We start from the raw sequence: 56031 nt of genomic DNA, 5'->3' as shown, positions 1-56031 counted from the left end.
CCTCCGGGGCGGAAAGGCATTGGGGTATTAGGCGTCTTCGCACGTGGTTCACAGGGCTCCCGCCCTGTGCTACGAACGCCGGCCCCTCCGGGGCGGAAACGCATTGAGGTATTGGTCCACAGGGCTCCCGCCCTGTGCTACGAACGCCGGCCCCTCCGGGGCCAAGACAGAGAACCATCTGCTGCCCGGTCGCTTTCATCTCGTTCTCGACGCGGCAGTGCAAGCCAATGCGTTTCCGCCCCGGAGGGGCCGGCGTTCGTAGCACAGGGCGGAAGCCCTGTGGACCGGGGACGGTGGTTCCTAACTGACCAGTTTGGCAGTTCGGCGAACGCGCGTACACGAACAGACCACCGGACCAGAGATCGTTGCGCAGTTGGGTGCGCAGCTGGGTGCGCTCGTCTGCGGGGTCGGTACCGGGGAACGATCACGGGTGTCGGGCGGTATCTCAAAACTCACGCCTCGGGCGCAAAGTCATCTTAGCCGACCCTATCGGTTCCCGTTTGGCGCACCTCGTCGATCCCAATCAGCCGGACCATGACGCGAATTACAAAGTTGAAGGGATCGGCGGCAGTGAGCCGCCCGCGGTGCTCGATCTTCGCGTTATAGACGGGGCCGAACGGGTGAGCGACGAGGAGTCGTTCGCGATGGCGAAACGCTTGATTTGCGAGGAAGGGCTGCTCGTGGGCGGGTCGTCGGGGACGGCCGTTGTCGCGGCCCTTCGGGTCGCGGCGCGGGCGGACGTGCGGGGGCCGGTGGTAGCGATTTTGGCGGATTCGTGGGACCGGTACTTATCCACACCTTGGCTTCGTTCGAGAGACTAATGTAGCATAATCCGACAGTTGAGAAGTGCTCTTCCTAGTGTGGGAACCGAACTGCGCAATTCAGAAATATCGAAGGGGTGTTAGACGAGCCTAACCGAGTAAAAAGAGACGCAAGAGACGTGGAATTGACCAAGAAATGGACACGACGGTCAAGAAGTGAGCAAACCAGGCTGGAAAAGAAAACGGGCGGGATGAACCGCCGTGGATCGTCGCCCATTCAATCCACGTTAGTCATCCCGCCCACCAATGATTATGCAGTCGCCGTGCCAATCGCGAAATTCTTTATGCCGCGACCGCATTCCGCCACACAGTTAGTTTCGCTTCGAGATCAGTAGCGACCGAACGAGCCGCCGTTCGGACGAGCCGCGACTGCAAGGGGCGGAGGCTTCCCGTGTTAAATCGCGACCACGAGGCACTTGTTGCGCTTCCCGCCCCTTGCCAGTAGTTTCAAGGCGTTGCGTTGGTTGTAAGTGTATTGTGTGGCAGGGTAATACATCGTGTGCGTGGGTATCGTGAGCGGATCCGTTGCGTGAGCCAGTCGAGCATCTCGGCCAACGGGAACTGGGCGACCCAGGCGGTCGGCGCGAGCCCGCGTGCCCGAGCGATCCGGAGCGTCAGGTACACCCACACCTGGCGCGCAACAGCAGGGCCACGCCCTCGAGCAGCAACCGGTACTCGGGGTTGGTGCTGGTGGTCCACCCGCGGGCCTGGTTCTTCTGCCGATAGCTGGTCTCGATCCCGAACCGCTCTCGGTACCGCCGGCGCCCCAACCGAGCCCGGTTCGCCTCCGACACGGCGGTCCATCGCCCCACCCGCGGAACGCGTACACCCGGGCGTGCGATTCGCCCTTCCGTTGCCACACGAGCACCCGAGTCGATACCGCCTTGCGGCTCTTCTCGGTGACCCACCCATGGTGGTGATGGTGCCGTGGGGTTGGGTGTAGCTGGCGTTGCGGCGGTTGGTACCGGTGCCCTTCTTGCGCATCGGGACCGTGTAGCTCAGGTTCCGTTCCTGCAACAGCAACAGGGTCTCCCCGCTGTCGAACCCGGCGTCCAGAACCACCCCGCGGACCGTGAGCCCGCGGGCCGCCACCTGGTCCAGAAGGGTCTGCACCTGCTGGTGCGGCTTGGTTCCTTTCGTCACGCTCATCAGCCCCACGGTGTACCGCCGGTGCTTGTGAATCAGTACCCCGGTGGCGTGCGCGTGAAAGAACGAGGTCCCGGCCTTCTTGGGTCCGCCGATGATCCCCGGGTGCTGCGATCCCCATAAAGGGGACGTAATGCACATCGATGGCACACGTCCACCGGCGCCTCCGGTCCCGGCGTGAACCCCGCCACCTGGTGAAGGGCATCCACCAACCGGGCCGTGAGTTGGTCCTGGAACCCCGGTTGGCGTGCATCGCCTGTCGCGCGGTCTCGTGGGAGAACCCGAAGTACCGGGTCACTACCGCGAACAACGTGCGGGTGGTGCCCGCGATCAACAGCACCAGGTCGAGCAACTGGGTGCGTGCGTGACCGACCGCTTGTAGTCGGTCCAACCCAGGGCCCGTTCCAACGTTCGGCGCGTCAGTGCGTGGACCACCGCCGGGGTGATCGTAGAGTAACCACGTCGCATGGGAGGCTCCCGTTCAAGTGCCTGAGAACCTTGAACTTAGGAACTCCCATGCGGCACTGCCAAATCACTTGAAACTACTGGCAAGGGGCGGGAGGCACTTCCCGGGTACGTTGGCTTCTCGAATTCACCCTGGCGAAACGAGCCGCGACCGCAAGGGAGCGGGAAGCGCAACAAGTGCCTCGTGGTCGCGATTTAGCACAGGAAGCCTCCCGCTCCCTTGCGGTCGCGGCTCGTTTCGCACGCGACCACGATCACAAAGCACGTCGGTTTATCGCTCCACTTGCTCGTTAACACCGCAGTTCGCCCGGGTCTCTTGGCGAACCGCGCGTGTCAGCGAGCGGGTGGAGTTCCGCAATTGCGAGAACTAAACGGCCCTGAACCCGCACCTACTGACCTCGATTTTTCGGCCGTTCCTGCTTAGCCTTCCTCATCAAAAAACGATTGCTGCAACATACGGGGCGAGCGGCGTCGTTTCCGAGAGTAAGGCCGGGAAGGGGTGACACATGGAGCGGGTACTGGGTATCGGCGGCGTGTTCATCAAAGCGCGCGATCCGAAGGCGCTGGCGGAGTGGTACCGCGAACACCTCGGCGTGTCCGTCGAGACCGGACAGACGCACGGCGTGATGACCTCGAGCCGCCCCGGTGAGATGACCGTCTGGTCCGTGTTCCCCGCGGACACCGCGTACTTCGGTCCCGGGCCGGCCACGTTCATGGTCAACTACCGGGTGAAGAACCTCGATGCCACGCTGGGGCAACTCCGGACCGCCGGGGCGAACGTCGAGGAACGGGTCGAGGACTACGACTACGGCCGGTTCGGTTGGGCGACCGACCCCGAGGGCAACCGGTTCGAGCTTTGGGAACCCCGGTCGTAAATGAGCTCCCGTTTCACAGGCAAATCCATATTGCTTAGCACGCGCGGTTCGCCAAAAGACTCGGGCGAACCGCGCGTGTTAACGAGCGGGTGGGGCGCACTGTTCCCTGACCACATCACACATTAAACGACCCCGGAAGCGCCTCCCGCTCCCTTGCGGTCGCGGCTCGTTCCGCTCGCAACCACAATCACGAATTCGTCGGCTCGGCGCTCCATGCGAGCCTCACTTCGCGGGGCGCTCCAGGCGCTTGATGGCTTCGGCCGCGGCGCGCTTCACTTCGTTGTCCGGGTTGTCCAGCGCGGCCTTGAGTGCCGGCAGCGCGGTGCGGTCGCCGAGCAACCCGAGGGCCGTGGCCGCTTCGCGCTGCACCCCACCCCCGGTGTCCTTCTCCAGCGCCCGAATGAGGTCCGGGATGGCGGCCCGTGCCATTGGGCCGATCTTGCCCAGCGCGGCCGCGGCGTCGTACCGGACAGAATTGATTGGGTCGCGCTTCAGCACCTCGATCAGCGCGGGCACCGCAGCGGAGGCGTCCTCGCCGAGTTCCCCGAACTGGCGCGCGGCCTCTTCGCGCTTGTACCGGTCGTCACTCTGCAACTTCTCGAGGAGCCCCGGAACGGCCTTCTTGCCCCACCAGTCCAGTCGAATCTCCCCGATCTCGTGGACCGCACCCGGCTTCAGCGCGAAGATCTTGAGGTGCATACCGCGTTGATACCCGGGTGCCCGAACTTCCAGGGAATATGTCAGCCCGGGAACCAGGCCCGCGATCGTGTACTTTCCCGCCCCCGTGTGTTTGACGGGACCGTACTGGTCGGAAGGCTGTGATACAAAGTAGAAGGCAAGGGGCTGATCGGCGCCCTGCACCAAGTGGTGTGAGAGCACCAGTGTGGCGTCGGTAACCGGCTCGCCGTCCGGGTTCACGACGCGCACCCGCGCGCTCGCGGATTCGGCGAGCACGATTTTCAGCGGGTCCACCCGGTACTCCTTCTGGGGGCTGGTCTTCACACGCGCGACCCCCGCGAGCGTGCGATCCGGCCGGCGCGCGATCGCCATCAAATCCACGTCCTCGACTTTGCTGTCGGGGCGCGCCCCCACCATGTACCCCGCGAAGTTCCCCTCGGCATCACTCGTAAGAGAGATGTACTTGTCGAAATGGTCGGGGGCCTCGCCGGAGATTTGGACACCCGGTGGGACGATTGGTGTGCAGTGAATCTCAACGAGCACCTCTACCCCCTTGGCCGGCTTGCCGTCCGGCAGCAGAACCTGCCCCGTAAACTTCGGCGCGCTCGCGATCTCGAAGTCGATTCCCGTGACGTGTTTGCCGGCACTCGCATCGACCTTTTGGAGCCCTTCGCTCTTGTTGTACCTGACGGCCGTGCCGTTACAGTAGAGGTCCATCTTGCGCGGCGCCACGAACAGGCGGTACCGCCCGTTGTCGTCCACATTGAGGCTGTCGCGGTTCCCGTCGGCGGTGGGGAAGTTGATGCTCGCACCGGGTACGGGCTTCCCGGTGGCCGCGTCGGTGACCGTCCCGGAGACACTTTGCGGCAACTCGAGAAAGAGGTCCTCGGCGCGCCCCGGGCCGTCCTTGAAGCGGACCAGCCCCCACTCGCTCCAGGCGCCCTCTTCTTTTTTGGGGCGGGTCTCGATCCATACGCGGTAGTGCTCCCCGGGCCGGACGTTGGCAAAAGAGTACGCGCCCGCGTCGTCCGTTCGCGCGGTCCAGCGCGAGGGCTCGAGCCCCCACCCCTCACCGCTCCAGAGTGTTACCGTCACGCCCGCAACGCCCTTCCCGCCCGGCACGGCCAACACGCGCCCGGCCACCGTGGTTCGCGCGGGTTGTTCTTTGGGTTCTTCGCCGGTGCGGGGTGCCGTCGCCATTTTCTCCTCGGGAACAGGAGGATTCACCGTGCGCGGACCGGCGAGCACGGGAACCGCGAGCGCGACGGCGATCAACACGACCGCGGCGCGCTTGAACTTGGTCGCGAGCGCGGCGCGCAGCACCCCTTCGGCGATGTGGCGCGGCGCGTCCGGCACGGGACCGTTACGAGACGCGAAGTTGAGTGCGGCCCGCGCAGTGATCGCGCGCAGCCCCGGTGTCACGGTCGAGGCCATCGTGATCCGGGACACGCCCGCCAGTGCCAGCGCTGCGGCCGGCGCGAGTCCGCGTGCCGAGAGCCGGGTGCGCAAGCGCTCGCGCCCGCGCTCCAGGCGCCCGCGCAGCGCGCCGGTGGCGCACCCCAACCGCGCGGCCGCTTCTTCCAGCGTCAGCCCCTCCAGGCAACACAACACGACGGGCAAGCGGTAATCGGAAGGTAAGCGCCGAATCTCTTCGTCCAGAATCGCCAGCACTTCGCGCCCGGACAGTTCGGCCAGCGGGTCGCGTGCGTGGGCTTCGGCTTCGCGAGCCGGGAGCGGTTCGGGCGGCGCCGAGCGCGTCTTGAGGGCCACGCGCCGAGCGACGCCGTACAGCCACCCCGCGAGCGCCTCGGTTCGCGGGAGCGACGCGGCCCTTCGCGCGAGAACCAGGAACGCGGCCTGGAACGCATCTTCGGCCGCGTGGGGGTCGTAGAGGATACGCCGACAGGCGCCCATCACCATCGGCCCGTGGCGCTCCACCAGCGCCGCGAACGCGGCCTCGTCCCGGTGCCGGACGAAGCTCGTAAGGAGTTCGGTATCGGTTTCCGCGGGCACAGACGCGCGGGTCAGCGCGGACGCATAGCGTGCAAGCATGAGAAGCACTCCGGGCGGGACCACTATTCAGTAGTATCTGCCCGGATCGGGGCCAACGTGCGCGCGAGTTTCAAGAAGTGGCCGATTTCTTGGGTCGGGACGGATCGGGAACGTCGAGCATCACCCGCTCGGTTCGCCCGGTCTCCCGGAACCGAGAAGCCGCGAGCGCGTGGCTACTCGTCGCCGATCAGCAACCGCCGCGCGACGTCGCCGTTCACCGGGTACACGCGCTCGGGCGGGAGGTGGCGCTTGGCGCGGTCCGCGTGGCCCGATTGGAGGAAGTCGTAAATCTTGCGGACGCGCGGCGTGTAGTCCTCAATGCCCACGATCCACTCGTCGGTGAACGCGCGGATCAAGTGCCGACTCACGCCGATCTGAATACTGGAGTGCGGCAGACCGGCCCCGCGCAGCGAGCGCTCGGGGTCCCACTGCACGTGAACGTGGGCCTCCGCGAACCGTTCGGACCACTCGGCGGGCGACGCGAACACGCCCGGCGCGAAGGACGTGTGTACCGCCAGCGACAGCGCCTGCTCCCAGCCGGCGCGCGTGACGCGCACCGCGAGGACGCGCTCCTGTCCGCTCTTCTGGCCCCAGTTGCTGCGGTGCATGAGCCACAGGAACGAGGGCTTGATCCAGGTCATGCGGTGGAACGAGAACGGAGACACGAAGCGCTGCGCGTCCAGCGCGGGTTCGGCGATTTGTGGGGAATAGGCCTGATAGACGACGATCGTGTCGCGGTCGAAGTCCGCGCGGATCTCGCGTTGCGGGGGCACGAGTACACTCCGAGCAGCGGCGCGGGCGCGCGTTGAGATGCGCACTCATCCTGACAACGCGCTCGGAGGGAAGGTTCGGGGTTCCGGGGGTGCGGGGTATTGCGACCCGGGGAATGTTTCCCAGGGTGTGCCCGCGTTGCGGTCGACCCTGGGCTGAGATGTACAACCCCTTCGGGGTAGAAACCCAAACCACCGGGACGCGCGCCCGGTGAACCCCGCCCGCAAGGGCGGTGGGTGCGCCCACAAGCGACGTGCGCCCGCGCAACCGATGCCGGTACCCCGAAGGGGTTACACATTCCAGCCCAGGGTCGACCGCAACGCGGGCGCACCCTGGGAGCCAATCGCGCACCCCGGGGTCGCAACATCCCCAGGCACCCACGTCACCCGGCGACGACAGCTATCACTTCGATCTCGATCAGCCAGTCCGGGACCGCCAGCGCCGCGACGCCGACCAGCGAGCTCGCCGGCGGCGGCTCCTGGTTCAGGTACTTCTTCCGCACCTCGCGGATGTGCCCCAGGTGTTCGGGCTTCAGATCGACGACGAAGTACGTGACCTTCACCACGTCGTTGATCGTCGCGCCCGCGGCCGCGAGCGCGGACTTGAGGTTCTCGAACACGTGCTCCGTCTGGGCGCGCAGGTCGCCCTTGCCGACCACCTCGGCGCGCTCGTTCAGGCTCACCTGACCCGAAACGTAGATCGTCTTCCCGGCGGTCGCCGTGACGACGTGGGAGTAGCCGTTCGCGGGGTTCAGCGCGGGCGGGTTGATAAACTGCTTCTGCACGTTCGCGGTCCTTTCGGTTACGGGAGAGTTCCCGAAGCGATTGTACGGAACGTGCCCCGCCACTGTGAGTGCCCGAAGTTGCGCGCACCACCCCCACGCCGGCTCTCATTTTCTCATGAATTTGTACGGCCGTTCTTCGTCTCGCACATACATTTTCGCCCCACGCGAAATATTGCAATTCGCTGGTTTTTCCGGGCGATTACGCGGCAGCACTCGCGTTTAAGAGGAGGGACTCGCACCCAAGCGTCATGCACCTGTATCAAGGAACTCGCTCATGATTAGTTCGGTCGGTTTCAGCACGGCAACGCTTTCGGTCTCGTCCGTTCAACAGAAGACGAGCACCTCGTCCACCAGCGCCACGAGCAGTGTCGCCCCGAGCGGCGACTCGGCCGAGATCTCCGGGCCGGGCAAGCTGTTCGCGGAACTCAAGGAACTCGCGTCCTCGGACCCCGAGAAGTTTAAGACCGTGGCCGCGGACATCGCGGCGAAGATCCGCGCCGCGATCGGCGACACCACCTCGGCCGACAGCGCGGACAGCACCGACTCGGCCAGCAGCACGTCGGGCGCCGGCGGCGCGGCTTCGCGCCTGGCGGACCTGGCCGCGAAGTTTGAAGAGGCCGCCCAAACGGGCGACGTGTCCGTGCTCGCGCCGCCATCCGGTGGCGGCGGGCGCCCGCGCGGGGTGGGCGCGTACAACCAGCTCGGTCAACCGCAAGGCCCTCCCCCTCCCCCGCCCACGGACTCGGCCAACGGCGTGGACCTGAAGTCACTGTTCGAGTCGATCAACCAGGAAGTAACCGAAGCCCTCAGCGCGTAAGCGCCCGACCGCCGACCACGAACGAGCGGGCCGCCCCCCGGCCCGGTTCGCCCCGTGGACCCACGTCGCCCAACCTGCGCCAGCACCGGGAGCCGCGCGGACCGAATTCCCCTTGTCGCGCCGCGCTCCTGGCGGCATACGGTCCCCATTCCGGTTTGATCCATAAATACTCGGCCGCGGCCGGGAGCACGAGCGATGGTCCATCGCAGTTGGCGCGCGATCGCGCTCCTGGCCCTGGTTGCCGCCTGTGGGCCGGGCTGCCTCCACACCAATTTCGCGCGCTTCCTGAAGTCCGCCCCGCACCCGGGGCCGCTGACCATTGCCATCGACGACACCACGCTCCACCCGTGCCTCGGGCTCACCCTCGCGCTCGTACTGGACGTGCCGGCCGACCAGCGCCCGAGCGAAGCGGACGTCACGTTCGCGCTCGTCGATCCCGAGACGGGAACCGCAGCGCGAACGGTGCGCAAGACGGTCGCGTTCGGGCCGGCGGGCCGCTCGGAAGACGTCAAGGACGTGTTCGGCTCGCGCTGCGCGCTCGACCCCACCGGCGAACCGCTGCCGAAGGGGGAGTTCGTGCTCGTCGCGACGCTCCGCCTCGGCGCCACAGACCTCGAAGCGCGCCAGCGCGTCGAGGTGCGGGAGTTCGAGCGCGTCTACAAATCGGGAGTCGTGCCGCGCGGCTTCATCCCCCCGAAGTGAGCATGTCGGTACTTCGCCTCCATTCGCGCGCGATGCACAGGATTTGGTGTTTTGTAGTTTTGTAGGGTGGGTCCAGGCTTTGCGCAGGCCCACCAGCCTGTCTTTGACATGCCGGATGATCCGAGGTTTGGGAGCGCGTCGATTCCGTTCGCGCTCGCAGGGGAGATGGTGTTTTGTAGGGTGGGTCCAGGCCCTGCGCAGGCCCACCAGCCTGTCTTTGACATGCCGGATGATCCGAGGCGCGGCTCCCGTTCGTGCTCGCGGGCGAGATGGTGGGCCTGCGCAAAGCCTGGACCCACCCTACAAAACAAACCCGCCTTTGACATGCCGGGCGGTCCGGGCCGCGTCGCCCCTATTCGTGCTCGCGGGCGAGATGGTGGGCCTGCGCAAAGCTTGGACCCACCCTACAAAACAAACCCGAACCACCGGACCGTACACGTCACTCGGAACATCGCCCGAGCGCGATATAATACTGTTCGTGGCCGCGCGCCCCGGCGCCGACCGCGCAATTCTTCGTTACCGGTCGCCCGATTCTCCGGAGGCGCGCCATGAACTGGGTCCGTGAACTCCTGTGGTTCGCCGGCGTCGGCCTCGCGGTGGTCATTGCCCTCTATTTGGTCCCGGGCGGCGCGAACCGGAACCGGGTCGATTTGAACAGACCGATCGAAGACGTGCGGGCCGAGTTCGAGGAGAAGCGCGCACAGCGGTCCGAGAAGCTCGACAAGATCCAGAGCGACGGAACACTGGAAACACTGCGATCGATCGGCCGGGCGTACCGGCGCCACATCGCGCAGGTAAAAGCCCCGCCAACGGAAGCCGACTTCCGCGAGCTGACCGCGGTGTGGCACGGGCGCCGCGACGACAAGCCGTTCGTGATCCTGTGGGGCGTCGACCTCGGGGCCGTGGCGCACCCGACGGGCACCCTGTTGGCCTGGGAGAGCACCCCGGACGCGAAGGGCCAGCGCTGCGTGCTGATGGCCGACGCCGAAACCGCGAAGCTCGTCCCCGAGGCCGAGTTCGAGGCACTCCCCCGCGCGAAGTGAGCCTTTCACCTGGGGCCGCGGGCATCTTGCCCGCTCTTCCGTCTTTCACAGCGAATGCGGGCAAGGTGCCCGCGGTCCCAGGGGCAGATCAGAACTTGATGCGGAACGGAATTGCTGCTAACGATCGAGCGCCCGCGATGGTAATTCCGCCGGGGCTCCGTTCCGTTCGTGAGGCGCCATGTCCGCAATTCTCGTTTGTATGTTAGTGGCCGTAGCGCACGTCACGCACGCGGCCCCGGCGGGCGAGTGTACCCGCGTCGTACTTGTGGCCGCGACGTGGGAAGAGGCCGAAGCACTTCTCGGGATGAAGTCGAAGTCTCACGCCCTCATCATGATCGGCTCTCTCAAGGGGGGTGGCCTCACCAGATTCTACATGAGCGCCGGCGTGACGATGTGGCGCGATCCGGCATCGGACCTCATCATCGGCATTTCGACGCCAAAGCCGACACCCGCCGAGTCGGAACAGAACGAACGCGCCGCGGCCCGATTCAGAGAGGTGTTCGGGATGCCAGAGGGCGCGCACACCGCCCCGATGCCGCGCGAAGTGAACCGGTAGGCGCCAAAACCGAGTTCGAGAAGCTCCCCGCGTGAAGTGAGGAAGGAACGGATTTCACACGGGCACACAGAGCGGTGAACATCGCGGCTGAGTAGCGAGCACTTGAACAGCATTTTGATGCTGCGTCAGCCGGCGAATCGTGAAGCCGGTGGGTGTGATGTCGGCGACGACCGTGCCCGCGCACCCAACATCTTTACTGTTCCCCGCCGTGGTCCGAGATTTCACGACGGCCGAGCGCCCGGGCAGAATTAAAGGAATGAGTGCGGGCCTGCGTTTTTCTGTCGACTTGCAGCACTGCTTGGTAATTTGGGTGCAAATGACTATGGCCCCCGATCCTCGCAACTCTTCAATCACTTCCTTGCGCGGGTGCCCCTCGTCGTTACTCGTCCCGACCGAAACGATCGCGTGTTTGGGGCACACGGCATGAGTGTAGAGCCACTGCAGTTCGCCCCGGATCGTGGCATCGTCCCAGTGACTCGGCCACATCGTACCCGCGTGGTGAGGAACGGCGATGGCGTCGCACGGAAGCGCGGACCCGCGGAGGTCACGAATCGCGTGCCACTGGTCGAGGCTCGAATCACCGGGAAACACGACCCGGTGGTTCCCGACCTTGAGTACCAGCACGCCGCTCGCCACGTTCGAGTCTCTTGCGCGTATGGCGAGTTGATTCTGGCCGAACGTGGGGGAGAACAGCTTCAGTTCCGCGCTCACGCGCCCCCTGGAACTCCAGACCGTTTTGGGCGCCCCCTCGCATTCCAGCCGAACGAGTTGTTGTTCGGTGAGGTAGCCGCCTCTGATCTCGGAGTGGATCGCGTGCCACACCGGTGTCGTAACGGTCCGGTGGTCGTTGGGATAGCAAATTGTTTCGATGCGGTTCCGGAAGGCCGTCAAGATCGCGGGAGCGCCGCCCACGTGATCGGCATCCAAGTGCGAGAGGACCAAACAAGCCAGGGTATCAACAGACAAGTGATGGAGCAGTCGCTGCAACTCGGCGGCCCGGCGCCCGGTGTCGATAACGATGGCTCTCCGGTTCCCCAACAGAATGACGTTGCAAGTGCCTTGGCCGACGTCGAGGAAGTAAACTTCCATCCGGGCGCACTCGTGGGTGGGCGATCGAATCAGTCCCAGTCGGTATCGGGAAAATCACTCGACGTCCGGGTCGAGTTCCACAGTTTCTCGGTTTCTTCTCGTGTCACAGCCCCCTTCAGCACCCTCTTGACGTACTCGACGCGGACGATCTTGTACGTGATCGGGTTCCGGTGGACCAGCGCCTCAAAAGACTGACCCGCTTTGTACGCCGCGAACTCTCCGGGCATTCGCTCCGGGGAAACGCGCTCTTTCGTGCCGTCTTCCCACTCCACGATCTGGGGGTACGGCCGCGCGCGATGAACGACGCCGATCTGCAACAGAATCAGCGGTTGCTCGGCCCGGTACTTCTCAACGTCCACCAGATTCTCGATCGCGGCCCACGCTCGGCGCTCCGCGTCCGCCATCTCGAAAGGGCGCATGACGTACAACTGTTGAAAGGTGGCGTGGAACCGCCGGACCCAATCACGGTGGGCCTCATCGGGGCTATTTCCGGTTCCGACAATGGTGCGCGGGAATCCCTCTACGAGAAACTCTCCGCCCGCCCCGTTGGACCGTGCGGGCGCGAAAAAGCCCTGCGCGGGATGTCGCAAGCGGTACGTGGTTTGGCCACAGCGGATAGTGCTCATCTTGCGCCGGGTGACATCGAACGCAAGTGAAAGTCCACTTCCGTATTTCACCCCTTGGTAGCTGCTGAAAGCAACGACCTCGGAGCGGCTCAACTGGTAATCCGGCGGCAGAACTGCGAAGGCCATGATCGCTCTTAGTCTTCTGGATCAAATAATTTCCAAGTCGTCTCTGTGAATGCGGAACGAAAGCACCTTATTATCGATTCGTGTGCTCGTTTGAGGTCGGCAAGAATTCTGTCGGGGTCGATCTCGCCATCGTAGGGGCAGGACTTGTGCCAGTCCATCCGAAAGCGAAGCCTCTTACCGTCAGGGGCCAGGGACTCACTCTGTAACTGAATCTCCAGTGCCCCCGTGCCGTCCGCAGGGCGAACCGCCGTTCTCAAGAGGTAAGACAACTGGTCCCCGAACGGGTCCACCGGCAGATCGAGCCCGAGGGTGAAATAATCGGCGAGCTGGATCGCACGGTTCTCGGGCAACGGGATCTCGATCACATCGACATAGTGGATCGCCGCCTGCCGAATCTTGAGTGGTTGGCAGCGCTCGACGTAGCTCTTGAGTTTCGCGATCGCGTCCTCGCTCAGCGCACGGAACCCCGGGTAGCCCTCCCCCAACCTGAGAAAGTTACACACGAGGCGGTTGTGGGTAACGTGAATCCAGCGGGTGGCTTTCTCGTCACTCGCGCGCAGGTGCCGGATCTCGACTTTCCGCCCCACGACTTTCGGAAGCTGCTTCGGGGAGAACTGCTGAAACTCCAGCGTGTCTTCGTGGAGTATTTCCAACTTCGGGTACTGGTTTGTGAATTGCCCGAGGAACTCGAATTTGGGCTCAACACTTTCACTCGGATTCGGATCAAAAAGGAACTCCACCCACATTTCAACGATTGGCGGCTTATTTAGTTTCACGCTCGCCTCCGTTTTTTGAGTGGGTTAAAAATTGTAACTCCATTTTGAGGTAAAGAGTAGCTCCGCAGCCGCGCTCTTGCCAGGCCAACTCAGGAATCTCCCGACCGATGGCTGTGACGAGAAAGCGGCCGTCAGCAAACGCCTGATGTGGCACTGCCAATTAGCGTGCCCTCCGCCCACATCGCGCCCACTTCTGCCATCGGGTAGTATCGCTCGACCGCGCGACGCGCGGCCCCATCGGGCGGGGAGTCGGTGCGTTGCGTATTGAGGGGGCCGATTCATCAAAATTTCCGGGAGTTTCGCGCGGCGGGGGCCGAGCCCGTAGTATGCTTTATTCGCCCACTCTCCCCACTATTTTCGGCCGTCCGAGACCGCACATGCCCACCATCCCCCACGCGCTCTACGAGTTGGCACCCGTTACCCTCGCGAGTAACCGGTCCGAGCGGTTCGACGGGGCCGGGTACGAGGTGCCTACCGCGCGCTTCGCGCCCGCCGATCGCGAGCTGCTCGCGCGCGTGTACCGGGACGTCAACGGGCTCCCGCTTCTGTGGAACACGATGCGGCACGCGCCCGATTTCGCCGCCCTGGAAGCGTACATCCAGCGCGTCGGGGACGAGGGGCTGATGGGCGCCGCGCGCCAGCTCGGGGCCGCGACGCAGGCCGCCGGCGCGTGCGACCCGGCCGTGCGGAAGGCGATCCACGACATCCGCGGAGGCGGGCTCACCGTGTTCCTCGGCACGGCCGAAATGCTCGGGATGATGCCCGGCGACCACGCCCTCGTGCGCCGGTGCGTGGACGCGGCCCGGGACCACGCCAAGATCATGCGCAACCTGCTCCCGGACATCGACCCGGCGGTGCGCGCCGCGGACGAGGCGACCAAGGCCCACGGCATCGATCACTTCACCGACAAGTGGGACGGGATGGCCACCCAGGGGCCGGCCGGCCCGGTCTCGGTCGGCGTCCGGTGCGCGTTCACCGGGGCGATCTCGGCCCGGTGCCTGGAGACGTCGAGCATCGACCGCGTCGTGTACAACTACGTGAACAACGCGGTCCGGTTCGCGGCGGGCGGGGCGGTCACGCTGTGGGTGTTCCCGGTCGCGGCGGGGCTCACCCGGTGGGTGGTGCAGAACGCCATCGCGCCCGACCAGGCGGAGTTCCTGGCCGCGCGCGCCGGGGCGGATTTCGCGAACCTGTTCGCCGGGGGCGTGACCCGCGGGGGCACCGGCGTGGGGCTGGCCAACTGCGCCGAGATCGTGGCCGACTGCTTCGGGCTGCCCTCCCCGGCCGAGGCGGTGCGCCGGGGCTACCTGGGCGCGCGGACGAGCGGGGCCGAATACTACTCGTGGTTCCACTGGCCCGCGTACATGCCCGCGCCCGCACGGGACGGCCCGCGCGCGGTCGGCGGCCCATAAGGGACCGGCACGACCCGAAAATGTGAGCCGATGTGAGCCGATGTTAGCCGCGTACCCGCGAAATCACCGGCGTTTCGCGGTTCCCATTGGGGCGGCCCGAAACGTTAGCGAATGTTAGCCGCGCACGGGATGATGATGGGCGCGGTGGTCGCGGCCGCGCTCGGCTTCGCGCTGTTTTTGCGCCCCGCGCGGTGACGCACGCTTGCGCATCCACTTACCCGGTCCGGGTTCGCTCCTGCCGGGTACGAGCGCCGGGTGCGCGAAGATTTTGGCCGGTTCGCGCCGATTTCTGGATTCACGCTGTGTGCCCCGATTCCGCACTCGTGGAGAGTCCAATGTCGCGCACCGTTCGCATGTGGGCCACCGGCGCTGCTGTGGCCGCCCTTCTTGCCGTGGCGTCGCCGGCACGCGCCGGGTTCATCACGTACAGCTTCAAGACGGATTCGTCGGATAGCGGCGGGTCACTGACCGGCAGTTTCCAGGTCGATCAGGCGGACCTGCTCGACGGTGCGCTCTCGACGTCCGAGGTTCAGAACTACTCCTTCACCTTCAAGGATCAGGCCGGAGGAACGACGGTCTATGCGCTGAACGGGGTGTTCCCCGACCTCGCCGTGGACCCGCTGACCGGGATACCGACCGGGCTCGGCAGCTCGGTCCTCGGGGACCAAATCGGCGAGTCGGGGCTCGTTCAAACGTTCCTGGATTCCCAGGCACTGTCGCCGGGTGCCTCGCAGTGGTTCGCGATCACCCGCCCGACGGATGCAATCGGCAGCGGAACGGGACACTGGGAAATCGGGCCGTCCACCGTGACTCCGACGCCGGCGCCTCCGGGCATGGTGCTCGCGCTGAGTGGAATGGGGTGCCTCGCGGTCGCGCGCCGGTTCCGCTCGCGGCTCGCGGTGTAGACCGCGGAGCGCGGTTCCCAAGCGCGAACTTTTTTGGAATCGGGCATGTTGTGCGGCCCGCCGGCGGGGAGTTCTCGGGTAGAACACCCTCGGAGGCACTTGCATGACCGGTTCTGCGCGCTTGATTCAACTCGCACGGGACATCACTCCGCGCACCGAAGTCGCCCCGGCCGATACCGTGTTGCTCCAGCGCTACGCGGTGGAGCGCGACGAGGCCGCGTTCGCCGAACTGGTCCGGCGCAACGGACCGCTCGTCCTTCGCACGTGTCGGCACGTCCTCGGAGAGTCCGCCGCGGACGATGCGTTCCAGGCCGTGTTCCTGCTCCTGGTGCGCTCCGCCGGCCGATTGACGCGCCCTGGCGCGCTGGCCGGGTGGTTACACGCCGCGGCCGTCCGGATCGCCCACCGGGCGCGCCGCGGCGAGGACCGGCGCCGCAAGCGCGAATCCGCGCGCCGGGTCCCGGCCCCCACCTCGGACGACCTCACGTGGAAGGAAGTCCGTGAAGTGCTCGACGCCGAGATCGCAGCCCTCTCGGAGAATTACCGGCTCCCCCTCGTGTTGTGCTACCTCCAGGAATTGACGCACGAAGAAGCCGCGCGGCGAATCGGGTGCGAACCCGGGGTGCTGCGCGGGCGCCTCGATCGAGGGCGCGATCGGCTCCGCCTGCGCCTCGCGCGCTACGGCCTCCCGCTGGCCGCGCCCGCGCTCGTCTTCGGCGCCCCGCCGCCGGTATCGGCCGCACTCGTGGAGCGCACGGTCGCGGTCGTAATGGCAAGTGCCGGCTCGGGTGTTCCGCCCGCGCTCGCGGCACTTCTGGGGGGGAGCCCCCGGTGGCGCGCGGTGCTGCTCGCGCCGGCCGTTACGGTTCTGGCGTTCGTTCTGGCGGCGGCCGGCCAACCGGTCGAAGCCCCGCCCGCTCCCGCGCCGGCCGCGCACGCGACGCAACCCGTTGCGAAAGCCGCCCCCACACCAACAACGGACGTGTTCGGCGACCCGCTCCCGCCCGGCGCGGTCGCGCGCCTCGGGTCGATCCGGTTCCACCACGGCGAAACGATCGAGAGCATGATCGTCGGCGCGGACGGGAAGCTGGTCGCGTCCCGGGGGCGTGATGGGTACAAACTTTGGGACGGCGAGTCGGGGCGCCCGATCGCGCTCTGGGACGGGTTGACGAAACCGGGACCGCAACATATTCGGTTCACCCTCAGCTCTGCCGGCGCGAAGTTGGTTGCCATCGTGCGGGACCAGAACGAGAGTCGCCTGATCGATCCGGTGTCGGGGGAGACGATTCGGAAGCTGCCCCCAATCAGTGAGTTGTCCGTTGCCGGGCTCGCGCCGGACGGGAAGACCGTGGCGGTTCTTCAGCGGGACATTGGTGCTCAAGGGCTCGCGGCCTTCCGCATCTGGAACGCCGACAAAGAACGCTGGACCGATCTCGGCCCCTGCTCCGGGCAAGCGGTCTTTCACAACCCCATTCAATTCTCAACGGACTCGAAGCGCGTCGCGTACTGGTTGACCGACGGCTCGGTGTCGGTGTGGGATGCGGGTACCGCGAAGTCGCTGCTCCAACTTCCACCGACCGGGCAGCAATTCACAGAGGCGGTCTGCTTCTCTCCGGACGGCAAACTCCTGGCCCGCGAGGACCAGAAGACAACGAAGGTCCGAATGTGGGACGTAGACACGGGAAAGGAACTGCCCGAACTGGCCGATCAGCCCGAGCGCCTCGGTCAATTCCTGGCGTTCTCCCCGGACGGGAAGACCCTTGCGGGGGGCGCCAAGGCGACCACGATCCGGATCTGGGACTTGGGCACGCGGAAGAAACTCCGGGACATTCAGGTTCACGATTTCCAGGTGTTCCACGCCGCGTTCACGGGAGACGGTAAGCGGCTGTTCGCGGCGGACGGGCGCCGGGTGAGCGTCTGGGATGCCGCGACGGGGAAGCCGGTTGATGATACCGGCGGGCACCGGTACACGATCAGCGACGCGACGTGGTCGCGGGACGGAACGCGCGTGGTGTCCGGCGCTTCGTACACGGACAACGTCGCCCGGGTGTGGGACGCAACGACGGGCCGAAAGGTGCTCGAGTTCGTCGGGCACAAGTCCGGGATCGAGAGGATCGCGTACAGCCCGGACGGATCTCTGCTGGCGACCGGGAGCCAAGACGGAACGGTCCGGCTCTGGGAGCCGGTAACGGGCAAGGAGTTGCACTCGTTCGTGGCCAAAGACGGAATGGTGCGTGCCCTGACCTTCACCCCGGACGGGAAGTTCCTGGTGAGCGGGGGACAGAAGGCGCTACACGTGTGGGACGTGATCGGGCGAAAAGAAGTGCGAACGATTCCGCACACTGGTGGTGTCGTGAGTCGGCTCGTGTTCTTCCGAGACGGAAAACGGGTGCTGGTGCGTGACGGCGCGCCCGGTGCTCGCGTGATCGATTTTGCGACCGGCAAAGAGGAGTTCCGGCTGGCCGAGAAGTGGTCGGGCGCGGTGGCGGTCTCTCCCGATGAGCGCTATTTGGCGTTGGCCGATAAAGACGGAGCCGTGGGGCTCGCCGATGCGGGCACCGGGCGCGAGCTGCGCGTTTTGGTGGAACCGGTCGCGAAGGAGCCCGGTGATCGGGGCTCGCCGGCGCTGGAATTTTCCCCGGACGGGCGAACGCTCGCCGCCACTCACGGCGCGGACGTGCGCGTGTACGAGGTGGCGACCGGGTCGGAGCGGCTCCGTTTCACGGGACACGTTGGCAAGCCGTGGGGGGTGCGGTTCTCCCCGGACGGGACGCGCCTGTGTACGTTCGCAACCGACCGCACGCTCCTGATCTGGGACGCGACCGGGGGGCGACTGTCCCCGGCCCCCACGCCCCAAAACGCGGACGCGGCGTGGGCGGACCTGGCGGACCCGAGCGCCCGGAAGGGGTTCGCGGCGATCCGGTACCTGTCCACGGACCCGACCGCGGCGCTCAAGTTCATCACGGACCGGGTCGAACCACTGGCGCCCGCGGACCCCAAAATCGTCGCCGCGTTGATCGGGAAGCTGGGCAGTTCCGACTTCGCGGAACGAGAGGGCGCGTCGAAAGAACTGACCGCGCTCGCCCCGACCGCAGCCACCCAACTCCGCGCGGCGGCCGGGAAATCGGACGTGCCCGAAGTGCGCACGCGCCTCAACGCGATTCTCACGAACGTCAAGGAAACCAAGCTATCGGGAGAGCACTTGCGCGCGGTTCGGGCCGTGGAAGTGTTGGAGCGGATCGGCACCCCCGAGGCGCAGACGTTACTGGCGCGTCTGGCCACGGGTGGACCCGATCTCACGCTCACGCGCGATGCCGCGGGCGCGCTCGGGCGCCTGAAGGGGAAGAAGTAGCGTGCGGCGTTCTTGTAGGGTGGGTCAAGGCTCTGCGCAGGCCCACCATTTCCCCCGGCGAGCGCGAACGCAACCGACGCGCTCCCAAACCTCGGATCATCCGGCATGTCAAAGACGGGCTACAAGAACGCCACCATCGGCTCTTTGGCCCGCCGGGTCATCCGGGGCGAGCGGGTTCCGTTCGTACCCGGGGGGGGGTAATGGTGGGCCTGCGCAAAGCCTTGACCCGCCCTACAAGAAAGACCCACACAACAAGAAAGCACTGCGACCGCCTCACTGCTTCTTCGCCAGTTCCTCCAGCATCGTCACCACGGCGTCGACCATGCGCTCGCCGGTGTCGCGTTCGGCGAAACTGTGGAGCCCGGTCCACGTTTGGTAGCCGCCCAACTCGAACGCCTTCTTGTCCGGCAGGTAGCCGACGTAGTCGTTCGCCAGTTCCGCGACATACGTGTACCGGAACGGGGACCGGCGCTTGATGTCCTGGCCCAGCACCGTGAAGAACTCGGCCGGCACGCCCACAACGGCCACGTCGCCGATCAGCACTGCTTGAATCACCGTCGTCCGCTCCTCGCCCTGTTTCGGGGCCAGCACCTTGCGCTGCGCGCGGAACACGTCGGTGTAGGCCTCCGCTTGCTTCCCCGCGCGCGCCTTGCAGTACGCCGAGACTGCGGCCTCTTCCTTCGCCTCGTCGAACGCGCGCACCTTGAACGCGAACGGCTTCTTCACCGCGGTCACGCGTGCCACCGGGCGCGGGGCGGTCTTCTCCAGTGCGTCCTTCACGGCCTGCTTGATGCGAAGGGTGTTTTCCGTGGCCGTGGACCCGAGGTTGTGCGTGGAGCCGGACGCGCCCTCCAGGAACAGGAACGTGCCGCCGAGTTCGGCTTCGAGTTCCTGAGCCGCGAGGCCGTAGAACGACGGCGAGCGCCCGGACGTGCGCACCCCGATCGTGTGCGTGGAGTGGTTGAACAGCACCGCGAGCGGCTTGTCGTTCGCGCCGCGGAACGCGAGCACCGGGAGCTCCGGGTCGAACGGCCCGGTCGGGCGCACCGTGTCGTCGCGCGGGCCGATCCAGAAGATACTGTTGTCCTTCAGGAGCAGCCGGCTGTTCTGCCCGACGGACGATTCCTCGCCGAGCCGGAAGTGGAACGTCGCGTCGCCCGCGCTGAGCTTCGCGTCGGCGTCTTTGGCCCCCTTCACGATCGCCTTCTGCACCCGGCGGCAGAAGAGTTCGTCGCGCTCGTACCCGTGAATGGTGACGGTGGTCGGGGCGTGGTGCGTGTGCGTGCAGTTGATGAGGACGTGCGCTTCGGGGATCTTGAGCGCCTTCGCGACCTCCTCGGTCACCGGGTCGAGCAGGTCGCGGTTGAGCATGAGCACGTCGCACGCGACGACGCACACCTTGCCCGCGCCGGGCTTCTCGATCACGGTCGCGACCGCGCGGAGCTTCCCCTCCTGCCCCTTCACCTTGTAGGGGAGAATCCCCCCGCCAATGACCATGCCGTCATCGGCTTCGAGTTCGACGGTCGCGGACCCGACCCGCACCGCCGTGGGCTTGGGCGGTTGATCGGCCGCAGCACTGAGCGCGGAGACGACGAGCGCGATGGCGACAGCGAGGCAGGAGCGGGCGCGCATGTGGGGGTACCCGTGGTGAGGAGCGAGTGCGGCGATTCTAACCGACGCAACGGGTGGTGCGAGCCCCTTTTTAGGTGGCGCGGGTTTCCGCTCCGGGCGCGCAACTCGCCTGGGCGTAAGGCGCGGAATCGGTCATGCTGGAAGCATTCCCGTGAGGGCAAGCAATGACCGAAGCGGAATGGTTGGCGTGTACTCACCCGCGAGTGATGCTGAGGTGGCTCGGCGACCGAAGCCCGGAGCGGAAGCGTCGACTCTTCGCGTGCGCGTGCTGCTACAGAGTCCGTCGCCTGATGAGCGACGATGGAAGCTGGAACGCGGTACTCGCTGCCGAGCGCTATGCCGACGGGGCGGCGACCGCCGAGGAACTTACTGAAGCTGCCGATATAGCCAATGGTAACATGCTGGGCGCGGATAACCGAATCCAAAGCCGGGCCGACGAAGCCGCGTATCAGAGCGCTGCGATTCTGGCGGATGAGCTATTCCTACTCAATCTGACCTGGGCAAGCGCAGCGCTCGCACTCGAAGGCCACGCTCTCGAAACGTCGTCTGGGCTGAGTGCAGAAGATACCGAGGAAATGTTGAGCAGTTGGGCGGAGGCATGGGGTGGTTCCGGCGAACCAATGGGTTGGACAGATCCCGATCCTGCCGCAGAGATGGTCAACTTACTCCGCGATATCTTCGGGAACCCGTTCCGCCCCGTGCCCTTCTCCCCCTCGTGGCGCACGTCCACGGCAGTTGCACTCGCCGCACAGATGTACGAATCACGTGACTTCAGCGTGATGCCGATTCTCGCCGACGCGATCCAGGACGCGGGCTGTGACAACGCCGATGTCCTCGATCACTGCCGCAACGACGGGCCGCACGTCCGCGGGTGCTGGGTCGTAGACTTGGCGCTCGGCAAGGAGTAGCAAGGGTACGATGATGGTGGTTCGACAAGGCGGTATTCGTTGTGGACTTTTACAGAAACCAGCGGTTCGCAGTTGAGAGTGGCGCGAAATGGCAGGAATAGACTTGGACGCGGATTTGTACCCAGGGCTCTTTGCGGCCGGGTGGCGAATCGGGACGCCGCTTGCGGAGTGCGGCGAGTTACTCCGTGGCGCCACCCAAATTGAGTACCAGTCGGATTTTCCTTTGAGGGATGCGATCGATCAAAACACCGGAGTATTGGTCGTTCGGAACACCCTCCCGTTGGGGTCGGGGAACACGGTCATATTCTTCGGGGCGGACGTAGTTCGCTTCGACTTCAACGCGGCTGGCGACTTGTTCTGTATCTGGGCGTTTGAGGGATACCGCGGGCGGGCGTTAGGGCGGATCGGGATCGGTAGCCCTCTTCAAGAGGCTCTGTCGGAGTTCCCGCTCTTTTATGACAGCGGCGATGAGATGTACTATCCGAATCGGGAGCTGGCTCCCCACGCCCCAACGGGCATCGCGTTCGTCGCGCACGAAGACGAGCAACCGGGCCGTATGCCGGTGCTCGGCATCAGTATCCACAATTGGGACATCATGCGCCGCACGCGCTCGTAAGAGGAAAACACAGTCCGACAGAACCACTGCCCATCCTTGGCCGGCCCGCCCGACGACCGGGCGCAAAGGGCGTTCCAGTCGATTACTTCCGATGCAAAACACTGCGGGCCGGGGGACAATCCCCGGCCCGCGTGCGTTCCCGTGAAGTCTACTTCTGAACCTGGGACGCGGAACGCTCACGGCACCGCCGCGGCCGCGAACAACTTCGCGACGGCGGAACCGCGACCGGCGAGGTTGATCCAGTCCGCCGTCGCGAAGTTGTTCGCGGCCGCGAAAGCGGTGCTGGAACAGCGTTCCCCGAGACGCATGGCGTGGCAATCGCTCGGACGACGCAACATCGTCCTGGTGCAAAGCACCGAGCTAAACCGACCACGAGAACTTTGACCGGCCCGCCCAGCGGAGCGCATGCACCGCCAGGGCCGGTCGGGAAAGTGACAGCCTACACGAACCCACCACCAACGCAAGCACCCAGACTTGCGACCGGCGCCGAATCGGTCATGCTGAGAGCCGTTCCCAAGAGAGCAACCAATGACCGAAGCGGAATGGCTCGCGTGCGACGACCCGACGCCGCTAACGAAGTTTCTCGAAATCAAGACGACGATCCGAAAGAAGAGGCTATTCGGTTTCGCTTGTTGTTTGCGCGTATACCACTTGCTTGAATCAGATAGTTACGAACACATGCTGGCGTTACTGGAACGGCGCGCCGACGGCCGAACCAGCGGGAAAGAAGAGGACGACCTCATGCGGATGGCAGGGCGCCTCCTGAACCACCGTTGGGAAACGCCGCCGGGAAAATATTACGCGCGCGGGGCCGTATCCGCGTTCAATACGGGCAACATAACGATCACCACGGAATTTGCTGCGCGGGCACTCAATACGGACGACGAACCGGTTGACGAGGAATGGGCTGAGTGTGCATTCTCGCGGGCGAGTGCGGAAGTCGCGTTTCAGGCTCACGTTCTGCGCGACGTCTTCGGGAATCCCTTTCGCTCCGTGACGTTCTCCCCTTCGTGGCGCATTTCCACGGCGGTCGCGTTGGCCGCGCAAATGTACGAATCACGGGATTTCAGCGCGATGCCGATCCTCGCCGACGCGCTCCAGGACGCAGGGTGTGATAGCGCCGATGTCCTCGATCACTGCCGCAACGACGGGCCGCACGTGCGCGGGTGCTGGGTCATCGACCTCGTGCTCGGCAAGGAGTAGCGGAAGCGGAGCGCCGGCGGTAGGCTGTGTCGGGTTCGGTCGTGTGAGCTGATTCGGGAGGTGATCCGATGATTCCGGAGATGTGTTTTGCGGCCGTCGTTCTCGCCACTGTGGTTGGCGCCATCGTCGCAGCGAAACGAAGCAGCGACGCATTCAAGGAGCGCTTCCCCCCAATCTCAGACGCGGAGTTTCTGGCACGCTGCTCGCCCGGAACCAACCCGGAGGTGGCGCTGAAGGTGCGGCGGATCGTCGCCGACTACTTTGCCGTTGAGTACGAGCGCATCTACCCCTCGACCCGATTCATCAAGGATTTGGGCGTGGATTGATCGGCACCTCGCAGCTTCTTCCGATGCAAAACGCCACGGGCCGGGGATTGCTCCTCGGCCCGTGGTGCGTTCTCATGGCGTCTACTATTCGACCTGGGGCGCGGAGCGCTCGCGGCACCGCCGGAACTGTTCCTGAACGTTCAGGAGCGGAACCACGATCAGCGGGGATGATCCAGCCCGCTCCTGAACGTTCAGGAACAGTTCCGAAAGCGGTGCTGGAACAGCGGTCCCCGCGCAGGGTGTGGTGGAATGTGCTCGGACGACGCAACATCGTCCTGGTGTAGGGCACCGAGCTAAACCGACCACGAGAACGAAACACAGCGTACACGAACCCACCACCAACGCAAGCACCGAGACTTGCGACCGGCACGGGCGAGGCACAACTTCGTTGCGTGGAGGGGCCGCGAACCGTAAGAAAACTCCGATTGTTCGCGCCCCGATCCCCCGGAACGAATTATGTCGTTGTTGCTGTCCGCGCAAGAGCTGAGTAAGAGCTACGGCCCGCGCCCGCTGTTCGAGGGGCTCTCGGTCGAGCTCCGGGCGGGCGAGCGCGTCGGGCTGATCGGTCCCAACGGTGCCGGGAAGTCGACGCTCCTCAAAATCCTCGCCGGGATCGAAGCGGCCGATAGCGGGACGCGGACCGCGCGCCGGGGCGTGCGCGTCGGGTACCTCACGCAGGACGACATCTTCGAGCCGGGGCAGACCGCGCACGGCGTTCTGATGGCGGCCCTCGCGGGCGAGAACCTCGAGGACCACGAGCGCGAGACGCGCACCGCGATCACGCTCACGCAGGTCGGGTTCGAGGACTTCGACGTGCGCGCCGAGACGCTCTCCGGCGGCTGGCGCAAGCGCCTCGCTCTCGCGCGCGAGCTGGTGCGCGAGCCCGACCTGCTCCTCATGGACGAACCGACGAACCACCTCGACCTGCCCGGCGTGGTGTGGCTCGAGCGCCTGCTGCGGGCCGCGCCGTTCGCGTACCTCGTCGCCACCCACGACCGCGCGTTCCTCCGGGCCGTGTCCGACGAGATCCTGGAAGTGAGCCGCGTGTACCCGGGCGGGGCGTTCCGCGTGGCCGGCGCGTTCGACGACTTCGCCGAAAAGCGCGACGCCTTCCTCGAGGCCCAGGCGCGCCAGCGCGACGCGGTCGCCAACCAGGTGCGGCGCGAGACCGAGTGGCTCGGGCGCAAGGAGTCCGCCCAGCGGAAGAAGTCGCGCTCGCGCATCGGCGAGGCCGCGGCGCGCCGGGACGAACTGGCCGAACTGAACTACCGCACCGCGGCGGCGGGAACGGCCGCGATCGACTTCGCCGGAACCGGGCGCCAGACGAAGAAGCTCCTCACGGCCACCGGCATCGGCAAAGCGCTCGGCGGGCGCCCGCTCTTCCGCGGACTGGACCTGATCGTCAGCCCGGGCACGCGGCTCGGCCTCCTGGGGCCGAACGGGAGCGGCAAAAGTACGCTGCTGAAGGCACTCGCGGGGGACATCGAACCGGACCAGGGGGTCGTCACGCGCGCGGACGGGTTGCGCATCGTGACGTTCGAGCAGGGCCGGTCCACGCTCGACCTGACGGTGCCCCTTCGCACGGCCCTCAGCCCGAACAGCGACACGGTCACCTTCAACGGGCGGCAACTGCACGTCGGCGGGTGGGCGCAGCGGTTCCTGTTCCGCCCGGACCAGCTCGACGTGGAAATGAGCGCGCTCTCCGGGGGCGAGCGGGCGCGCGTGCGGATCGCGCAACTCATGCTCAAACCCGCGGACCTGCTCCTGCTCGACGAACCGACGAACGACCTCGACATCCCGTCGCTCGAAGCGCTGGAAGACAGCCTCGAAGAGTTCCCGGGCGCGGTGATCCTCGTGACCCACGACCGCGACCTGATGGACCGGCTGTGTACCGAGGTGATCGGCCTCGACGGGCTCGGCGACTCGGCGAAGTACGGGAGCGTCGGCCAGTGGCTCACGGCCTACGAGCGCGCCACCGAAGCGGCGAAGCCCGCGCCCGTCGCGCCCGCGAAGAAGTCTTCCGCGCCGGCCGCGAAGCCGAAGAAGCTGAGCTACAAGGAGCAGCAGGAGTGGGACGGGATCGAGGCCGCGATTCTCGCCGCCGAGGGCACGGTCGCGGCGCGCGAACAAGAGGTCGCGAACGCGGGCAGCAGCCACGTCGCGCTCACCGCGGCGTGCAAGGCGCTCGAAGAGGCGCAAGCGGTGGTCGAGAAGCTGTACACGCGGTGGCAGGAACTCGAAGCGAAGCGCGGGAGCGGGAGCTAGGCGGTCCGTTACAGCGAGCCGCAACCGCAAGGGAGTAAATTCGGACGAGCCGCTCCCTTGCCAGTAGTTTCAAGTGATTTGGCAGTGCCGCATGGGAGTTCCTAAGTTCAAGGTTCTCAGGCACTTGAACGGGAGCCTCCCATGCGACGTGGTTACTCTACGATCACCCCGGCGGTGGTCCACGCACTGACGCGCCGAACGTTGAACGGGCCCTGGGTTGGACCGACTACAAGCGGTCGGTCACGCGCACCCAGTTGCTCGACCTGGTGCTGTTGATCGCGGGCACCACCCGCACGTTGTTCGCGGTAGTGACCCGGTACTTCGGGTTCTCCCACGAGACCGCGCGACAGGCGATGCACGCCAACCGGGGTTCCCAGGACCAACTCACGGCCCGGTTGGTGGATGCCCTTCACCAGGTGGCGGGGTTCACGCGCCGGGACCGGAGGCGCCGGTGGACGTGTGCCATCGATGTGCATTACGTCCCCTTTATGGGGATCGCAGCACCCCGGGATCATCGGCGGACCCAAGAAGGCCGGGACCTCGTTCTTTCACGCGCACGCCACCGGGGTACTGATTCACAAGCACCGGCGGTACACCGTGGGGCTGATGAGCGTGACGAAAGGAACCAAGCCGCACCAGCAGGTGCAGACCCTTCTGGACCAGGTGGCGGCCCGCGGCTCACGGTCCGCGGGGTGGTTCTGGACGCCGGGTTCGACAGCGGGGAGACCCTGTTGTGCTGTTGCAGGAACGGAACCTGAGCTACACGGTCCCGATGCGCAAGAAGGGCACCGGTACCAACCGCCGCAACGCCAGCTACACCCAACCCCACGGCACCATCACCACCATGGGTGGGTCACCGAGAAGAGCCGCAAGGCGGTATCGACTCGGGTGCTCGTGTGGCAACGGAAGGCGAATCGCACGCCCGGGTGTACGCGTTCCGCGGGTGGGGCGATGCGACCGCCGTGTCGGAGGCGAACCGGGCTCGGTTGGGGCGCCGGCGGTACCGAGCGGTTCGGGATCGAGACCAGCTATCGGCAGAAGAACCAGGCCCGCGGGTGGACCACCAGCACCAACCCCGAGTACCGGTTGCTGCTCGAGGGCGTGGCCCTGCTGTTGCGCCAGGTGTGGGTGTACCTGACGCTCCGGATCGCTCGGGCACGCGGGCTCGCGCCGACCGCCTGGGTCGCCCAGTTCCCGTTGGCCGAGATGCTCGACTGGCTCACGCAACGGATCCGCTCACGATACCCACGCACACGATGTATTACCCTGCCACACAATACACTTACAACCAACGCAACGCCTTGAAACTACTGTTGCGGTCGCGGCTCGTTATCAATCGCCCCGCTACCCTACTTCTTTCGCTTGAAGAGGAATCGCGCGGCCCCGGTGCCGCCCTCGAAATGCGTCGGGCGCACGTCCTTGTCCGATTGGGCGTAAGCCACGCGGAGCGTGTCGCCCTTCACCTCATAGATACCCTTGAGGACCGCACCGCCGAACACGAGGTCGATCTGTTTCGGCTCCCGGGACACGTCGAGGGTGTACCGCACCGCCCGGTAGAACACGCCTTCATCCTTGTGCAGCCGGACCATGTTCGCCTCGAATTCCCAGTGCCCGCTGTTCGGGCGCGGTGTACGTTCCGTCCCCGAAGTTTGAAGCACCCAACTCCCCACAGCTCCGCGGCCCAGCTCCCGATCTTCACCTTGTCCGGGGTTACCGCCCAGACGTCGGGGTGGGTGTGGCCAGCGCGCTCGCCGTTCGGGGTGTACAGGTACTCGCCGCGCCACGGGTCGAGTAGGGTCGTACCGGGCGCACGAACCGTCGTCCCTCAGCGGCCAACGTCTTCGGGTACGTACCCGTCTTAGTGACTGTCCCATAAGGGCAGTTGGGGTGGGTAAAATGGTTCATGAGAACCCAATCCTACCCGAGCGATGTAAGCGACGAGCAGTGGAGGTTAATCGAGCCTCACATCCCGGTCTATCCGGGCGGTCGGCCCCGCACGACCGACCTGCGGGATGTCGTCGATGCCGTGTTCTACATCTTGCGCACCGGGTGCCAGTGGCGCTACTTGCCCAAGGACTTCCCGCCCAAGTCCACGGTCTGGCGGTACTTCGACGAGTGGCGTCACAACGGTACCCTCGACACCATACACGACCTGCTCCGCAAGAAGGTCCGCACCCAGGAGAAGCCGTATGCGCGCGCACCACGGCGAGCGTCGATAGCCAGTCGGTGGACACGACCTCCGGCGGCGAGCAGCGGGGCCGGGACAACGCCAAGAACGTCGACGGGCGGAGCGCCACATCGTCGTGGATTCCTTGGGGTTGCTGCTGGCCGTGCTGGTGACCGCCGCGAGCGTGGACGATGCCCAAGCCGCGCAGGAACTGTTCCCCCGCTTGGAGGGACAGCCGGTCGGCAAGGTGGTGCGGATGTACGCGGACAGCAAGTACCACAACTTCGCCCTCTACGCGTGGGTCGAGGACAACGCCCGGTGGGATCTGGTCATCGTGCGCGCCCGGAGGGGTCGAAGGGGTGGGTGAAGCTGCCGATCCGGTGGACCGTGGAGCGCACGTTCGCGTGGCTGGGCACGTGCCGGCGGCTCACCAAGGACCGGGAGGAAAGCGTGATGTCAGCGGAGGCGTTCATCAAACTGGCCATGATCCACCTCATGCTCAACCGACTCGAACCCAAATATGCCGACCCCGAATCCAATATCACAAAGCCGCGTGACAACCCCTTATGGGACAGTCACTTGGCCCGGTACGCTTCCACCGCGTTCGCGAGGTTCAGGACGTCCGCGCGGGCGCGCGCGAGTTTCGGGTCTTCGGGCGGCGGGGGCGTGGCAATCAGTTTCAGTAGCTCCTCGTGGTACTGCGTGCGGACGGCCTTCTCCTTCGCGGCGACCGCGCCCGCCATCACTGCCACCGTGATTCTCCCGTCGAGCGGTTGGGGCACGTCCTTCCAGTTCTCGATGTACGCCCGAATCAGGTGCTCGTAACCCATGTCGCTGGGGTCGCCGCCGTTCTGGATCACGTCCACGATCGTCGGGACCGCGATCGGGCCGAGCTTGATGAGTTCCCAGGGCGCTTCGGACGTGCTCCGGAGCATCTTGCGCAGCACCGGGACGGCCTTCTCCCCGCCCAGGCGCCCCACCGCCAGCGCGACCGCCGCGCGCACGCTCGAATCCCGGTCCGTAGCCAGGTCGTTCACGTGCTCGCGCTCCGCTTCCAGCTTCAGCAACCCGATCAGCCGCACCGCGACGCGCACCTCGTCGACCTGCTTGTTGAACGAGTTGCGCACGGTCCGCGTGGCCCACGGGACGAAGCGGGTTAAATCGATCGCGTACAGCGACTTGCCGATCGACTCGCCCAACTCTCCGCCGATGATATTGTCCAGGTCGCGGCGCGCTTCCACCATCGTGTTGAGAAGCCATTCCAGGCGGTAGAGCAGGAACTCCTGGTGTGCGATCGATTGGAAGAAGTGGAATACATTCCGATACCCCTCGGACACACCCGTTATTTTTAGAGTTCTCTTGATCGGAACGCGCCCGGTGTTGCGCTCGAGTGTGATCGTGTACTCGGCCGCGTGCAGGCGCGGTACCTCCTTCGCGTCCGCCTTGAGCCACTCCGTGTCCTTCAGTACCTGGTTCAGCGCGCGGAGCCGGTCGCGCGGAAGTTTGTGAACGAGCCGCGCGCCGGGCAAGGGGTTACCGCCCCCGGGGGGCACGCGCCCGGGAACCTCGTACAAGCACGATCCGTCCGACGAGATGCGGATCGTTCCGCCCGGCTCGTTGCTCAGCCCGGGCGGTTTGATGATGACGACGGTGATGCTCTCGAACTCGACGCGCGGCGCGGGGACCGGTGGCGGGGCCACGGGCAGGTCCGCGCGCACCACTTCGCGCGCCGCGGCTTCGGGCTCGTCGATCACCGGCGCGGCTTCTGCCACGGGCGGCTCCACGGCCGGCGCTTCGACGTCCCGGATGCCCGCGACCACGAGCCCGACGGCCCCGAAGGTGACGGCGAACAGCAGCCCGAACTTCAATCGCGTGGGTGTCATAGCGGCGACCGCTCCGTTGGCGAGTTCGACGGCGCGCGAGGGTTCCGCGAACCCGGCGGCGAACCGAACCGCGGACCTGGCTGTTACAAGAACCATTAATGGCGGTGTGGCGTTGGAACTGGACGCCGAAAAAGCAATCGCGGCGGCCGCCAGTCCGCGCCGCGCGAGGCGCTGACGGAGCCTTTCGCGCCCCCGGTCCAGCCGGTCGCGCAGCGTACCGCGGGGGAGTTCGAGGCGCGTGGCGGCCTCGTCGAGCGTGAGCCCTTCGAGGTGGCACAGGAGTATTGGTGCGCGGAGTGCTTCGGGGAGCCCCGCGAGTTCCGCGTGGATGAGCGCGCGGACTTCGGCCCATGTGAGTTCGTCGTCGGGCACGGGCGTGTCACGCGGAACCGCCTCGTGGCGCGCCCGCCTCGTGCGCGAGCGCAGCGCCCGCAGTGCGATTCGCCGCGCGACGCCGTGCAACCAGCACCCGATCGAGGCGCGCGTGCGGATCGTGTTGGCGTTTCGCGCGAGCACCAGGAACGATGCCTGGAACACGTCTTCGGCGTCCTGGGTGTGGCGCAACACGCTGCGCGCGACATCGAGTACGACCGGTCCGTGTCGTTCCACGAGTGCCGCGAACGCGAACTCGTCGCGCTCGGTGGCGAAGCGCGCGAGCAGCGCGTGGTCCGCGAGTTCGCTGTGGGCGAGTGCGGCGAGCCGGGCGATTGCGTGCATGTCCGCCATGATGGTTCCCGAGCGCCCCTTTCACCCCATAGTCCCCGGTCGGGTTCTGGGGTGCTGGACAATTCTCGGAATTCTGGCGCGTGGGTTCCCAGGGTGCGCGGTGCGACCCTGGGCTGAGATGTGCAACCCCTTCGGGGTAAAGAACCGAACCGCCCGCGCCCGGTGAACCCCGCCCGTCAGGGCGGTGGGTGCGCCCACACGCGCCGCGCGCCCGCACCACCAATTCCGATACCCCGAAGGGGTTACACATCCCAGCCCAGGGTCGCACCGCGCACCCTGGGGAACCCATCCGATGTACAACCCCTTCGGGGTACCAAATCAAAACGGGCCGCGCCGCGCCTACTTTCGGTCGGCGTGCCAGCGCGCCCAGTTCTTGCGGACGTCCTCCAGGCGCCCGAGTTCCTTCAGCTTCTCGCCGCCTTTGTACTGATCGTCGTGGAAAGTGTAATCCCGACGGCCCGCCCGGTCGGTACCGTCCACCGCGCGGGCCAGTTCGACCATGACCGTGGCCGCCTGGTGCCCGACGAACCCCCACCCCGTGTCCCCCTCACGCGGGAGCGCAGTCGGGTCGGCGACTGCCTCGATCACGTCCGGGATCAGCCTGATGGCTTGCAGGTCGCGGATCGTGGTCAGCGCCTGCCGTTTCTCCTCGGGCGTGCCGCTCCGGAGCTTCTTCCGCAACCCGTCGAGGTCGCCTGCAGCGGGCGCGGGTGCCGGTGCCGGTCCGGTGCCCTTGCGCTTGAGCACCCACAAGGTGTCGTCCGGCCCCCGGAGAGCGTTGAAGTCAGCCGGCCGGTTCTGACCTCCTCCTAAACAGATCATCAATGTGTCGTCTTTGACCGCGTAAATGCCCCGAGCGGTTTTTGCCCCCGTGGGGCGGGGCGAGAAGACGAAATCGATCTCTTTCGGGGACTTACTCGGGTCGATCGTGTAATTGACCTTCCACTCGGACTCCGTCAAAAATTTCCCGTTGGTCTCGAATCGGAGCGTGGAACCGGTCGCAACGAGGTCGAAGGGTGGAGGCTCCTGCTTTTTGCCGCCCTGCTCGGCTTTCACGAACTCCCACTCGCCCGCGATGGTCCCCCGATCGATGAGGACCGGCTGCTCGAACAGTTCGCCGGTGAGCTTCATGAGACTGGCCTTCACCGGCCAATCTCCTTTGCCTTGATTCCACTCCGTCCAGTTGCTGTACACCTTGATTAATTCGCCCTTTCTGTTCGTGAACTGGAAGGTGACTGCGGCCTTCCACGCCCCGGCCGTCGACGATGTCTTCCCGCTCCCCAGCTCCGGGAAGCAGGCCGCGAGCTTGGCGAGTGTCTCCTCGTCCGTGATCGCCTTCTTCATCACCTCGCCCGGTTTGCCCCCCAAGCCGTCGCGACCCAGGTAGAGTGTCGCTTCCGCGGAGACGTACTCCGCCGGCGCCTTTTCGGACTTCGCGGGCGGCCTGCGCCTGTAGGTACAAACGGTAGCCTTCGAGTCGGCGGTTACCTTGAATCCCGTCGGACGCACATCATTGCCCGAAAACGCGAGCGTTAGTGTGTCGCCGGTGAGGTCGTAGATACCCAACGTGATCGGCTTGAGATTCTTTTTCTCCGTCTCAACGTCGGGTGAATTGTCCGGGGGGGCGAACAGATCGAAAGATTTGGGGCTCGTATTGCTATAGACTCTGATATTCATCAATCGCACGCCAGATACCATGTCTTGACGGAACGTGTCGTTTGCGATTACCAACTCGCGCAAAAAGAGGCTTAAATTCGGTCCTGTTATCCGCGACCCCGGGGCTTCAAGGGCGATCGGGTCCCAGGTACCTTGAAGCTCCTCGAGCGGCGTTTTGGGCGCGGGGGCCTTTGCACCGGGCTTCTTGATCGGCAGGAGCCACTTCCGAATCGGTTCGGCGCGCACGAACTCGACGCGCTCCTTCGGGTAATCGGTACGCGACTTGGCCGTTCGCGCGTCCCAGTCGAGGTTGGTCGCGGGCGTGCCCGCGGGGACGCGGACGTTTACGTCGCTCTTTGTTCGGTAAGGTAGCCACTCATCGAGGGCCGTGCGCCCGTTGACGCGGAGTGCGGACACTTCCCAGACTTCGATCTGATCCACATCTTTCCAGCACTCGATCGGGTACCGGTCGAAGCGAACGGTCGCTTCGGGAGCGAGATAGAAGGCGTGGAACCCCCCGATGAAACTCACGCGAACGGCCTCGCCCATCCCGCCATCTTTGGTGCTCCTATAGCTGTCCCCGACGAACGCCTGCGGGGTGTCCTCGGTCGCGAGGAACTTCCCTGACTCCGCGAGCGGTTTGTCCCCCGAATACCGGGTGAGCAGCCAGACCGGTTCGTTCCGGGGGTTGGTCAGCTCCAGGGACACGAACACGGTGCGCATCGGCGGCTTGCCCTCGCGCTGGTCCAGGAAGATCGCTTTAGCGGGCGGCTCGCGTGTGAGGGTTAGTAGCGACGTGCGCCCCAGATCCTTCGAGAACAATTTCGGCCGCTCCGCGCCACCGGCCGCCATACAGAGCCTCAGTTCATTCCCCTCGAGCGAGTAAATACCTTTCTCGACGAACACGAGCGGACCATCGGTCCCCACCTGACACGTGAGGTCAATTGTTTTGGGATTCTGCTTGGGATCGAGCTTGTACCACGTGTTGACTTGATCCTCTGGCTTGGGCGCTTTCTTCTCCCCGGGCCTCTCGAGCCGGCCACTTATGAATGTCCACTTCTCACCCGCTTGTAGGAAGACGTCGTTGGTGATCGCCCATGCGCCCTGCAGTTTCTCTTCGTCGGTCATGGACTTGGCGGGTGGTTTCTCCTCGGGCTTAGCTGTGGGCGCTGGCGCGGATGGGAGTTCCGCTTTCTGTGGGCCGGTTCCCATCTGAGTACCCGCGACGACGAGCCCAACAGTGCTCAGCGTGGCCACGAGCAGCAGACCGAGTTTCATTCGCACAGCGGTCATGGCAGACATTGCTCCGTTAGCGAGTTCGACGGCGCGCGTGGGGTCCGCGAACCCGGCGGCGAACCGAACCGCGGACCGGGCCGTTCCGAGAACGACCTCCGGCGGAACCGCGTTGGAAATCGATGTCGGGAAGGCGATCGCGGCCACGGCCAGTCCGCGCCGCGCGAGGCGCACGCGCAGAACTTCGCGCGCCCGGTCCAGGTGCCTTCGCAGTGTGCTCCGCGAGAGTTCGAGGCGCGCGGCGGCCTCGTCGAGCGTGAGTCCTTCGAGGTGGCACAGAAGTATTGGGGCGCGGAGTGCTTCGGGTAGCCGCGCGAGTTCCGCGTGGATGAGCGCGCGGACTTCGGCCCACGTGAGTTCGTCGTCGGGGATCGGTGCGTCACGGGGGACCGCCTCGTAACGTGCCCGCCTCGTGCGTGCGCGCCGCGCCCGGAGCGCGAGCCGGCGCGCGACGCCGTGGAGCCAGCACCCGACCGAGGCGCGCGTGCGGATCGTGTTGGCGTTGCGCGCGAGCACCAGGAACGACGCCTGGAACACGTCTTCGGCGTCCTGGGTGTGGCGCAACACGGAGCGCGCGACATCGAGCACGACCGGTCCGTGTCGTTCCACGAGTGCGGCGAACGCGAACTCGTCGCGCTCGGAGGCGAAGCGCGCGAGCAGCGCGTGGTCCGCGAGCCCGGTGTGGGCCAGGGTCGCGAGTCGAGCGATCGAGTGCGCATCGGCCATGTGTGCTTCCGCCTCCTTCACCCCATAGTTCCCGGTCGCGTTCGGGCGTGCTCAGTTATTTTCGGGATTCTAGAACGGCACTACGAGCCGCGACCGCAAGGGAGCGGGAAGCGATGTGCCTTCCCAGCGAGTTGCACTCGGTTGAGAAGGGTTATGCCTCCCGCCCCTTGCCAGTAGTTTCAAGGCGTTGCGTTGGTTGTAAGTGTATTGTGTGGCAGGGTAATACATCGTGTGCGTGGGTATCGTGAGCGGATCCGTTGCGTGAGCCAGTCGAGCATCTCGGCCAACGGGAACTGGGCGACCCAGGCGGTCGGCGCGAGCCCGCGTGCCCGAGCGATCCGGAGCGTCAGGTACACCCACACCTGGCGCAACAGCAGGGCCACGCCCTCGAGCAGCAACCGGTACTCGGGGTTGGTGCTGGTGGTCCACCCGCGGGCCTGGTTCTTCTGCCGATAGCTGGTCTCGATCCCGAACCGCTCTCGGTACCGCCGGCGCCCCAACCGAGCCCGGTTCGCCTCCGACACGGCGGTCGCATCGCCCCACCCGCGGAACGCGTACACCCGGGCGTGCGATTCGCCCTTCCGTTGCCACACGAGCACCCGAGTCGATACCGCCTTGCGGCTCTTCTCGGTGACCCACCCATGGTGGTGATGGTGCCGTGGGGTTGGGTGTAGCTGGCGTTGCGGCGGTTGGTACCGGTGCCCTTCTTGCGCATCGGGACCGTGTAGCTCAGGTTCCGTTCCTGCAACAGCAACAGGGTCTCCCCGCTGTCGAACCCGGCGTCCAGAACCACCCCGCGGACCGTGAGCCCGCGGGCCGCCACCTGGTCCAGAAGGGTCTGCACCTGCTGGTGCGGCTTGGTTCCTTTCGTCACGCTCATCAGCCCCACGGTGTACCGCCGGTGCTTGTGAATCAGTACCCCGGTGGCGTGCGCGTGAAGAACGAGGTCCCGGCCTTCTTGGGTCCGCCGATGATCCCCGGGTGCTGCGATCCCCATAAAGGGGACGTAATGCACATCGATGGCACACGTCCACCGGCCTCCGGTCCCGGCGTGAACCCCGCCACCTGGTGAAGGGCATCCACCAACCGGGCCGTGAGTTGGTCCTGGAACCCCGGTTGGCGTGCATCGCCTGTCGCGCGGTCTCGTGGGAGAACCCGAAGTACCGGGTCACTACCGCGAACAACGTGCGGGTGGTGCCCGCGATCAACAGCACCAGGTCGAGCAACTGGGTGCGTGACCGACCGCTTGTAGTCGGTCCAACCCAGGGCCCGTTCCAACGTTCGGCGCGTCAGTGCGTGGACCACCGCCGGGGTGATCGTAGAGTAACCACGTCGCATGGGAGGCTCCCGTTCAAGTGCCTGAGAACCTTGAACTTAGGAACTCCCATGCGGCACTCCAAATCACTTGAAACTACTGTTGCGGTCGCGGCTCGTTTTTCTGTGCGGATTCGGTCCACAAAAGGGAAGCCGGCGACCGAAGTCGCCGGCTTTCGTGGATAGGTTGGGTGAAGTGCGATCAGGTGTGGGTTGGGCCGGGGAACTCGGCCCGACTGTGTTCGTCGACAAAGAGAAATGCACGCGGTGTGCCAAAGCCCGCATTTGATGCCAGGTAAGCGCGAATGGCTAGGATTCCTAGCGTTTTCGCACTTTGAAGATTCGGGACACGGGGCGCAGGAGTTGTAACCTTTACCTCGCAAATCCTGGTACGCTGCCGACCACGCTGGTTGGCACGCGGTTTCCTTTACCACTCTCGGCCCATTCGGATCGGCGGAGGAGAGCAATGCCAGACATCGTTGCGTTAGTTCGTGGTCACGGGTATTGGATACTCGGCCTCGTTGTACTCCTGGAGAACGCCGGGGTACCGGTGCCGGGCGAAACCGCGCTCCTGGCGGCCGGATACCTGACCAGCCCGGACGGGGCCAGCACCTCCACATTTGGGCGGTGGTGGCGGTCGCGTTCTGCGCGGCGATCGCGGGCGACAATTTGGGCTTCTGGCTGGGGCGCCGGGTCGCGCGCGCGCAGCGCCTCGACGCCGGGCGCCGGTTCCTGTTCCTCACGCCCGAGCATGAAGATCGCGGAGCGGTACTTCGCGAAGTACGCGCGCTCACGGTGTTCATCGCGCGGTTCATTACGGGCCTGCGCGTGATCGCGGGGCCGGCCGCGGGCGCGTCCGGGATGCGCTGGGGCGGTTCCTCCCGGCGAACGCGGCCGCGCGCGGTGTGGGCGGTGGCGATGGCGTTCATCGGTCACTTCGCGGGGCACGCCTGGGAAGCGATGCAGCACCGGCTCGGGCAGGCGGCGTGGATCGTGCTGGCGGTGGTCGCGGTCGGGTTCGTGACGTGGCGCGTGAGTACCTACCTCCGAAAAGGGAGCGTCCCCGAACCGCCGCCCGCGTGACGCCGAGTGCCGTAGCGGACCGGCCCCCGCGATATATTCTGGAGGCATGGATGAACACCAATGGCTGACCGGGACCGACCCGCAGGAGATGTTGAATTTCCTTTTCGGAAAGGCGAGCAAGCGGAAACAGCCTGTTCGCGTGCGCGTGCTGCCGGCGCGTGTGGAACGCCTTCGTACCACCGATCACGATCCGAATCGTAACGGCCGCGGAAGCGTTCGCGGACGGCGAACTGAGCGACGCGGACCTGGCCCGCGTCCACTCCACGGCACGCGCGGTCTGTCAAGAAGCACGGACCGAATCTACTGACACGTCGGGCTACCTCACCCACATCGAACTGGCCGCCGCCAACGTCACTTCAAAGTTCGTCACGGTCGCCGGCTACGCCCGACAAGCCGCCGTCAATGCCGCGGCCGATCTGCCGGCTTCAGGGCCGGAACCCGGCGACGAACAGCTTCCAGAGTACGTGGACGAACTCGCGGCGCAAGCGGACCTCGTGCGCGACGTATTCGGCAACCCGTTTCGCTCGCTCGAAATTCAGCTCGAGTGGCTCACGGAAACGGTACTCTCCCTGGCACGCGGCATCTACACGGACCGGGCCTTCGACCGAATGCCGATCCTGGCGGACGCGCCCAGGACGCCGGGTGCGACGACGAAGACATTCTGAGCCACTGCCGCTCACCGCGTGAGCACGCGCGCGGGTGCTGGGTCGTTGACCTGCTGTTGGGCAAGAGTTGAGTGCGTATACATGGGACGATATGCGATTCGAGTGCCCGATGACCGAAGCGGAATGGCTCACGTGCAGCGAACCCAAACCGCTACTTGAGTTCCTAACGGGGCGAGCAAGCGATCGGAAATTACGGCTGTTCGCGGTTGATTGTTGCCGCCGCGTGAAGCACCTGCTCCGCGACGGTTACCTCAAAACAGCCGCAAGGCAATTGGCGTGGTGGAGCGACACATTGAGGGGCAGCCACTTTCGAGCAGGTTCGGGCGGTACTTGCTGAGGTCGTTGGGGACGTGTACGAATCAGCGGCCATGATTCTTCACGCAGGAGAAGCGGAATCCTACGCTGCGGAATCTGCCGTAAGAGCGATCGACTGTTTGCGCGATTTTCGTGTTGTCGGGACCGCTTACTATTCCGCCTACGCAATTGCCTACGACGCACTCGCAACTCACGGCGATCCTGTCTTGGAGAGGATCGCAAGCGAGCACGCTGTGAGGGGCTGGAGAGGAGAGGCACAAGCGCGAGCCGATGAAGCCGAGGTGATTCGCTTGCCCGGTTACGTGCGGGCACTTGCCGGCGAGCGAGTAGGCCAGACCGCCCGGTTGCACGACATCTTCGGCAATCCGTTTCGCCCGATCATCTTCTCCCCATCCTGGCGCACGAGCACCGCGATTGCGATTGCGCGCAGATGTATGAGTCTCGCAACTTTGGTGCGATGCCGATTCTGGCGGACGCGCCCAGGACGCGGGGTGCGACGACGAAGACGTCCTGAGCCACTGCCGCGAACCGCGCGAGCACGTGCGCGGGTGCTGGGTCGTTGACCTACTATTGGGCAAGAGCTGAGCCGCACGCTCATCCCATCTGGTAACGAGCCGCGACCGCAAGGGAGCGGGAGACACTTCCGTTTTGCTTAATGCGTGAAGTGCTTTCGGAGCGGGGAAGTGCCTCCGCCCCTTGCCAGTAGTTTCAAGGCGTTGCGTTGGTTGTAAGTGTATTGTGTGGCAGGGTAATACATCGTGTGCGTGGGTATCGTGAGCGGATCCGTTGCGTGAGCCAGTCGAGCATCTCGGCCAACGGGAACTGGGCGACCCAGGCGGTCGGCGCGAGCCCGCGTGCCCGAGCGATCCGGAGCGTCAGGTACACCCACACCTGGGCGCAACAGCAGGGCCACGCCCTCGAGCAGCAACCGGTACTCGGGGTTGGTGCTGGTGGTCCACCCGCGGGCCTGGTTCTTCTGCCGATAGCTGGTCTCGATCCCGAACCGCTCTCGGTACCGCCGGCGCCCCAACTGCTCTTTGCGCAACTTCATCACCATTAAGCGGCCAAGTCGAGTAGTCGTTCGGCGGCGACTTGTAATTCGGCCTCGTTGATCCCGGGCCGCAGAACCGCCTGAATTTCGTTCCGCAGTAGCTCACGGCGCCAGGCGCGCGCTTATCCGCGTGACTCGGTCGCCGTTCCCCGTCGTCCCATGGACTTGCGGCCCGGTGCCCGGCCAACGCCTTGGCATCCCGATTCCAGGCCCAAGCTTCGGTCATCGTGAGCGCCCACAGGCACACGTGGAACGCCCCGACGTTGGCCCGCACGAGGCGCACCTGCTGCTGACCCGCCCCGACAACTTTTTCAGATCGCGGAACGCGATCTCCAGGCTGAAGCGACTCGCGACACTTCCGAGGATGTCGCCCACCGGCGCGGGCGGTGTCGGTGCAGAAGAACGCCACCCACCCGGTGGGCTCGTCCACCAGAACGACGCGAATCGCCCCACCGGCCGGGCGCCAGGTGGCCACGAACGTCTTGTACTTCTTCTCCGTCGGTTTCCCGTACAAGTCGAACGTCCCGGTGGCCCACCCGCGGGTCTGTCCGGCTCGCTTGGCCAACTCGATTCGCTGGTCCCCATAGGTCCGGTTCGGTCCGCGCTGGTGGGGCGCCCGCGGGCCGGGCACGGACCACAGGGCCGAGTCCTTCCTCAGTCGGCTCACCACCGTCACCCCGAGCTCCCGCAGGGGCTTGAGTACCGGGGCCTTGGCGTACGCCCCGTCGGCCACCACCCAGAGGGGCTTGCCCAGGTGCCCGAGCCACGAGGCGGCCCACCGCACCAACTCGACGGCCAGTTCCAGCTTGGTCCGGAACCCGGGCCGGGTCCTCGCCGGGATCCCCGGAAGGTCCTTGCGGCGCACGTACAACCGGGCCAGCAGCGGGAGCGCAACGATGCCCCAAGAGGGGTGCCGGGCCAGGAGCCCGAGGACCACCCACACGTGCCCGTACACGAACGGTCCGCCGGCCGGCCCGGGCGTCGGGTTGTGGTGCACCCCGGCCCCTTGTACCGTTGCCCCGTATCGTTCCGTTGGGGTGTCATCCAGGGCCAACGTGAGCCGTCTGGCCTCCGCCGCCAGGGGCCTCACGACTCCCGCAGCAGGTGTGACGCCGCGCGTCGGTCCGGCCCCAAGCGCGGCCACCGTGGTGTAGCACGGGCGATACTCATCGCTCAGCCCGGCGGACCGAATCCAGGTCGTAACGGTGCGCGGCCCCGAGCCAGAACGGCTCCGACCAGCAACCATGCCAGCCGCGGAGCCGATCGTGGGTCTAACGCCGCCGCGAGAACCGAAAACCAGTGGCACGACGAGGGTAGCGGATGCGATGATGGCATGGCCGCGTCCGTCCGGGGCGAGGGTGGTGTGGTAACCCCATCGTCTCGGACGGGCCGGCGCCTGTCTACACGCTAAGCCTCAGCCGCTCGAATACAGGAAGTCGCGCAAAGTACAGGCCCCAACCGAGCCCGGTTCGCCTCCGACACGGCGGTCGCATCGCCCCACCCGCGGAACGCGTACACCCGGGCGTGCGATTCGCCCTTCCGTTGCCACACGAGCACCCGAGTCGATACCGCCTTGCGGCTCTTCTCGGTGACCCACCCATGGTGGTGATGGTGCCGTGGGGTTGGGTGTAGCTGGCGTTGCGGCGGTTGGTACCGGTGCCCTTCTTGCGCATCGGGACCGTGTAGCTCAGGTTCCGTTCCTGCAACAGCAACAGGGTCTCCCGCTGTCGAACCCGGCGTCCAGAACCCCCGCGGACCGTGAGCCCGCGGCCGCCACCTGGTCCAGAAGGGTCTGCACCTGCTGGTGCGGCTTGGTTCCTTTCGTCACGCTCATCAGCCCCACGGTGTACCGCCGGTGCTTGTGAATCAGTACCCCGGTGGCGCACGCGTGAAAGAACGAGGTCCCGGCCTTCTTGGGTCCGCCGATGATCCCCGGGTGCTGCGATCCCCATAAAAGGGGACGTAATGCACATCGATGGCACACGTCCACCGGCGCCTCCGGTCCCGCGCGTGAACCCCGCCACCTGGTGAAGGGCATCCACCAACCGGGCCGTGAGTTGGTCCTGGAACCCCGGTTGGCGTGCATCGCCTGTCGCGCGGTCTCGTGGGAGAACCAAGTACCGGGTCACTACCGCGAACAACGTGCGGGTGGTGCCCGCGATCAACAGCACCAGGTCGAGCAACTGGGTGCGCGTGACCGACCGCTTGTAGTCGGTCCAACCCAGGGCCCGTTCCAACGTTCGGCGCGTCAGTGCGTGGACCACCGCCGGGGTGATCGTAGAGTAACCACGTCGCATGGGAGGCTCCCGTTCAAGTGCCTGAGAACCTTGAACTTAGGAACTCCCATGCGGCACTGCCAAATCACTTGAAACTACTGGCAAGGGAGCGGCTCGTTTGCGCCGTTACGCCAATCCCCGACTCGGTTCAAGCGGCCTTCGGTGCTCACGTAGTCGGTGGGCTGTACGCGCCTTCCGCTCGCGCTCACGTTACCCGGCGAGTTGGTGCGCCGGGGCCGGCCCCTGTGCCGCGCCGCCCGTGTTCGTCACCTTTTCTGTGGAAAGATCCCGTTTGGTCCCGAACCGCCACTTGGGTGTAGTGATCTCTTAGTATAATAGTGGTCGCGTATTCACATCCGGGATTGCCCCAATGCCGATTACTCCCAAACTGCTCGCCGCTCGTGCCGCCGTTCGGCCCGAGCCCCGGACCTGTTCGCGCGAACTGCGCATCGACGCCGGCGACCACATCGCCTGGGCGCGCGGGATCGCGCGCGGAGTGCGCGCCGATTTCGGGTTCGCGATCGGGTCCGAAGAGGAACTCGAACTCGAGGGCTGCGCGCTCGTCACGCTCACGATGCTCATGGGGCGCTTCGACGAGTCCCGGCTGCCCCCCACCGGCGACCTGTTCGGCGCGTTCCGCGGGTTCGCCGCGACCTGGCTCCGGTCGGAGTGCCGGCGCGAGGCCCAGCGCCTGCGCAACGGCGGGCTGTACCGGACCACGGCCGGCGCCGCGCTCACCATTGTGCCGCTGCCCACATCGGCCGAGGGCGAAGAAGAGGTCACGGACCCGATCTCGCTCGAAGAACCGGACCACGACGGCGGGATGATTCCCGGTCGCGTGGTCTTCCGCGCGAACAAGCGAAAGCCCGCTACGCCGAACGCCGCGGCCGACCCCGGGAATACCCGAGGGCGGTTCGCGGCGGTTCGCGCGAAACTGAACAAGGGGCCGGTTACTCGGGAATCAGGGACTTGAACAGTTCGAGCGCGAGATCGTCCAGCGGGGTGGCGGTCCACTTCACCACGAACGCGAGCGCGGGGCCATGAATCAACCGCCGGAGGAACGCGCTGCCGTCGGTGGCGGCGAGCTTACCTTCGGCCACCCGTGCGGCTACCTTCTCAATCAGGTCTAAAATGGCGCTATTCATTATTTTGTCCTTGCATTCGGTCTGAAGAGCAATTAGTATCTCATCGGTTCGCGGTTATGGGCGATCCGCGGATCGCGGCGCCGGTCGGGGAAACCCGCCGGCGTCGTTATTTTCACTTCCGCATTTCCGCGCCGCATCTCCGCGCCACATTTCAGCGCCGAGGGGCGGGGCACGTCCCACCCGGGCACTCACTCACCGTCCGCGGGTGCAACCAACCCGTCACGCTTGAAGTTGGCACCCCGGGCAGGGCCGTTTGATCGCCGCCAGGGTAGGGACAGCCGGGGTCACACGAGCCAATCGGCACAACCAGAACAATCGGTTGGAACCGCGGCGGCTTGGGCACGATCAGGCCCGGCCGGTGGTCGCGGACGAACTCGCGGACCGGGCCGGCCGGCGCACTTGCCGGCGCGCAGGCACCGTAAGCGATCACCGCCAGAAGCAGATAGACCCAGCGCATCACTTCTTCCTCCGAACAAAAGACATGCACCAAAACAGCGCGAACGCACCGAACCCGAGCGCGACCCCCAGGGGCGAAACGTGTAGCACCAGCGGCACCACTAGGGCTTCTGCCAGGTACAGTGGGGACGTTGCCAGGCCCGGATTCGGCCCCGTGAACCGCGCGCGTAGGCCGACGTGAGACAGGAGGGCATCACCAACGCGCGCCCCGACCAGCCCGCCGAGGAACACCTGCGACCCGCACAAATACCCCAGGACCGCCAGGCCGATCAAAATGAGCGCGAGCCACGAGAAGAGCAGGGCACCGGCCACATCGCTGATGCCGTGTTCGAAGTGCCGGCGGTAGTAGCACCAGAACGGCGCGTCTTCGCCAACCCATACCTCTTCCCAGGTGTGCAGAAGTGTGAAGACGACACTGGCCACGAAGCCGTACCACTCGACAGGGATCAACACAGCGATAGTGGTGATCGCAACCATGTGGGCCTTGCGAGAAGAGGGCGAGGGGTTGCGCCGGGCGTTCCGCCCTGGCGACGATCTGCCGCCCATTCGGGCGATATCGGGTATTGGCTTTTAGCCCCGAATGGGGCGTAGGCGCGTAGCCAGGGGTGGAACCCTGGCGAACTTCCCGTGCAACCCCGACCCCTTGCTCGAGTGGAGGCGCGCCAGGGTTCCACCCCTGGCTACACGCCTACGCCCCGGCCGGGGCTTGTCTTCACCTTTCGCCCTATGGCTTGGGCTCCAACTCCAGCACGATGCGCTTGACCTTGCGCCCACCGATGGTGATGGGCATGGTCGGATCGGGAGCGATCACGATCGCGTCGCCGGTGTCGGGTGGGTTCGGAACGGGGGGAATCGTTGGGTCGTCGGCCGGGAGCAGTTTCCCCGGCTGGACCAACCCGAAGCCGCTCGCGGTGTCGCGGCCCGCGGGCGGGAGATCCTTCGAGGTCTTGGCGATGGCCGCTGCAAAGTCGGACGGGGTCCACTTGATCCCCCGTGCCTTGCAGTGTGAGACGAAGAGAGCCGCGCACCCGGCCACGTAGGGCGTGGCCATCGAGGTGCCCGACATCGTGGCGAACCGGTCCCCGGGGTAGCACGAGCGGACGTTCACCCCGGGCGCGGCCACCTGCACGTTCTTGCCGCGCGACGAGAAACTGGCGACGGCCTGGTTGCTGTCTACCGCGGCCACGCACACGACTCCCTCGAAGCTCCCGGGCCAGCCCGCGGTGCCCTCGCGCGGACCACTGTTGCCCGCCGCGGCGATCACGATCACGTTCCTGGCCAGCGCGCGCTTGACCGCGGCCTCGATGCGCTGATCGGGTGCATCCGATCCCAGGCTCATGGAGATCACGTCCGCGCCGTTCTCGACGGCCCAATCGATCCCGGCCGCGATCCAGGTCGATAGGCCCGCGCCGTTGTCGCTGAGTACCTTCCCGGCCAACACCTTCGCTTGCGGGGCGACACCGACCACCCCCACGCCGTTTTCTTCGGCCGCAATGATTCCCGCGCAGTGGGTGCCGTGCCCGTTCACATCCGAATCACCCGAACGCGACCCGGTGAAATCCTTGGACGCGGTGACCTGGCTCTTGAGGTCGCGGTGCGAGTGATCGTATCCCGTATCCAGCACGGCAACGGTCGCCCCCTTACCCTTCGTGACCTTCCAGGCGTCACTCACGCCAATGGTCGCGTGGCCCCAGTCGGTCACATCGCCCGCTTCGGCCTGGATCACGATCTGATTGGGGGCCAGCTCGCCGGGCGGGAGCTTCCACTCGCGGTCGGGCTGATCTGGTGCGAGCAGCGCGTGTGAGTGCGGAGCGACAGGCGCGCGCGGTGCTTTGGGTGCCGGGGGCAGTGCGAACCCCACTGATATGCACGCGAGTGCGGTCAGAACGAGGGCGTAATACGCGCGCATTGTTACTCCGTTACGGGCGCTGGCGGCTCATGCCAGCGCCCGGCCAATGGCACAAAACGCAAAGGGCGCACGGAACTTCATTCCGTGCGCCCTTTGCGTTTTGTGCCATTGGCTCACAGTTAACCCAACAGACTTGGGGTAACTGTGAGCCAACTCGTCTCAACGAGTTGGACGCGCCCCACCGCGCCGCCCAATGCGACCACGTCTAGTGCGTAGCGCCGGTAGCCCACCTCGGCCGGGACCGTCACTGTGAACGCGACCGTTGGGCTGGCGGCGCCCACGTCTTCGGCACCCACGGAGGACGTCGCGACGGGCCAGCCATCGGCGCGCGGGTCGGCCGAATCGACTGCGGGGCGCGCGGGGCCGCTCCGGGGCCATTCCGGGTCTTCGCGCACTGTGAGTGTGATCGTGCCGTAGTTGCTCAGTGACAGCCCCGCGCGGAGGGTGCATTCCACGCGCACGGTCTGCGTTTGTAGCGCCGGCCAGCGATAGGCCGGGGTTTCCTTGATCGCGCTCGGCATGGCTAAGTGACTGTCCCATATGTGCGAAAAAGCCTGAGAAATCGTGGGTGACAACTCGAAAATACGGCGATTTCGAGGCATATGGGACAGTCACTAACAAAATGGCCGAGGGGCGCCCCCGGGAACGAACACCTTCACGGGCGCCGGAGTCAGTTCCGGGCGCCCGGCCTCGATGTTTTCCAGGCGCTGCTCGATGGGCACACATTCCCAGCAGTTCGACCCGCCGCAGTGGGGCCGCATGCAACTGGTGCAGAACCCGCGCACCTTACCCGAACCCTTCTGGAGCACCCAGGTGAACTGGCAGTGGCAGCACGAGAGCGTGGCGCCCTCGAACCGCTCCCCCCACGGTCCGGTCACGAACGCGGTGCCACTGGCTTTACGGTGATTCAACTCGCTCACGGGTTACTCCATCCACATCAACTGGCCCTGGACCACCGTGGCCGCCGCGACCGATTTGTTGAAAAGCCCGATCCCGTTACCGCTGGTGGCCGCGGACACGAACTCGAACCCGGGCACCGCGACCCAGCGGAACATGGCGCGCTGGTTCATCCACTGGTCCGCGAGCGCGCCGCCCGCCGTGTACGTGGGCTCCGCGGAGTGGGTCCAGCCCACCGTGGCAACGGCGGCCACGTCCCCGGGGTCTATGGACAGCGGCGTGGGCGCGGACCCAGCCGACGTACCGGCGGCGGTGAACCGCTGCACCGCGAAGTTGAGCTGCTGATCGGTCGCGTTCGGCGCGGTCGCGACGCCCACCGAGTACTCGAACAGGCGCGGCCGGACCGACGCCGATCCCACAACCGTGACGGCCGTCTTGTTTGCCGTGCCGCTCGCCGACGGTCCACTGGCAACGAATCCACGAGACATATCAGGATCTCCGTAGGGGTCAGTCGGGGTTCGGGGGTGCGGCCCCGACTCAGTGACTGTCCCATATGTGCGAAAAAGCCTGAGAAATCGTGGGTGACAACTCGAAAATACGGCGATTTCGAGGCATATGGGACAGTCACTCAGTAAGGAATCATCTGTCGGGCCTGGATGATGAGCCCGAGGTCACCACCGCCAGGGGCGGAGTTGCCGCCCGTACTAATCGAAGACGCGATCAGCCCCCAGTAGCACGGGAGCTTGCCGGGCGTGTCGGTCCACGATCCGGGGCTGCCCTGGGTCCACTGGTAGTCCTGCGCGACCGGCAGCAGTGTGCGGTAATCCACCGGCGAACTGGGCGCGGTGACGAAGTCCACGCGATCCACGTTGCCCGCGTCCGACAGTACCGCGCGGTAGGTCGCGCCTGCGGTGATCGCGACGGGACCGCCGTCGAACAGGAGCGCGACCGAGTGCCGCACGTTGCCGATGACCGCGATGAGCCCCGCAGTGAGGGGCGCGGTGCCAAGCAGGGTGTCGGCCGCGTCGTATAGTTTGACGGAAACGGTACCGATACCGGTGTTGGGTAGGTGTGAAATCTCTACCCCGGCCAGCGCCCCACTGAACGGCGCAACGAACTTCATTCCGACGCCGAAGCTACTCAGGGTCGCGAGGCCAGCCGTGTCGAATGGTTGCCCGATCTTGACCGTTCCGGCCGAATCCGACAGCACGAATATGGGCGCGTTGCGGTTCGCCCACACGGTGCCGTTATAACCGGCCGTGATCCACTGCGCGATACGGTCCAAACCGAGGGACGCGGGCGATTGGCCCGCTTGGTCGAGTACCGTGAAATTGTTGGATGCGGGCGTCCCGTGATCGTTCGCGGTCACGACGTGGTACAGCGTGCCACCGTTCACCGTTCCGCTGGCAACCAAAGATACTTCACCCGTCCATCCGGCCGACCCCATCGCCTGACCCGTGAACGTCGCGTTCGTCCAAGCGAGCGTACCGGACGGGCGCCCCGATGCGTCCGTTTCAATGCGGACCGCGAAGGTCGGGGAGCCGACCTTCGAGCCGAGGGCGATCGCCACTTTCGCGACCGTCATGGTCTCGGTCGGAACGAAGGAGATGGCGTGGCGCTTGGCGCTCGTGTCGAGCGCCAGTGCCAAGCCCATGTTGGCCCCGGGCGCGAACGGGACGCGCCCGAGGAATGACTTTTCCGCGTACATCAGGACACCGATACGGGGGTGACGGAAGAAGCGTCCCAGGTAGCCGTGCGCCCGATCACCAGATTGGGCGATGCGAACGCGGGATCGAGCGCCGCCCACCACGCCATCAGCACGAGCAGGAGCCCGTTTTCGCTGTTGACCGTGATCGAGCCATCAATTGCAGTTGAACGTCCGTGGCGGAGTTCCACCCGATGCCGTTGCCGCTCCCGGAATCCCCGCCGGTGTACGACACGCCGATCTGGTCGCCGGTTCCGGTCGTCACCTGGTCGATCGTCACAGTGATTGCCACGGGTCACCACCATTTCGGAATGGAGGGCACGTTCGGCCGCGGGATCACGCTTTCTTCCCGCGGTTCACCTTGAGTCTCATGTCGCGCTTCACGGGCGCGTCCCGGTCGACCAGCGGCGCGACCGGCGCCTCGACGAAGTCGCCGATCACCGGGTCGCGGCCCATCGCCCGTGCCGGGTCACGGACCCAGCCGAGGCCGCGTGCGATGCGAAGCACCTCGACGTAGCTCGGGAACTTCGTCCCGGTCTCGCGCTTGTACCGCTCGACGGCCTTCATGAACTCCAGCTCATCCTCGGAGTAGTCCGAGCCGAGTAGCACTTCCTCGAATTGCACGAGTCGGGCTCGCTGTGTGCCGTGTCGCTTGAAGGCTTGCATGCCCGGCCGATGGCACCCGGCTACTCCGCGCCGGCCACGGCTTCCCATTTCGGGTGGCGCCCTTTTTTCACCAGGCCGCAGGTCTCGGTTGCCAAGGGGAGCTTGGCCTCGAGCGGGCACCCGCACGCGGCGCAGGCGTCCAGGGCACGTTCCTCGCACGTCGCGCAGTGGCCCTGGCGCTCTTCCAGCACTTCGAGGCTCACCACCGGTGACCCCGCCGCCTTGTGCCGGATCATGGCCGCGGTGTAGTTCATTGCCTGGCGCCACAGCGACGGCAGCTCCTTTACGTCCTCCGGGCACTTCGACAGAACCATCAGGCCGTGGTTGTTTCTGTCGTGGCGCTTCACCACCCACTCGGGGTGCTTGAGGCAGAACGCGCGGAGCGCGTGCATCACGCCGGGGGCGTCGGGTTTGTCTCCCGCCTCGCCGAAGGTCACGGTGCAGTGAACGACGAGGTACCTGGCCACGCGCTCGTGATGCGCTTCCAGGAGCGGCATCAGAGCGCCCGCGGTGTGGTCCGTGTCGATGAACAGCAGGTCCGTGGGGGCCACGGGTGCGGACGCCGGGTCCGTAGCGGTACCGGTGAACCGCGCGCCCATGAGCCGGGTGAGTTCGGCCCATTGCGGCTTCGGGTGCGGGCACACACTGGTGAAGGTGCCGGTCGCACCAAGTCCATAAGCCATCGCTGCGTCGGCCGGCTTCATCCACAGGCTCAGTTCGGTGGCACTCGTACACTTCGCGGCCAGTTCTTGGAGCGTGGGCACGTGTTCGTGAAAGTCGGACGGGCGGGCCGCGGCCGCTTTTGCCCACGACTCCAGGGTCGCGTGCTTCGCGGCCTCGCACGAGGAACATCCCCCGCCCTTGAACTGGTCGGTCGCGACGTTCGCGAGAGTGGCCATGTCCCCCGGCCACCAGCGCCGGGCCTCGCCCCAGTGGGGGTGCCAGAGGGCGAACCCGCGGGGCTCGTAGCACACGTCCCCGTGCGCGGTAAAGCGCCCGACACCGTGGTTCACATGGACCGCGGGCATCCCGGTCGCGCCGGTCGGATCGATCGGGGGGACGCGAATCCAATCGGCCCGCGCCGTGCCGTGGTCGGGTTCGAGAACCACCGCGTCGGACCGCCGTGCGTCGCTCTTGGTGCGCTCCAGATTGGCCCGGAACACATCGGCCCGGAGGGTGAGCTGGTGCAGCGGTTCGTGCCGCGCCCGGACCGCCTGCCAGCCGGTCGCGTTCAGGCCGACGTAGTCGAGGTGCGAAACGACGGGCGCGGTCGGGTTCGCGGCCAGCGCGTCGCCGACCCGGTCGAAGTACCCGGGCGGGTAGAGTACGTCGTGCTCGCAGAACGCGATCGCGTCGAAGTCGCCCGGCGCGCCGGCCCGCTGGTACGCCTGTTCCATCTGCGCCAGGATGGTGCCGTAACCCCGTACCTGGGCGCCGCGGAACGATTCCCAGCTCGCCCCCGGGCGGTCGAACGGCGCGCCGGGTACGGGCGCCCACGAGCACGCGGACACGGTCACGTCGTGGCGCAGGGTCTGGGATTGGGCCGCGACCACCGAAGTGGCCGAGCGGTTCAGCAGGTCCGGGGGGGCGGTGTTGTCCGAGTACCAGAGGGCCAGGATCTTTTGCCGCTTCACCTGGTGGCGCGGGCCACCGAAAGGCTGGGCCTCGGCCGCGGCCCGTACCAGTGATTCCCACTCTTGCGCACCCAGCTTTTTCCCGTAGTGGGCGTGGATCTGCTCCGTCGCTTCGATGCCCAGTTCCCGGTGCCCCACCAGGAGGTTCCACACGTGGTCGCTCAGGCGCAGCGGGTACGGCGGGGGCGGGTTGTTGTGCCACCCGGACACGTCCCGGAACTTGTGGCGCCAGCGGAGGGCGGGGTGGCACAGGGTTCTCCCCCCGGCGCGGCGGACGACCTCGTGCAGGTACCCCTCCTCGCCCCCGAACCCCCGGAACAGTGGGTTGAACCCGGGCCACGCCGCCCGCCGCATCATCCACTGCCCCAGGCCCGTCATGGGGATGTCGAACGGCGCGCCCGCCGGGAACTGCCCGCGCGGGTCCGACTGCCACGTGCCCCAAAGTCCGGGCGGAGCGGTTATGCCCCAGTGGGTCGCGAACCAGCGCCCGTCGTCCCCGATGAGCGGACCCTGTACCAGGTCGTTCGAGTCCGGGTGCGCCGCCGCGAAACCGAGGGCCGCTTGTACTGCGCCCGTTTCCAGGATCACGTGCGAGTCGAGGCACATCACCCAGGGCGTCTCAGCGAACCGGAACACCGCGTCGCGGGGGGCGCTCGTGCCCGTCAGGTCCGGGCGGTGGTAGTAGGTTCCGCCCACGGCCCGGGTGATCGCTTCGACCCGCGAGTCGCGCTCGGGCGTGTTGTCCACCACGACGTACCGGCACCGCGGGTGGTTCGCGGCCAGGGCCGAGAGTGTGAACCACACGTGGTCCGGTTCGCCCCGCGTGGCCATCCCGATCGTTAACACGTCCGACATCATTCACCCTATTTGGAGCGCCCACGAACTTTCCGGGTACGCCCGGAGGTTCGTGGTGCTGTTGAGGAACCGGCGCGGGTCGCCGACGAGTCCCAGGTCGTGGCCCATGAGCCACCCGCCCGGCTTGATCTTCGGCGCCCACGCCCGGACGTCGGCCTCGAAGTTCGCCGGGTCGTGTGCGCCGTCCAAATACACCCCGTCCAGGGATGCGTCCGCGAACCCCGCCGCGACCTCGATCGAGAACCCCTGGCACTTTTTCACGTTGGCGAAGTGCTCCAGCACCCGATCGAAGCGGCGCGCCGCGTCCGCGATGTGCTGGGCCGGGATCTCGGTGTACCCGCGCGCCGGCCCGAGTTCCCACGGGTCTACAGCGAACACGGTGTGTGCAAAGTGCGCGAACACGGCGGTACTGACGCCCGCGAAGCACCCGACCTCGACCATGACCCAGTCGGGCCGGATCAGCTCGCGACACAACTGGATCAGGCCGCCCGTCACGTTTTCCGGGTTGTCGTTGTTCCAAACGCGCCGCGCTGTTGCGAGCGCGTCGAGCGTCAGGGGCGCGCGGCTCATGTGGGCGTGCCTAGTGTTCGGGGAGAAATCGTTCCGAGGGCGGCCGCTTACGGAGGGGACGCGGTCGTGATGCTCGTCGTGGGGATCGTCTGACAGTTCGCGACGCAGTCGATCATCGTGTAGTGCGCCCCGACCACGGTACACACGATCACGCCGCTGCAGAAGTACGGGGTTCCGTTCTCGCACGTCTGGCAGAAGTAGGACGGACCGCCGCCGGTGGTCGTGCCCCCGCCGCCCCCGGTGGTGGTGGTGGTGGTGGTCGTGCCCCCGCCGCCCCCAGTGGTGGTGGTCGTGGTTCCGCCCCCGGTGGTGGTCGTCCCGCCCCCGGTCGTGGTCGTAGTTGTAGTCGTGGTCGTCGGGCCGGCCGTCGTTGCCCCGGTCTGGCACGCGACCGCCCGGAAGCTCCCCGGGACGCAATTACCCACGGGCGCGATGTCCGGGCACCCGCACGACGCGCCACAGATCGAGCTGTAGTAGTTGAAACCGGTTCCGCTGCTGTTGCACTGGTACGTACAGCTCCCGCACGCCCCCGCGGTCGTAGTCGTTGTGGTGGGGGGCGCGGTTGTCGTCGTTGTGGTCACGAACGGGACGCACGGGGTCTCGGTCACGGCGGACGGGGATTGCGGCACCGCGGTCGGGGCGGCACAGTCGCACCCCGGGCAGAAGCGGTAGATGGTATCGAACTGCGTCCCGTTCGAGGTCAGCCACAGGCAGGTGCCCGAGCACCCCGGTCCGGCCGTGGTGGTCGTGGGCGGCGCGCACGGGTCGGCTCCCCCGTTGGGGCCGTGGACGTAGCACCCGGTCTGGGTCTCTTGGGCGCACACCGTACCCGCCCCGGTGGGCGCGTCGCAGAAGCAGTTCGACACCCCGTTCGACGAACAGCTATGGGATACCTGCTCCCACGCGGTGCCCGTCCAGACCCACCGACACCCGCCGCTGCAGTAGGCCGGGGTGGATACGCACCCCGTGTGAGCCGTGCCGCACCTGTTGCCGTCACCACAGGGGGTTGCCAGTGCGGAACACGGGCACGCGCTGGAGCACCCGTTCGCCGTGAGTTGCCACCCCCGGGCCGGGTGACAGTACCAGTCGCACCCGGTCACGCACGCCGAGTTGGTCGTGGTCGTACACGCCCCGCTCGTCGTCGTGGAGCCGCCGCAGTAGGTGGGCGTTTGGTCCGAGTTGAAGTGGCCGCACGCGGTCTGGGTGGTCGCGTCGGCGGGCGGGCAGAAGGTCGGCGCCAGGCACTTGCACCCGGTCTGGCACGAGGTGCTCGTTCTGGTCCACGTCTTCGTCGCGGCGGCGTAGGTCCATAGGCACGAGCCCGTACACGGGGCGGCCGTGGTGGTCGTGGTGGTGCGCGTGCCCCGGGCCACGAACTCGTAGTACACCTGGCCGTTGACAATCCCCTTCTGCCGCATGAACACGAACACGTCGCCGGCCAGATCGACTTCGAGGTTGTTCAGTTCGAGGGCCGGGCTGATCGGGGCGCCGCTCACGATGCCCCCGGAGCGCGCCGGGTTCGCGTCGGTGGGGAGGCCCGTGCCCGGGCCGAACGTCTGTTCGACCCAGTTGTAGTTCCACACCCCGGCGACGTCCGCTTTGGCGGTCAGCTTCGCGACGAAGAACCCGCGGTACGGGTCCGCCCCGGGCGCGGACGCGCTGCGGAACGCATCCAGGACCGCGTCGGCGAACGGGTTGTTATCGAGGGGACTCATGGGGCGTAGCCACACTCAGGAACGGGGCCGGGACTCGGCGCCACTCGGACGGGGACGCAGCGGCCCACTCGGTTAGGGCTCCATCTTCGGCGAGTTGCCCGCGTCCGGATCGGTGAAGAGCAGTTCAAACGGGAACGAGTTGTACGTGGGGTACCACTTCGCGTGGTCCGCCGGCGCCGCAGGGTCGTAAGTGGACACGTGGTAGAACTTGCGGGTCGTGAGCCAGGGCTGGAGGTTGTGCCCGGCCACGATCCAGTTCCGGTTCACGGCGCTGAAGTCCGGCGCGTAACCCGTGGGCGAACCGAGTGTCCGGGCCGTGTACAAGAAATTGAGTTCCAGGTCACACAGTTTCGAGCGCGCGAACCCGTCGCCGACGTTGAACGCCAACAGGCCCGGGTCCGGGATCGGGGGCGTGTACACGGCCGTCGGTGTCGCGCCCAGGTAGAGCAGTGACCCGGCGCGGTAGGGCTCGAGGCGGTTCTCCCCGTTGAGGTACCCGAAGTCGTTCTGGTTGATGTGCCCGATGAACTTGGTCAGGTACGAGTTCCCGGACGTCAGGTACCGGTACGGCACCTGGTACCAGCGGCACTTGACGATGGAGTCCGGGAGCCACAAGCGCGGGGCGTCCTGGTAGTTGACCTCGTTCGGCGGGAGCACTCCGCTAACCGTGTTCCCCACGCGGAACACCATCTGGCCCTGCTGGGCCGTGACGAACTGGTTCGCCGGTGTCTGCTCGAAGGTCGTGAAGCGCATCCACTCGGTGGCATAGGTGTAGGAGTACGCGGACCCGCCCTTGTCGAACCCGATCGCGGAGGTGACGATGACGTCGTGGTCCTGCCAGGAGTTGTACGGCCGGGGGCTGAACGACACGCGGTAGCGGTAATCGGTGTAGCGCGGGAAGTACGGGATGATCGGCGACCCGGGACCGGGCGACGGGGTCTCGACGGTGAACCGCGCGCCGACGCCCTGGGGCGAACACGAGTCCGCGAACATCCACTGGTAGAGCGGGTGCCGGGCCGGGAGTATGCGCTGGATGCGCCCGTCGGCCACCGCGGTGCCCGTGGACCCGAGCAGGTCGATGATCGAGTTGCGCAGGTCCGCGAGCGTGGGGGACCGGAGGATGTACGTGGCCGCGCACGACTGGCTCTGGTTGGTGAAACTCGCCGAGGCCGGCGAGACGTCGGCGACTTCTTCGAGGTACGTTAAGATCGGCACAATCGGACCTCTGTGGCACGCCCGGCGCTGCGGGGCGGTGCCCGCGCCTCCGGCCGATGTCACCGGGGGCGTGTGGTCGCTTGTTCACTTTAAGTGCCGGGGAGCTATGATACGCTTGGTGACTTGATCGCAGGAAAGACCTCAGCGCGCGGGCCGCTGGGGTTAGCACCACTGGCCCGCGCGGGGTGGGACATGCGCGCCGTTCTGTGCGGGGTGTTGTTGGTCGCGGTCGGGTGCAATGTGAAGCGAGAACCGGCCCCGGCTCCGGACCCGATTCCTGGAGCGAGTGAGCCGCCGGCGGCCCCAGTGGTCGCGCCCGCGGTCGACGTGCCCGTACCGGCGGCAGAACTGCTGCCATTTGCTACGTCGAAACTGCGAACTAGTTACGCTGATTTATTATATTCTTATTCAGGTGATAGCAAGAAAGACGAATTAGAAGGTAAGCGCGTGCATGTTAAGCTACAAGGTGGAATTTATGGAATTAAAATGGATAAGTACTCGCTGATTTTGATGAGCCAGGATCCAGGTTTCGTTCGCCCCTATATCGTTTGTGACTTGCGCGCCGACCGTGGTTTCAAAGCGGGGGCAATTAGGGACACCCCGATTGTTTACGTTGAAGGGGTGTTACGGGGCTTAATTCGCTTCGATTCACAGCCGTGGGCCGCTGATTGGTTATCGTTGCGCGAGCACAACTCACTACCAAACCATTTCATTCTGATTGACGACGCCATTCTCGTCATGCCGCCGAGAGAATTGCTCCCGTGAGCGATCGCGCGGGCGCCGGCTACCGAATTTTACTAGAGAGATAAGTGCCGGCTGCTCCAGCGCCCCCGAAAAGTAACCTGCCAATAAGTCCCCCAATAGCGGGGGTGGCTGCGTCTGTGGGATTGAGAAAGACGTTTAGAGCCCGCCCCAAAATGCCTTTCCCGAGACCACCAAGGACCTCTCTGTCCCACCAATCCGTTAGCATCTCGCGGAACCCCTTATTGGAATCGGCTGCGGCCCGGACCGAGATCGCGATCTCCCGCAACCACTCACTGTCACTCTTCTCGCGCTCGGTGCCCCCTGCCCCGGCCTTGCCTGCGGCTGTGAACGCGGCCGTCTGCGCCTGCTTGACCAGCGACGGGAGATCCTGGAACGCAGCGTTGGTACCCGCGGCCTTACGCGCCGCGGTCCGCTCCTCGCTCGCCTTGGCTTCTTTTTCGAGCGTGTCGGCGAACAGACGCAGCCCCGCGCGCGTCTCGGGTCCGAGGAACGACACCAGGGTGGCGTACAGGGAAATGAGGGCCTTGATGACCTGTTTGACGATGTCCACGATCCCTTTGAACACCTCGCGGAAGATGCCCACGTCGGTACCGAACACCGCCGAAATCATGGCCTGAAAGGTCTTGATGAGCGCGGCGACCACGCCCATTAGTTCCGCGATGAACCCGTAAAAAACGGCCAGCGCGTCCGTGACGATCTTGAGCACGGGCACGAACAACTGGAACACCGCGACCACGATCCGGATGACCCCGAGCAGATAGTTCCCGAGCGCGCTCGCGACGGACTGGATGATCGGCGCCAGTTGCCGCATCAGCGGCGCGAGCGTGTCACCGATCTCGCGCACGATGGAGCCGAAGACCTGGAACGCGCCGACGAAGGCGGTCCCGATGGTCGCCATCACGTGCTTGACGGCCTCGTCGAACGCGCGGATGGTTTCGGGCGACGCGGCCTCGACGAACGACTTGATCGTGGACACCAGATCGAGCAGGGTGCCCCCGACCTGGCCGAGTACGCCGGCCACGGCCCCGAGCGGCCCGGCGACCGCCCCGAGCGCGCCCCCGACCTGGCCGATCGCGCCCCCGATGTTACTTGCTTTCGCCACGGTTCACCTCGTCCCGGAGTTCTTGCGCTCGGGCCGGGCTAATGATTGTGGTGCCCTCGAGCAAGTTGATCGTCGCCAATTGGGACGCCTTGGTCGGCGCCGCGGGCGGTTGGGGCGGCCCCTCCGGGGCCACGAGCGCCCCGGTCTTGTCGCGCGCGTGGAAGTAAAGGGCGTCGATCTGGTAGTCCGTCAGCGCGCCGATCTGGGCGGGCGTGAGACGGAACTTCTCCACCAGCGCGGCCCACTTGAACGTGAGCACCCCGTAAGGGATCTCGTCACCCAAGCGGCACCTCGGG

At 66.0% G+C, this 56031-nt stretch carries 55 protein-coding genes and 1 pseudogene (1 of these 56 running past the window's edge); 20 read left to right on the top strand and 36 right to left on the bottom strand.

What is annotated here, in order from left to right; translation table 11 throughout:
* Nucleotides 1-377 precede the first annotated feature (377 nt).
* On the top strand, nucleotides 378-821 hold the full coding sequence (locus J8F10_RS40815) for a pyridoxal-phosphate dependent enzyme (protein ID WP_390891107.1): 444 nt from the start codon (nucleotides 378-380) through the stop codon (nucleotides 819-821).
* Nucleotides 822-1268: 447 nt separating this feature from the next.
* Here J8F10_RS40815 and J8F10_RS13910 read toward each other — a convergent pair whose 3' ends face one another.
* The gene (locus J8F10_RS13910) at nucleotides 1269-2108 is read right to left on the bottom strand and encodes a hypothetical protein (protein ID WP_246523327.1); all 840 of its coding nucleotides are present in this window, start codon (nucleotides 2106-2108) and stop codon (nucleotides 1269-1271) included.
* A 189-nt stretch (nucleotides 2109-2297) separates the two neighbouring features.
* Nucleotides 2298-2435, bottom strand: coding sequence for a hypothetical protein (locus J8F10_RS13905; RefSeq protein WP_210654420.1), 138 nt, complete (start codon nucleotides 2433-2435; stop codon nucleotides 2298-2300).
* A gap of 503 nt (nucleotides 2436-2938) precedes the next feature.
* Between J8F10_RS13905 and J8F10_RS13900 the strand changes: the two genes are divergently transcribed.
* Nucleotides 2939-3307, top strand: coding sequence for a VOC family protein (locus J8F10_RS13900; protein WP_210654417.1), 369 nt, complete (start codon nucleotides 2939-2941; stop codon nucleotides 3305-3307).
* 222 nt (nucleotides 3308-3529) lie between these two features.
* Here the strand turns inward: J8F10_RS13900 and J8F10_RS13895 are convergent, their stop codons facing one another.
* The 3 genes from J8F10_RS13895 to J8F10_RS13885 form a co-directional block, all read right to left on the bottom strand.
* Nucleotides 3530-6037 (bottom strand): sigma-70 family RNA polymerase sigma factor, encoded by a 2508-nt coding sequence (locus tag J8F10_RS13895; protein WP_210654415.1) that lies wholly within the window; start codon nucleotides 6035-6037, stop codon nucleotides 3530-3532.
* A gap of 173 nt (nucleotides 6038-6210) precedes the next feature.
* Nucleotides 6211-6810, bottom strand: coding sequence for a DUF4291 domain-containing protein (locus J8F10_RS13890; RefSeq protein ID WP_210654413.1), 600 nt, complete (start codon nucleotides 6808-6810; stop codon nucleotides 6211-6213).
* 380 nt (nucleotides 6811-7190) lie between these two features.
* Nucleotides 7191-7592 (bottom strand): RidA family protein, encoded by a 402-nt coding sequence (locus J8F10_RS13885; protein ID WP_210654411.1) that lies wholly within the window; start codon nucleotides 7590-7592, stop codon nucleotides 7191-7193.
* Between the two features lie 274 nt (nucleotides 7593-7866).
* On the opposite strand from J8F10_RS13885, the gene J8F10_RS13880 reads away from it, so the two are divergent.
* The 4 genes from J8F10_RS13880 (at nucleotide 7867) to J8F10_RS13865 (ending at nucleotide 10710) form a co-directional block, all read left to right on the top strand.
* The gene (locus tag J8F10_RS13880; RefSeq protein ID WP_210654409.1) at nucleotides 7867-8409 is read left to right on the top strand and encodes a hypothetical protein; all 543 of its coding nucleotides are present in this window, start codon (nucleotides 7867-7869) and stop codon (nucleotides 8407-8409) included.
* A gap of 195 nt (nucleotides 8410-8604) precedes the next feature.
* The gene (locus J8F10_RS13875) at nucleotides 8605-9111 is read left to right on the top strand and encodes a hypothetical protein (protein WP_210654407.1); all 507 of its coding nucleotides are present in this window, start codon (nucleotides 8605-8607) and stop codon (nucleotides 9109-9111) included.
* Between the two features lie 548 nt (nucleotides 9112-9659).
* A complete protein-coding gene (locus J8F10_RS13870; RefSeq protein ID WP_210654405.1) occupies nucleotides 9660-10154 on the top strand; it encodes a hypothetical protein in 495 nt (164 codons plus the stop codon).
* A gap of 178 nt (nucleotides 10155-10332) precedes the next feature.
* Nucleotides 10333-10710 (top strand): hypothetical protein, encoded by a 378-nt coding sequence (locus J8F10_RS13865; protein ID WP_210654403.1) that lies wholly within the window; start codon nucleotides 10333-10335, stop codon nucleotides 10708-10710.
* 54 nt (nucleotides 10711-10764) lie between these two features.
* On the opposite strand, the gene J8F10_RS13860 is transcribed toward J8F10_RS13865, so the two are convergent.
* From J8F10_RS13860 to J8F10_RS13850, 3 genes are all read right to left on the bottom strand, one after another.
* The gene (locus tag J8F10_RS13860) at nucleotides 10765-11799 is read right to left on the bottom strand and encodes a ComEC/Rec2 family competence protein (protein WP_210654400.1); all 1035 of its coding nucleotides are present in this window, start codon (nucleotides 11797-11799) and stop codon (nucleotides 10765-10767) included.
* A 29-nt stretch (nucleotides 11800-11828) separates the two neighbouring features.
* Nucleotides 11829-12218 (bottom strand): hypothetical protein, encoded by a 390-nt coding sequence (locus J8F10_RS13855; protein WP_210654398.1) that lies wholly within the window; start codon nucleotides 12216-12218, stop codon nucleotides 11829-11831.
* A gap of 341 nt (nucleotides 12219-12559) precedes the next feature.
* Nucleotides 12560-13327 (bottom strand): TIGR04255 family protein, encoded by a 768-nt coding sequence (locus J8F10_RS13850; RefSeq protein WP_210654396.1) that lies wholly within the window; start codon nucleotides 13325-13327, stop codon nucleotides 12560-12562.
* 377 nt (nucleotides 13328-13704) lie between these two features.
* On the opposite strand from J8F10_RS13850, the gene J8F10_RS13845 reads away from it, so the two are divergent.
* From J8F10_RS13845 to J8F10_RS13835, 3 genes are all read left to right on the top strand, one after another.
* Complete coding sequence (locus tag J8F10_RS13845; protein ID WP_210654394.1) at nucleotides 13705-14739, top strand: ATP-binding protein; 1035 nt, start codon at nucleotides 13705-13707, stop codon at nucleotides 14737-14739.
* Nucleotides 14740-15074: 335 nt separating this feature from the next.
* Nucleotides 15075-15644: a hypothetical protein gene (locus J8F10_RS13840; RefSeq protein ID WP_210654393.1), complete on the top strand. Its 570-nt coding sequence runs from the start codon at nucleotides 15075-15077 to the stop codon at nucleotides 15642-15644.
* 103 nt (nucleotides 15645-15747) lie between these two features.
* The gene (locus J8F10_RS13835) at nucleotides 15748-18996 is read left to right on the top strand and encodes a sigma-70 family RNA polymerase sigma factor (protein ID WP_210654391.1); all 3249 of its coding nucleotides are present in this window, start codon (nucleotides 15748-15750) and stop codon (nucleotides 18994-18996) included.
* Between the two features lie 273 nt (nucleotides 18997-19269).
* On the opposite strand, the gene J8F10_RS13830 is transcribed toward J8F10_RS13835, so the two are convergent.
* Nucleotides 19270-20628, bottom strand: a complete 1359-nt coding sequence (locus J8F10_RS13830; RefSeq protein ID WP_210654389.1) for a hypothetical protein — start codon at nucleotides 20626-20628, stop codon at nucleotides 19270-19272.
* 290 nt (nucleotides 20629-20918) lie between these two features.
* On the opposite strand from J8F10_RS13830, the gene J8F10_RS38870 reads away from it, so the two are divergent.
* The gene (locus J8F10_RS38870; protein WP_246523325.1) at nucleotides 20919-21536 is read left to right on the top strand and encodes a hypothetical protein; all 618 of its coding nucleotides are present in this window, start codon (nucleotides 20919-20921) and stop codon (nucleotides 21534-21536) included.
* Between the two features lie 472 nt (nucleotides 21537-22008).
* Nucleotides 22009-22152, top strand: coding sequence for a hypothetical protein (locus tag J8F10_RS13820; protein WP_210654387.1), 144 nt, complete (start codon nucleotides 22009-22011; stop codon nucleotides 22150-22152).
* Nucleotides 22153-22328: 176 nt separating this feature from the next.
* Here the strand turns inward: J8F10_RS13820 and J8F10_RS39865 are convergent, their stop codons facing one another.
* Nucleotides 22329-22460 carry a hypothetical protein gene (locus J8F10_RS39865; RefSeq protein WP_261363058.1) on the bottom strand — a complete coding sequence of 44 codons (132 nt, stop codon included), beginning with the start codon at nucleotides 22458-22460 and terminating at the stop codon, nucleotides 22329-22331.
* Nucleotides 22461-22680: 220 nt separating this feature from the next.
* Between J8F10_RS39865 and J8F10_RS38865 the strand changes: the two genes are divergently transcribed.
* The 3 genes from J8F10_RS38865 to J8F10_RS13805 all read left to right on the top strand — a co-directional run bounded on the left by J8F10_RS38865 (nucleotide 22681) and on the right by J8F10_RS13805 (nucleotide 25946).
* Complete coding sequence (locus J8F10_RS38865) at nucleotides 22681-23355, top strand: hypothetical protein (RefSeq protein ID WP_246523324.1); 675 nt, start codon at nucleotides 22681-22683, stop codon at nucleotides 23353-23355.
* Between the two features lie 68 nt (nucleotides 23356-23423).
* Complete coding sequence (locus tag J8F10_RS13810; protein ID WP_210654385.1) at nucleotides 23424-23681, top strand: hypothetical protein; 258 nt, start codon at nucleotides 23424-23426, stop codon at nucleotides 23679-23681.
* Between the two features lie 456 nt (nucleotides 23682-24137).
* The gene (locus J8F10_RS13805; protein ID WP_210654383.1) at nucleotides 24138-25946 is read left to right on the top strand and encodes an ABC-F family ATP-binding cassette domain-containing protein; all 1809 of its coding nucleotides are present in this window, start codon (nucleotides 24138-24140) and stop codon (nucleotides 25944-25946) included.
* Between the two features lie 226 nt (nucleotides 25947-26172).
* Here the strand turns inward: J8F10_RS13805 and J8F10_RS13800 are convergent, their stop codons facing one another.
* The gene (locus J8F10_RS13800) at nucleotides 26173-26334 is read right to left on the bottom strand and encodes a hypothetical protein (RefSeq protein WP_210654381.1); all 162 of its coding nucleotides are present in this window, start codon (nucleotides 26332-26334) and stop codon (nucleotides 26173-26175) included.
* Nucleotides 26335-26897: 563 nt separating this feature from the next.
* Here J8F10_RS13800 and J8F10_RS38860 point away from each other — a divergent pair.
* Nucleotides 26898-27251, top strand: a complete 354-nt coding sequence (locus J8F10_RS38860; protein WP_246523322.1) for a hypothetical protein — start codon at nucleotides 26898-26900, stop codon at nucleotides 27249-27251.
* A gap of 44 nt (nucleotides 27252-27295) precedes the next feature.
* Here the strand turns inward: J8F10_RS38860 and J8F10_RS38855 are convergent, their stop codons facing one another.
* Complete coding sequence (locus tag J8F10_RS38855; protein ID WP_246523320.1) at nucleotides 27296-27820, bottom strand: TIGR03067 domain-containing protein; 525 nt, start codon at nucleotides 27818-27820, stop codon at nucleotides 27296-27298.
* A gap of 29 nt (nucleotides 27821-27849) precedes the next feature.
* Between J8F10_RS38855 and J8F10_RS13785 the strand changes: the two are divergent.
* Nucleotides 27850-28623: pseudogene (locus J8F10_RS13785) on the top strand (IS5 family transposase); the annotation flags it as partial.
* Nucleotides 28624-28688: 65 nt separating this feature from the next.
* Here J8F10_RS13785 and J8F10_RS13780 read toward each other — a convergent pair.
* From J8F10_RS13780 to J8F10_RS13765, 4 genes are all read right to left on the bottom strand, one after another.
* Entirely contained in the window at nucleotides 28689-30722 is a 2034-nt protein-coding gene (locus tag J8F10_RS13780) for a sigma-70 family RNA polymerase sigma factor (RefSeq protein WP_210654377.1), read from the bottom strand.
* 339 nt (nucleotides 30723-31061) lie between these two features.
* On the bottom strand, nucleotides 31062-34397 hold the full coding sequence (locus J8F10_RS13775) for a sigma-70 family RNA polymerase sigma factor (RefSeq protein ID WP_210654375.1): 3336 nt from the start codon (nucleotides 34395-34397) through the stop codon (nucleotides 31062-31064).
* Between the two features lie 179 nt (nucleotides 34398-34576).
* Nucleotides 34577-34996, bottom strand: coding sequence for a hypothetical protein (locus J8F10_RS38850; protein ID WP_246523319.1), 420 nt, complete (start codon nucleotides 34994-34996; stop codon nucleotides 34577-34579).
* 313 nt (nucleotides 34997-35309) lie between these two features.
* Nucleotides 35310-35735, bottom strand: coding sequence for a hypothetical protein (locus J8F10_RS13765; RefSeq protein WP_210654373.1), 426 nt, complete (start codon nucleotides 35733-35735; stop codon nucleotides 35310-35312).
* Between the two features lie 606 nt (nucleotides 35736-36341).
* On the opposite strand from J8F10_RS13765, the gene J8F10_RS13760 reads away from it, so the two are divergent.
* Both J8F10_RS13760 and J8F10_RS13755 read left to right on the top strand, forming a co-directional pair.
* On the top strand, nucleotides 36342-36794 hold the full coding sequence (locus tag J8F10_RS13760) for a DedA family protein (protein ID WP_210654371.1): 453 nt from the start codon (nucleotides 36342-36344) through the stop codon (nucleotides 36792-36794).
* Nucleotides 36795-36952: 158 nt separating this feature from the next.
* The gene (locus J8F10_RS13755) at nucleotides 36953-37459 is read left to right on the top strand and encodes a hypothetical protein (RefSeq protein ID WP_210662343.1); all 507 of its coding nucleotides are present in this window, start codon (nucleotides 36953-36955) and stop codon (nucleotides 37457-37459) included.
* A 1023-nt stretch (nucleotides 37460-38482) separates the two neighbouring features.
* On the opposite strand, the gene J8F10_RS38845 is transcribed toward J8F10_RS13755, so the two are convergent.
* From J8F10_RS38845 to J8F10_RS38840, 3 genes are all read right to left on the bottom strand, one after another.
* On the bottom strand, nucleotides 38483-38659 hold the full coding sequence (locus tag J8F10_RS38845; protein WP_246523317.1) for a hypothetical protein: 177 nt from the start codon (nucleotides 38657-38659) through the stop codon (nucleotides 38483-38485).
* Complete coding sequence (locus J8F10_RS13745; RefSeq protein ID WP_246523315.1) at nucleotides 38650-40071, bottom strand: IS701 family transposase; 1422 nt, start codon at nucleotides 40069-40071, stop codon at nucleotides 38650-38652. Before J8F10_RS13745 ends, J8F10_RS38845 begins: the two co-directional genes overlap by 10 nt.
* A 441-nt stretch (nucleotides 40072-40512) precedes the next feature.
* Nucleotides 40513-40815 (bottom strand): hypothetical protein, encoded by a 303-nt coding sequence (locus J8F10_RS38840; RefSeq protein ID WP_246523313.1) that lies wholly within the window; start codon nucleotides 40813-40815, stop codon nucleotides 40513-40515.
* A gap of 656 nt (nucleotides 40816-41471) precedes the next feature.
* Between J8F10_RS38840 and J8F10_RS13735 the strand changes: the two genes are divergently transcribed.
* Nucleotides 41472-42074, top strand: coding sequence for a hypothetical protein (locus tag J8F10_RS13735; protein ID WP_210654370.1), 603 nt, complete (start codon nucleotides 41472-41474; stop codon nucleotides 42072-42074).
* Here the strand turns inward: J8F10_RS13735 and J8F10_RS13730 are convergent.
* The 14 genes from J8F10_RS13730 to J8F10_RS13665 form a co-directional block, all read right to left on the bottom strand.
* Complete coding sequence (locus J8F10_RS13730) at nucleotides 42052-42246, bottom strand: hypothetical protein (protein WP_210654368.1); 195 nt, start codon at nucleotides 42244-42246, stop codon at nucleotides 42052-42054. The two genes, J8F10_RS13735 and J8F10_RS13730, sit on opposite strands and share 23 nt — an antisense overlap.
* A gap of 151 nt (nucleotides 42247-42397) precedes the next feature.
* Nucleotides 42398-42703, bottom strand: a complete 306-nt coding sequence (locus tag J8F10_RS13725) for a hypothetical protein (RefSeq protein WP_210654367.1) — start codon at nucleotides 42701-42703, stop codon at nucleotides 42398-42400.
* The gene (locus J8F10_RS13720) at nucleotides 42703-43179 is read right to left on the bottom strand and encodes an HXXEE domain-containing protein (RefSeq protein WP_210654365.1); all 477 of its coding nucleotides are present in this window, start codon (nucleotides 43177-43179) and stop codon (nucleotides 42703-42705) included. The genes J8F10_RS13725 and J8F10_RS13720 overlap by 1 nt, the downstream gene beginning before the upstream one ends.
* Before the next feature lie 247 nt (nucleotides 43180-43426).
* Nucleotides 43427-44611, bottom strand: a complete 1185-nt coding sequence (locus J8F10_RS13715; protein ID WP_210654363.1) for a S8 family peptidase — start codon at nucleotides 44609-44611, stop codon at nucleotides 43427-43429.
* Between the two features lie 119 nt (nucleotides 44612-44730).
* The gene (locus tag J8F10_RS13710; protein WP_210654361.1) at nucleotides 44731-45132 is read right to left on the bottom strand and encodes a hypothetical protein; all 402 of its coding nucleotides are present in this window, start codon (nucleotides 45130-45132) and stop codon (nucleotides 44731-44733) included.
* 93 nt (nucleotides 45133-45225) lie between these two features.
* On the bottom strand, nucleotides 45226-45531 hold the full coding sequence (locus tag J8F10_RS13705) for a hypothetical protein (RefSeq protein WP_210654359.1): 306 nt from the start codon (nucleotides 45529-45531) through the stop codon (nucleotides 45226-45228).
* A 3-nt stretch (nucleotides 45532-45534) separates the two neighbouring features.
* Complete coding sequence (locus J8F10_RS13700) at nucleotides 45535-45996, bottom strand: hypothetical protein (protein WP_210654358.1); 462 nt, start codon at nucleotides 45994-45996, stop codon at nucleotides 45535-45537.
* 140 nt (nucleotides 45997-46136) lie between these two features.
* On the bottom strand, nucleotides 46137-47216 hold the full coding sequence (locus tag J8F10_RS13695) for a hypothetical protein (RefSeq protein WP_210654357.1): 1080 nt from the start codon (nucleotides 47214-47216) through the stop codon (nucleotides 46137-46139).
* Nucleotides 47216-47404, bottom strand: coding sequence for a hypothetical protein (locus tag J8F10_RS13690; RefSeq protein ID WP_210654356.1), 189 nt, complete (start codon nucleotides 47402-47404; stop codon nucleotides 47216-47218). The genes J8F10_RS13695 and J8F10_RS13690 overlap by 1 nt, the downstream gene beginning before the upstream one ends.
* A gap of 145 nt (nucleotides 47405-47549) precedes the next feature.
* Nucleotides 47550-47837 (bottom strand): hypothetical protein, encoded by a 288-nt coding sequence (locus J8F10_RS13685; protein ID WP_210654355.1) that lies wholly within the window; start codon nucleotides 47835-47837, stop codon nucleotides 47550-47552.
* Between the two features lie 62 nt (nucleotides 47838-47899).
* The gene (locus tag J8F10_RS13680) at nucleotides 47900-50371 is read right to left on the bottom strand and encodes a glycosyltransferase (protein ID WP_246523311.1); all 2472 of its coding nucleotides are present in this window, start codon (nucleotides 50369-50371) and stop codon (nucleotides 47900-47902) included.
* Nucleotides 50372-50938 carry a class I SAM-dependent methyltransferase gene (locus J8F10_RS13675; RefSeq protein WP_210654354.1) on the bottom strand — a complete coding sequence of 189 codons (567 nt, stop codon included), beginning with the start codon at nucleotides 50936-50938 and terminating at the stop codon, nucleotides 50372-50374.
* 47 nt (nucleotides 50939-50985) lie between these two features.
* Complete coding sequence (locus J8F10_RS13670; protein ID WP_210654353.1) at nucleotides 50986-52653, bottom strand: hypothetical protein; 1668 nt, start codon at nucleotides 52651-52653, stop codon at nucleotides 50986-50988.
* Between the two features lie 72 nt (nucleotides 52654-52725).
* Nucleotides 52726-53868, bottom strand: coding sequence for a hypothetical protein (locus J8F10_RS13665; RefSeq protein WP_210654352.1), 1143 nt, complete (start codon nucleotides 53866-53868; stop codon nucleotides 52726-52728).
* A 192-nt stretch (nucleotides 53869-54060) separates the two neighbouring features.
* On the opposite strand from J8F10_RS13665, the gene J8F10_RS13660 reads away from it, so the two are divergent.
* Nucleotides 54061-54633, top strand: coding sequence for a hypothetical protein (locus J8F10_RS13660; RefSeq protein ID WP_210654351.1), 573 nt, complete (start codon nucleotides 54061-54063; stop codon nucleotides 54631-54633).
* Nucleotides 54634-54652: 19 nt separating this feature from the next.
* On the opposite strand, the gene J8F10_RS13655 is transcribed toward J8F10_RS13660, so the two are convergent.
* The 3 genes in view from J8F10_RS13655 to J8F10_RS13645 are tightly spaced (each overlapping or abutting the next) and all read right to left on the bottom strand, a layout consistent with a single transcriptional unit that may run on beyond the window.
* Entirely contained in the window at nucleotides 54653-55735 is a 1083-nt protein-coding gene (locus J8F10_RS13655; RefSeq protein WP_210654350.1) for a hypothetical protein, read from the bottom strand.
* Nucleotides 55719-56018 carry a hypothetical protein gene (locus tag J8F10_RS13650; RefSeq protein WP_210654349.1) on the bottom strand — a complete coding sequence of 100 codons (300 nt, stop codon included), beginning with the start codon at nucleotides 56016-56018 and terminating at the stop codon, nucleotides 55719-55721. The genes J8F10_RS13655 and J8F10_RS13650 overlap by 17 nt, the downstream gene beginning before the upstream one ends.
* Nucleotides 56011-56031, bottom strand: the end of a protein-coding gene (locus J8F10_RS13645; protein WP_210654348.1) for a hypothetical protein. Its footprint extends 423 nt past the window's final position; only the last 21 of its 444 coding nucleotides appear in the window; the start codon falls outside the window, past its right edge; its stop codon occupies nucleotides 56011-56013. Before J8F10_RS13645 ends, J8F10_RS13650 begins: the two co-directional genes overlap by 8 nt.

Origin of the sequence: Gemmata palustris, assembly GCF_017939745.1 — a bacterium.
In the GTDB taxonomy this organism is placed as follows: domain Bacteria; phylum Planctomycetota; class Planctomycetia; order Gemmatales; family Gemmataceae; genus Gemmata; species Gemmata palustris.
The sequence above is the reverse complement of the archived record's forward strand: the minus strand, read 5'-3'. Positions and strand labels throughout refer to the sequence as shown.

What these genes read in the sequence shown, in the direction of transcription:
- J8F10_RS13700 (WP_210654358.1), bottom strand. Translation starts at nt 45,996, where the DNA reads ATGTCTCGTGGATTCGTTGCCAGTGGACCGTCGGCGAGCGGCACGGCA.
- J8F10_RS13695 (WP_210654357.1), bottom strand. Translation starts at nt 47,216, where the DNA reads ATGTACGCGGAAAAGTCATTCCTCGGGCGCGTCCCGTTCGCGCCCGGG.
- J8F10_RS13860 (WP_210654400.1), bottom strand. Translation starts at nt 11,799, where the DNA reads ATGGAAGTTTACTTCCTCGACGTCGGCCAAGGCACTTGCAACGTCATT.
- J8F10_RS13870 (WP_210654405.1), top strand. Translation starts at nt 9,660, where the DNA reads ATGAACTGGGTCCGTGAACTCCTGTGGTTCGCCGGCGTCGGCCTCGCG.
- J8F10_RS13865 (WP_210654403.1), top strand. Translation starts at nt 10,333, where the DNA reads ATGTCCGCAATTCTCGTTTGTATGTTAGTGGCCGTAGCGCACGTCACG.
- J8F10_RS13845 (WP_210654394.1), top strand. Translation starts at nt 13,705, where the DNA reads ATGCCCACCATCCCCCACGCGCTCTACGAGTTGGCACCCGTTACCCTC.
- J8F10_RS38860 (WP_246523322.1), top strand. Translation starts at nt 26,898, where the DNA reads ATGCGACCGCCGTGTCGGAGGCGAACCGGGCTCGGTTGGGGCGCCGGC.
- J8F10_RS13810 (WP_210654385.1), top strand. Translation starts at nt 23,424, where the DNA reads ATGATTCCGGAGATGTGTTTTGCGGCCGTCGTTCTCGCCACTGTGGTT.
- J8F10_RS13875 (WP_210654407.1), top strand. Translation starts at nt 8,605, where the DNA reads ATGGTCCATCGCAGTTGGCGCGCGATCGCGCTCCTGGCCCTGGTTGCC.
- J8F10_RS13710 (WP_210654361.1), bottom strand. Translation starts at nt 45,132, where the DNA reads ATGCCGAGCGCGATCAAGGAAACCCCGGCCTATCGCTGGCCGGCGCTA.
- J8F10_RS13880 (WP_210654409.1), top strand. Translation starts at nt 7,867, where the DNA reads ATGATTAGTTCGGTCGGTTTCAGCACGGCAACGCTTTCGGTCTCGTCC.
- J8F10_RS13675 (WP_210654354.1), bottom strand. Translation starts at nt 50,938, where the DNA reads ATGAGCCGCGCGCCCCTGACGCTCGACGCGCTCGCAACAGCGCGGCGC.
- J8F10_RS38865 (WP_246523324.1), top strand. Translation starts at nt 22,681, where the DNA reads ATGACCGAAGCGGAATGGCTCGCGTGCGACGACCCGACGCCGCTAACG.
- J8F10_RS38855 (WP_246523320.1), bottom strand. Translation starts at nt 27,820, where the DNA reads ATGGGACAGTCACTAAGACGGGTACGTACCCGAAGACGTTGGCCGCTG.
- J8F10_RS13900 (WP_210654417.1), top strand. Translation starts at nt 2,939, where the DNA reads ATGGAGCGGGTACTGGGTATCGGCGGCGTGTTCATCAAAGCGCGCGAT.
- J8F10_RS13725 (WP_210654367.1), bottom strand. Translation starts at nt 42,703, where the DNA reads ATGCGCTGGGTCTATCTGCTTCTGGCGGTGATCGCTTACGGTGCCTGC.
- J8F10_RS13780 (WP_210654377.1), bottom strand. Translation starts at nt 30,722, where the DNA reads ATGGCGGACATGCACGCAATCGCCCGGCTCGCCGCACTCGCCCACAGC.
- J8F10_RS13820 (WP_210654387.1), top strand. Translation starts at nt 22,009, where the DNA reads ATGTACTATCCGAATCGGGAGCTGGCTCCCCACGCCCCAACGGGCATC.
- J8F10_RS13660 (WP_210654351.1), top strand. Translation starts at nt 54,061, where the DNA reads ATGCGCGCCGTTCTGTGCGGGGTGTTGTTGGTCGCGGTCGGGTGCAAT.
- J8F10_RS13855 (WP_210654398.1), bottom strand. Translation starts at nt 12,218, where the DNA reads ATGCGCCCTTTCGAGATGGCGGACGCGGAGCGCCGAGCGTGGGCCGCG.
- J8F10_RS13680 (WP_246523311.1), bottom strand. Translation starts at nt 50,371, where the DNA reads ATGATGTCGGACGTGTTAACGATCGGGATGGCCACGCGGGGCGAACCG.
- J8F10_RS13805 (WP_210654383.1), top strand. Translation starts at nt 24,138, where the DNA reads ATGTCGTTGTTGCTGTCCGCGCAAGAGCTGAGTAAGAGCTACGGCCCG.
- J8F10_RS13670 (WP_210654353.1), bottom strand. Translation starts at nt 52,653, where the DNA reads ATGAGTCCCCTCGATAACAACCCGTTCGCCGACGCGGTCCTGGATGCG.
- J8F10_RS38870 (WP_246523325.1), top strand. Translation starts at nt 20,919, where the DNA reads ATGAGCGACGATGGAAGCTGGAACGCGGTACTCGCTGCCGAGCGCTAT.
- J8F10_RS13735 (WP_210654370.1), top strand. Translation starts at nt 41,472, where the DNA reads ATGCCGATTACTCCCAAACTGCTCGCCGCTCGTGCCGCCGTTCGGCCC.
- J8F10_RS13835 (WP_210654391.1), top strand. Translation starts at nt 15,748, where the DNA reads ATGACCGGTTCTGCGCGCTTGATTCAACTCGCACGGGACATCACTCCG.
- J8F10_RS13830 (WP_210654389.1), bottom strand. Translation starts at nt 20,628, where the DNA reads ATGCGCGCCCGCTCCTGCCTCGCTGTCGCCATCGCGCTCGTCGTCTCC.
- J8F10_RS13775 (WP_210654375.1), bottom strand. Translation starts at nt 34,397, where the DNA reads ATGGCCGATGCGCACTCGATCGCTCGACTCGCGACCCTGGCCCACACC.
- J8F10_RS13730 (WP_210654368.1), bottom strand. Translation starts at nt 42,246, where the DNA reads ATGAATAGCGCCATTTTAGACCTGATTGAGAAGGTAGCCGCACGGGTG.
- J8F10_RS13720 (WP_210654365.1), bottom strand. Translation starts at nt 43,179, where the DNA reads ATGGTTGCGATCACCACTATCGCTGTGTTGATCCCTGTCGAGTGGTAC.
- J8F10_RS13840 (WP_210654393.1), top strand. Translation starts at nt 15,075, where the DNA reads ATGTCGCGCACCGTTCGCATGTGGGCCACCGGCGCTGCTGTGGCCGCC.
- J8F10_RS13765 (WP_210654373.1), bottom strand. Translation starts at nt 35,735, where the DNA reads ATGCGACGTGGTTACTCTACGATCACCCCGGCGGTGGTCCACGCACTG.
- J8F10_RS13905 (WP_210654420.1), bottom strand. Translation starts at nt 2,435, where the DNA reads ATGCGACGTGGTTACTCTACGATCACCCCGGCGGTGGTCCACGCACTG.
- J8F10_RS13895 (WP_210654415.1), bottom strand. Translation starts at nt 6,037, where the DNA reads ATGCTTGCACGCTATGCGTCCGCGCTGACCCGCGCGTCTGTGCCCGCG.
- J8F10_RS13715 (WP_210654363.1), bottom strand. Translation starts at nt 44,611, where the DNA reads ATGCGCGCGTATTACGCCCTCGTTCTGACCGCACTCGCGTGCATATCA.
- J8F10_RS13910 (WP_246523327.1), bottom strand. Translation starts at nt 2,108, where the DNA reads ATGTGCATTACGTCCCCTTTATGGGGATCGCAGCACCCGGGGATCATC.
- J8F10_RS39865 (WP_261363058.1), bottom strand. Translation starts at nt 22,460, where the DNA reads ATGCGTCTCGGGGAACGCTGTTCCAGCACCGCTTTCGCGGCCGCGAAC.
- J8F10_RS13745 (WP_246523315.1), bottom strand. Translation starts at nt 40,071, where the DNA reads ATGGTTGCTGGTCGGAGCCGTTCTGGCTCGGGGCCGCGCACCGTTACG.